At 43.7% G+C, this 57671-nt stretch carries 58 protein-coding genes and 1 pseudogene (2 of these 59 running past the window's edge); 25 read left to right on the top strand and 34 right to left on the bottom strand.

The annotated features are described in order from the left end of the window. Together B6N13_RS10460 and B6N13_RS10455 are read left to right on the top strand one after the other, a co-directional pair. Positions 1-2433: the 3' portion of an efflux RND transporter permease subunit gene (locus B6N13_RS10460; protein WP_012071331.1), read on the top strand. The gene continues 657 nt to the left of window position 1, outside the view; only the last 2433 of its 3090 coding nucleotides appear in the window; its start codon lies beyond the left edge, outside the window; it ends in the stop codon at positions 2431-2433. Positions 2434-2543: 110 nt separating this feature from the next. After that, positions 2544-3524, top strand: a complete 981-nt coding sequence (locus B6N13_RS10455; RefSeq protein ID WP_169459308.1) for a LysR family transcriptional regulator — start codon at positions 2544-2546, stop codon at positions 3522-3524. Between the two features lie 18 nt (positions 3525-3542). Here the strand turns inward: B6N13_RS10455 and B6N13_RS10450 are convergent, their stop codons facing one another. Then, positions 3543-3770: a DUF1653 domain-containing protein gene (locus tag B6N13_RS10450; RefSeq protein WP_012071333.1), complete on the bottom strand. Its 228-nt coding sequence runs from the start codon at positions 3768-3770 to the stop codon at positions 3543-3545. Between the two features lie 155 nt (positions 3771-3925). Here B6N13_RS10450 and B6N13_RS10445 point away from each other — a divergent pair, with 155 nt between their 5' ends. From B6N13_RS10445 to astB, 4 genes are all read left to right on the top strand, one after another. Continuing rightward, on the top strand, positions 3926-4939 hold the full coding sequence (locus B6N13_RS10445) for an arginine N-succinyltransferase (protein WP_012071334.1): 1014 nt from the start codon (positions 3926-3928) through the stop codon (positions 4937-4939). Positions 4940-5009: 70 nt separating this feature from the next. Next, entirely contained in the window at positions 5010-6062 is a 1053-nt protein-coding gene (gene astA, locus B6N13_RS10440) for an arginine N-succinyltransferase (RefSeq protein ID WP_169459307.1), read from the top strand. A gap of 26 nt (positions 6063-6088) precedes the next feature. Next, on the top strand, positions 6089-7561 hold the full coding sequence (astD, locus tag B6N13_RS10435) for a succinylglutamate-semialdehyde dehydrogenase (RefSeq protein ID WP_211172830.1): 1473 nt from the start codon (positions 6089-6091) through the stop codon (positions 7559-7561). A gap of 33 nt (positions 7562-7594) precedes the next feature. Continuing rightward, positions 7595-8941, top strand: coding sequence for an N-succinylarginine dihydrolase (gene astB / locus B6N13_RS10430; RefSeq protein WP_169459306.1), 1347 nt, complete (start codon positions 7595-7597; stop codon positions 8939-8941). Positions 8942-9318: 377 nt separating this feature from the next. On the opposite strand, the gene B6N13_RS10425 is transcribed toward astB, so the two are convergent. The 6 genes from B6N13_RS10425 to cbiB all read right to left on the bottom strand — a co-directional run bounded on the left by B6N13_RS10425 (position 9319) and on the right by cbiB (position 13555). Further along, a complete protein-coding gene (locus B6N13_RS10425) occupies positions 9319-9651 on the bottom strand; it encodes a DUF1904 family protein (protein WP_012071338.1) in 333 nt (110 codons plus the stop codon). Positions 9652-9702: 51 nt separating this feature from the next. Further along, positions 9703-10110: a DUF2914 domain-containing protein gene (locus tag B6N13_RS10420; RefSeq protein ID WP_012071339.1), complete on the bottom strand. Its 408-nt coding sequence runs from the start codon at positions 10108-10110 to the stop codon at positions 9703-9705. 265 nt (positions 10111-10375) lie between these two features. After that, a complete protein-coding gene (gene gpt, locus B6N13_RS10415; RefSeq protein WP_012071340.1) occupies positions 10376-10873 on the bottom strand; it encodes a xanthine phosphoribosyltransferase in 498 nt (165 codons plus the stop codon). A gap of 98 nt (positions 10874-10971) precedes the next feature. Next, the gene (gene cobU, locus B6N13_RS10410) at positions 10972-11484 is read right to left on the bottom strand and encodes a bifunctional adenosylcobinamide kinase/adenosylcobinamide-phosphate guanylyltransferase (protein ID WP_012071341.1); all 513 of its coding nucleotides are present in this window, start codon (positions 11482-11484) and stop codon (positions 10972-10974) included. Next, positions 11481-12578: an aminotransferase class I/II-fold pyridoxal phosphate-dependent enzyme gene (locus B6N13_RS10405; protein WP_169459305.1), complete on the bottom strand. Its 1098-nt coding sequence runs from the start codon at positions 12576-12578 to the stop codon at positions 11481-11483. The genes cobU and B6N13_RS10405 overlap by 4 nt, the downstream gene beginning before the upstream one ends. Beyond that, positions 12563-13555 (bottom strand): adenosylcobinamide-phosphate synthase CbiB, encoded by a 993-nt coding sequence (gene cbiB, locus B6N13_RS10400; RefSeq protein ID WP_169459304.1) that lies wholly within the window; start codon positions 13553-13555, stop codon positions 12563-12565. The genes B6N13_RS10405 and cbiB overlap by 16 nt, the downstream gene beginning before the upstream one ends. An 86-nt stretch (positions 13556-13641) precedes the next feature. On the opposite strand from cbiB, the gene B6N13_RS10395 reads away from it, so the two are divergent. Beyond that, positions 13642-15144, top strand: coding sequence for a cobyric acid synthase (locus B6N13_RS10395; protein ID WP_169459303.1), 1503 nt, complete (start codon positions 13642-13644; stop codon positions 15142-15144). Between the two features lie 43 nt (positions 15145-15187). Here B6N13_RS10395 and fghA read toward each other — a convergent pair whose 3' ends face one another. Both fghA and B6N13_RS10385 read right to left on the bottom strand, forming a co-directional pair. Beyond that, on the bottom strand, positions 15188-16018 hold the full coding sequence (gene fghA / locus B6N13_RS10390) for an S-formylglutathione hydrolase (RefSeq protein ID WP_169459302.1): 831 nt from the start codon (positions 16016-16018) through the stop codon (positions 15188-15190). 73 nt (positions 16019-16091) lie between these two features. Next, on the bottom strand, positions 16092-17210 hold the full coding sequence (locus B6N13_RS10385) for an S-(hydroxymethyl)glutathione dehydrogenase/class III alcohol dehydrogenase (protein ID WP_012071346.1): 1119 nt from the start codon (positions 17208-17210) through the stop codon (positions 16092-16094). 216 nt (positions 17211-17426) lie between these two features. Between B6N13_RS10385 and B6N13_RS10380 the strand changes: the two genes are divergently transcribed. Continuing rightward, on the top strand, positions 17427-18317 hold the full coding sequence (locus B6N13_RS10380; RefSeq protein WP_048814118.1) for a LysR family transcriptional regulator: 891 nt from the start codon (positions 17427-17429) through the stop codon (positions 18315-18317). Between the two features lie 58 nt (positions 18318-18375). Beyond that, entirely contained in the window at positions 18376-18639 is a 264-nt protein-coding gene (locus B6N13_RS10375) for a DUF3820 family protein (protein WP_100188303.1), read from the top strand. Here the strand turns inward: B6N13_RS10375 and B6N13_RS10370 are convergent. Next, the gene (locus tag B6N13_RS10370; RefSeq protein ID WP_012071349.1) at positions 18636-19097 is read right to left on the bottom strand and encodes a GNAT family N-acetyltransferase; all 462 of its coding nucleotides are present in this window, start codon (positions 19095-19097) and stop codon (positions 18636-18638) included. The genes B6N13_RS10375 and B6N13_RS10370 overlap by 4 nt on opposite strands. Before the next feature lie 132 nt (positions 19098-19229). On the opposite strand from B6N13_RS10370, the gene B6N13_RS10365 reads away from it, so the two are divergent. Then, complete coding sequence (locus B6N13_RS10365) at positions 19230-19685, top strand: GNAT family N-acetyltransferase (protein WP_012071350.1); 456 nt, start codon at positions 19230-19232, stop codon at positions 19683-19685. Positions 19686-19800: 115 nt separating this feature from the next. Then, positions 19801-20502 (top strand): aspartate/glutamate racemase family protein, encoded by a 702-nt coding sequence (locus B6N13_RS10360; RefSeq protein ID WP_169459301.1) that lies wholly within the window; start codon positions 19801-19803, stop codon positions 20500-20502. Positions 20503-20589: 87 nt separating this feature from the next. Here B6N13_RS10360 and B6N13_RS10355 read toward each other — a convergent pair whose 3' ends face one another. From B6N13_RS10355 to B6N13_RS10335, 5 genes are all read right to left on the bottom strand, one after another. Next, entirely contained in the window at positions 20590-21981 is a 1392-nt protein-coding gene (locus B6N13_RS10355; protein ID WP_169459300.1) for a class II fumarate hydratase, read from the bottom strand. 15 nt (positions 21982-21996) lie between these two features. Further along, the gene (locus B6N13_RS10350) at positions 21997-22353 is read right to left on the bottom strand and encodes a hypothetical protein (protein WP_012071353.1); all 357 of its coding nucleotides are present in this window, start codon (positions 22351-22353) and stop codon (positions 21997-21999) included. 256 nt (positions 22354-22609) lie between these two features. After that, on the bottom strand, positions 22610-23089 hold the full coding sequence (locus B6N13_RS10345) for a peptidylprolyl isomerase (RefSeq protein WP_012071354.1): 480 nt from the start codon (positions 23087-23089) through the stop codon (positions 22610-22612). 112 nt (positions 23090-23201) lie between these two features. Then, positions 23202-23789 carry a DUF1439 domain-containing protein gene (locus tag B6N13_RS10340; RefSeq protein WP_012071355.1) on the bottom strand — a complete coding sequence of 196 codons (588 nt, stop codon included), beginning with the start codon at positions 23787-23789 and terminating at the stop codon, positions 23202-23204. Then, a complete protein-coding gene (locus B6N13_RS10335; RefSeq protein WP_012071356.1) occupies positions 23789-24661 on the bottom strand; it encodes a mechanosensitive ion channel domain-containing protein in 873 nt (290 codons plus the stop codon). The genes B6N13_RS10340 and B6N13_RS10335 overlap by 1 nt, the downstream gene beginning before the upstream one ends. Before the next feature lie 128 nt (positions 24662-24789). On the opposite strand from B6N13_RS10335, the gene B6N13_RS23680 reads away from it, so the two are divergent. After that, positions 24790-25209 (top strand): YebG family protein, encoded by a 420-nt coding sequence (locus tag B6N13_RS23680; RefSeq protein ID WP_169459299.1) that lies wholly within the window; start codon positions 24790-24792, stop codon positions 25207-25209. A 46-nt stretch (positions 25210-25255) separates the two neighbouring features. Here the strand turns inward: B6N13_RS23680 and B6N13_RS10325 are convergent, their stop codons facing one another. From B6N13_RS10325 to B6N13_RS10300, 6 genes are all read right to left on the bottom strand, one after another. After that, positions 25256-25501 (bottom strand): TIGR03643 family protein, encoded by a 246-nt coding sequence (locus B6N13_RS10325; RefSeq protein WP_012071358.1) that lies wholly within the window; start codon positions 25499-25501, stop codon positions 25256-25258. A gap of 90 nt (positions 25502-25591) precedes the next feature. After that, the gene (locus tag B6N13_RS10320) at positions 25592-26482 is read right to left on the bottom strand and encodes a LysR substrate-binding domain-containing protein (protein WP_012071359.1); all 891 of its coding nucleotides are present in this window, start codon (positions 26480-26482) and stop codon (positions 25592-25594) included. 63 nt (positions 26483-26545) lie between these two features. Beyond that, a complete protein-coding gene (locus B6N13_RS10315) occupies positions 26546-27268 on the bottom strand; it encodes an amino acid ABC transporter ATP-binding protein (protein ID WP_157036112.1) in 723 nt (240 codons plus the stop codon). 16 nt (positions 27269-27284) lie between these two features. Next, positions 27285-28232 carry an amino acid ABC transporter permease gene (locus B6N13_RS10310; protein ID WP_169459298.1) on the bottom strand — a complete coding sequence of 316 codons (948 nt, stop codon included), beginning with the start codon at positions 28230-28232 and terminating at the stop codon, positions 27285-27287. A 107-nt stretch (positions 28233-28339) separates the two neighbouring features. Then, entirely contained in the window at positions 28340-29146 is an 807-nt protein-coding gene (locus tag B6N13_RS10305) for a transporter substrate-binding domain-containing protein (RefSeq protein WP_169459297.1), read from the bottom strand. Positions 29147-29321: 175 nt separating this feature from the next. Further along, complete coding sequence (locus B6N13_RS10300; RefSeq protein ID WP_169459296.1) at positions 29322-30539, bottom strand: cystathionine gamma-synthase family protein; 1218 nt, start codon at positions 30537-30539, stop codon at positions 29322-29324. Between the two features lie 328 nt (positions 30540-30867). On the opposite strand from B6N13_RS10300, the gene B6N13_RS10295 reads away from it, so the two are divergent. Both B6N13_RS10295 and B6N13_RS10290 read left to right on the top strand, forming a co-directional pair. Continuing rightward, positions 30868-31059, top strand: a complete 192-nt coding sequence (locus tag B6N13_RS10295) for a hypothetical protein (RefSeq protein WP_169459295.1) — start codon at positions 30868-30870, stop codon at positions 31057-31059. After that, positions 31025-31438, top strand: coding sequence for a hypothetical protein (locus tag B6N13_RS10290; protein WP_169459294.1), 414 nt, complete (start codon positions 31025-31027; stop codon positions 31436-31438). The genes B6N13_RS10295 and B6N13_RS10290 overlap by 35 nt, the downstream gene beginning before the upstream one ends. A 213-nt stretch (positions 31439-31651) precedes the next feature. On the opposite strand, the pseudogene B6N13_RS10285 reads toward B6N13_RS10290, so the two are convergent. Then, positions 31652-32992: pseudogene (locus B6N13_RS10285) on the bottom strand (IS1182 family transposase). A 165-nt stretch (positions 32993-33157) separates the two neighbouring features. On the opposite strand from B6N13_RS10285, the gene B6N13_RS10280 reads away from it, so the two are divergent. Beyond that, complete coding sequence (locus B6N13_RS10280) at positions 33158-34993, top strand: ABC transporter ATP-binding protein (RefSeq protein WP_169459293.1); 1836 nt, start codon at positions 33158-33160, stop codon at positions 34991-34993. Between the two features lie 107 nt (positions 34994-35100). Continuing rightward, the gene (locus tag B6N13_RS10275) at positions 35101-36456 is read left to right on the top strand and encodes a multicopper oxidase family protein (RefSeq protein WP_248280292.1); all 1356 of its coding nucleotides are present in this window, start codon (positions 35101-35103) and stop codon (positions 36454-36456) included. A 69-nt stretch (positions 36457-36525) separates the two neighbouring features. Here B6N13_RS10275 and B6N13_RS10270 read toward each other — a convergent pair whose 3' ends face one another. The 3 genes from B6N13_RS10270 to B6N13_RS10260 form a co-directional block, all read right to left on the bottom strand. Further along, positions 36526-37395: a DUF2076 domain-containing protein gene (locus B6N13_RS10270; RefSeq protein WP_012071366.1), complete on the bottom strand. Its 870-nt coding sequence runs from the start codon at positions 37393-37395 to the stop codon at positions 36526-36528. 271 nt (positions 37396-37666) lie between these two features. Continuing rightward, positions 37667-38008 carry a DUF6172 family protein gene (locus tag B6N13_RS10265; protein WP_169459292.1) on the bottom strand — a complete coding sequence of 114 codons (342 nt, stop codon included), beginning with the start codon at positions 38006-38008 and terminating at the stop codon, positions 37667-37669. A gap of 161 nt (positions 38009-38169) precedes the next feature. Beyond that, positions 38170-39243, bottom strand: a complete 1074-nt coding sequence (locus B6N13_RS10260) for a putative zinc-binding metallopeptidase (protein WP_012071368.1) — start codon at positions 39241-39243, stop codon at positions 38170-38172. Positions 39244-39424: 181 nt separating this feature from the next. Here B6N13_RS10260 and B6N13_RS10255 point away from each other — a divergent pair, with 181 nt between their 5' ends. The 6 genes from B6N13_RS10255 (at position 39425) to B6N13_RS10230 (ending at position 45418) form a co-directional block, all read left to right on the top strand. After that, positions 39425-40441, top strand: coding sequence for a LacI family DNA-binding transcriptional regulator (locus tag B6N13_RS10255; RefSeq protein ID WP_169459291.1), 1017 nt, complete (start codon positions 39425-39427; stop codon positions 40439-40441). A gap of 168 nt (positions 40442-40609) precedes the next feature. Further along, positions 40610-41608, top strand: a complete 999-nt coding sequence (locus tag B6N13_RS10250) for a TRAP transporter substrate-binding protein (protein ID WP_012071370.1) — start codon at positions 40610-40612, stop codon at positions 41606-41608. Between the two features lie 54 nt (positions 41609-41662). After that, the gene (locus tag B6N13_RS10245) at positions 41663-42160 is read left to right on the top strand and encodes a TRAP transporter small permease (RefSeq protein WP_012071371.1); all 498 of its coding nucleotides are present in this window, start codon (positions 41663-41665) and stop codon (positions 42158-42160) included. Next, a complete protein-coding gene (locus tag B6N13_RS10240) occupies positions 42145-43404 on the top strand; it encodes a TRAP transporter large permease (RefSeq protein WP_012071372.1) in 1260 nt (419 codons plus the stop codon). Before B6N13_RS10245 ends, B6N13_RS10240 begins: the two co-directional genes overlap by 16 nt. A gap of 27 nt (positions 43405-43431) precedes the next feature. Further along, positions 43432-44391 (top strand): sugar kinase, encoded by a 960-nt coding sequence (locus B6N13_RS10235; protein ID WP_169459290.1) that lies wholly within the window; start codon positions 43432-43434, stop codon positions 44389-44391. 43 nt (positions 44392-44434) lie between these two features. After that, complete coding sequence (locus B6N13_RS10230) at positions 44435-45418, top strand: D-glycerate dehydrogenase (RefSeq protein ID WP_012071374.1); 984 nt, start codon at positions 44435-44437, stop codon at positions 45416-45418. Positions 45419-45445: 27 nt separating this feature from the next. Here the strand turns inward: B6N13_RS10230 and B6N13_RS10225 are convergent, their stop codons facing one another. The 4 genes from B6N13_RS10225 to B6N13_RS10210 form a co-directional block, all read right to left on the bottom strand. Further along, positions 45446-47569, bottom strand: coding sequence for a methyl-accepting chemotaxis protein (locus B6N13_RS10225; RefSeq protein WP_169459289.1), 2124 nt, complete (start codon positions 47567-47569; stop codon positions 45446-45448). Between the two features lie 103 nt (positions 47570-47672). Beyond that, a complete protein-coding gene (lepB, locus tag B6N13_RS10220; protein ID WP_169459288.1) occupies positions 47673-48470 on the bottom strand; it encodes a signal peptidase I in 798 nt (265 codons plus the stop codon). A 66-nt stretch (positions 48471-48536) separates the two neighbouring features. Continuing rightward, positions 48537-48779 carry a hypothetical protein gene (locus B6N13_RS10215; RefSeq protein WP_012071377.1) on the bottom strand — a complete coding sequence of 81 codons (243 nt, stop codon included), beginning with the start codon at positions 48777-48779 and terminating at the stop codon, positions 48537-48539. Between the two features lie 79 nt (positions 48780-48858). Beyond that, a complete protein-coding gene (locus B6N13_RS10210; protein ID WP_169459287.1) occupies positions 48859-49779 on the bottom strand; it encodes a LysR family transcriptional regulator in 921 nt (306 codons plus the stop codon). A 134-nt stretch (positions 49780-49913) separates the two neighbouring features. Between B6N13_RS10210 and B6N13_RS10205 the strand changes: the two genes are divergently transcribed. From B6N13_RS10205 to B6N13_RS10195, 3 genes are all read left to right on the top strand, one after another. Further along, positions 49914-51062 (top strand): alpha-hydroxy acid oxidase, encoded by a 1149-nt coding sequence (locus B6N13_RS10205; RefSeq protein WP_169459286.1) that lies wholly within the window; start codon positions 49914-49916, stop codon positions 51060-51062. Between the two features lie 386 nt (positions 51063-51448). Beyond that, positions 51449-51802 carry a type II toxin-antitoxin system RelE/ParE family toxin gene (locus B6N13_RS10200; RefSeq protein ID WP_169459285.1) on the top strand — a complete coding sequence of 118 codons (354 nt, stop codon included), beginning with the start codon at positions 51449-51451 and terminating at the stop codon, positions 51800-51802. Next, a complete protein-coding gene (locus B6N13_RS10195) occupies positions 51795-52070 on the top strand; it encodes a helix-turn-helix transcriptional regulator (RefSeq protein ID WP_169459284.1) in 276 nt (91 codons plus the stop codon). The genes B6N13_RS10200 and B6N13_RS10195 overlap by 8 nt, the downstream gene beginning before the upstream one ends. Positions 52071-52178: 108 nt before the next feature. Here B6N13_RS10195 and B6N13_RS10190 read toward each other — a convergent pair whose 3' ends face one another. The 5 genes from B6N13_RS10190 to rhaS all read right to left on the bottom strand — a co-directional run. Continuing rightward, on the bottom strand, positions 52179-53888 hold the full coding sequence (locus tag B6N13_RS10190; protein WP_169459283.1) for an L-rhamnose mutarotase: 1710 nt from the start codon (positions 53886-53888) through the stop codon (positions 52179-52181). Next, positions 53885-54892 carry an ABC transporter permease gene (locus B6N13_RS10185; protein WP_169459282.1) on the bottom strand — a complete coding sequence of 336 codons (1008 nt, stop codon included), beginning with the start codon at positions 54890-54892 and terminating at the stop codon, positions 53885-53887. The genes B6N13_RS10190 and B6N13_RS10185 overlap by 4 nt, the downstream gene beginning before the upstream one ends. Before the next feature lie 8 nt (positions 54893-54900). Further along, a complete protein-coding gene (locus tag B6N13_RS10180; protein WP_169459281.1) occupies positions 54901-55899 on the bottom strand; it encodes an ABC transporter permease in 999 nt (332 codons plus the stop codon). Then, positions 55893-57392 carry a sugar ABC transporter ATP-binding protein gene (locus tag B6N13_RS10175; RefSeq protein WP_169459280.1) on the bottom strand — a complete coding sequence of 500 codons (1500 nt, stop codon included), beginning with the start codon at positions 57390-57392 and terminating at the stop codon, positions 55893-55895. Before B6N13_RS10175 ends, B6N13_RS10180 begins: the two co-directional genes overlap by 7 nt. A 146-nt stretch (positions 57393-57538) precedes the next feature. Beyond that, positions 57539-57671, bottom strand: the end of a protein-coding gene (gene rhaS, locus B6N13_RS10170) for a rhamnose ABC transporter substrate-binding protein (protein WP_169459279.1). The gene runs 863 nt beyond the window's last position; the window shows 133 of its 996 coding nt (coding positions 864-996); its start codon lies beyond the right edge, outside the window; its stop codon occupies positions 57539-57541.

Below are 57671 nucleotides of genomic sequence, written 5' to 3'. Positions count from 1 at the left end.
GTAAAAGTGGGTAGCGAATATATTCGCATAAGCCCTACCGGTGAATTTAAAGATATTTCTGAACTTGAAAACCTCATTGTTGGAACACCAACAGACGGTAACTTAATTCGTTTGAGCGATATCGCCACAATTAAGCGCGAATATGTTGAACCAAGGACTCACATTGTCGATTTTAACGGTGCTAAATCTCTCTTACTTGGTGTTTCGTTTGCGTCGGGTGTTAACGTCGTAAAAATTGGTGAAGCATTAGAAAATCGCATTGAAGAACTACAATACCAGCAACCTATTGGTTTAAATATGGAACCGATTTACTTCCAGTCTAAAGAAGTTGAGCGCTCCGTATCAAATTTCCTACTTAACCTAGCTGAAGCCGTGGGTATCGTTATCCTAGTGCTGTTGGTATTTATGGGCATTCGTTCTGGTATCTTGATTGGTATCATTCTGCTGCTTACCATTCTTGGCACCTTCATTGTGATGGATTACTTCCATATCAACCTACAGCGAATTTCCTTAGGTGGTTTGATCATAGCGCTCGGGATGCTGGTAGATAATGCCATCGTGGTGACCGAAGGTGTGCTCATTGGCATGCAAAGAGGCATGACCAAATTACAAGCCGCCAGCGCAGTTGTAAAACAAACCAAATGGCCACTTCTAGGCGCTACCGTCATTGCGGTTACAGCTTTCGCACCGATTGGTTTATCTCCAGATGCGGTCGGTGAATTCGTTGGCTCACTTTTCTATGTATTGTTGATTTCTCTGCTATTAAGCTGGATCACAGCCATTACATTGACGCCTTTTTTCTGTGATTTATTCTTTAAAGAAACGATCGAAAAAGCCAACAATGAAGATGGTTCAACAAAAGAGCTAGAAGATCCTTATAAAGGTTTTATCTTTACCGGCTACAAATGGTTATTAGATAAAGCCATGCATTACCGTTGGATAACGGTGATTCTGTTGGTCGGTAGTTTGTTTACTGCAGGTTGGGCATTCCAATTTGTAAAACAATCTTTCTTCCCACCTTCGACAACTCCCATGTTCTATATGGACATTCAGATGCCTGAAGGAACCCATATTGATAGCACTTACGCTACGGTAAAGCAGATTGAAAGTGATCTTTTAAAAGACGATCGTATTAACTACGTGACATCTACAACAGGTCAAGGCGCTTTGCGCTTCATGCTTACTTACAATGCGACGCAAGCTAACTCTAGTTACGCTCAGTTCATCATTCGAACTAAGAGCACAGACGTTATTCCAGACTTACTCAAAGATCTGTATTACAAAATGCAAGAAGAGTATCCAGAGCTAGAGGTAAAACTAGAACGTTTACAATTAGGGCCAGCAAGTGGTGCTAAGCTTGAAGCTCGTATTAGCGGTCCAGATCCAAAGTACTTACGTCAAGTGAGCGCACAAATTCAAGACATTTACCGCAAAGACGGTGGCCTTGAAAATATTAAAGACAACTGGCGCCAGCCTGTTAAAGTGCTTCGCCCTCTCTTTAATGATGCGCAGGCTCGACGTCTAGGTATCAGCAAAAAAGAGCTAGACGAAGTGCTGTTAACCAACTTCACAGGGTCGCAAATTGGCTTATATCGTGAAGGCACAGACCTGTTACCAATTGTAAGAACTGCACCAGAAAATGAACGAGTTTCTATTGACCAAATTCGTGACTTGCAGATCTATAGCCCAGCAACAGGATCTTATGTGACCCTTTCTGCACTAGTATCTGGTTTTGAAACCGTGTGGGAAGACCCAATCATTGAACGTAGAGATCGTAAACGTACTATCACTGTGATGGCTGACCCTAAGATTTTGGGTGATGAAACTGCAATGGCGATCTTCTCTCGTACTCGTGGCGCAATCGAAGCGATTCATTTACCGCCAGGTTACGTATTAGATTGGGGTGGTGAATACGAAAGCAGTACCGATGCTCAAGCTAATATATTCAAGGCTTTGCCTATGGGTTACCTGTTTATGTTTATCATTACCATCTTACTGTTTAACTCAATTCGCGTACCGTTAACAATTTGGTTCTGCGTACCATTAGCACTGATCGGGGTTTCAACTGGATTGTTGGTAATGAACTCTGCATTCAGCTTTATGGCGCTACTCGGCTTCCTAAGCTTATCAGGTATGACGGTGAAAAATGGTATCGTATTGGCAGATCAAATAAACTATGAACTAGAGCAAGGCACAGAGAAATATGAAGCCATTTTCATCTCCGCTGTAAGTCGTGTTCGCCCAGTTTGTATGGCTGCTATCACCACCATCCTTGGTATGGTGCCATTATTGTACGACGCTTTCTTTGAGGGCATGGCTGTGGTTATTTCCTTCGGCTTAGGTTTCGCAACAATACTGACATTGATCGCTGTACCTGTGTTTTACACAATATTATTCCGAGTCAAATATCGTCATCACGAAGACTTTGAATAAGTCTACTGAACAGTACCTTTAAATAATAACTAACCATTGTATTTAGGGGTGGAGCTTTATCGAATAGATAAGGCTCCTGTTTTTAAACTATCTAACGTATTGAGAAGATCATGCATTTAGACGACATCTTAAAACTCGATATTAAGCTACTCGTCGCTTTCGTGACTATCATGGAAGAAGGCAGCGTATCTCGTGCTGCTGAACGACTTGGCGTAACGCAACCCGCACTCAGCAAGAGTTTACAGCGGCTAAGAGAGTTATTTAAAGACTCTCTTTTCACTCGCCAAGCTTATGGTCTCAGCCCTACAGCGCGAGCCTCTGAATTACACGACCTCATTCAGCCTATTTTAAACTCTCTTTCTGAATTAATGAGCCCTAACTCTCTAGACTTAAAGAATCTAAATCGACGCATTAAGCTACGTGTTGGAGAAGGAGACTTAGAAAACTTTATCGAGCCACTACTGGCCTCATTACAATATCAAGCACCTGGTATGCGATTGGCCATAAGTTCATGGGGAGATTACAGCCTAGATGAGCTAGTTTCTGGCAATGTTGATCTTGGTATTATGCGCATTAATGATACGCCCAATAATGTTCGCAGTAAGTTAATCGGCTATATGGAAGCCTGCTTTATCTTGAGTGAAGCTCACCCGCTTTATCACAAAGATGAATTAACCGTGGCAGAGCTACTGTCTCATAAAGTGGTTACCCATCATTTGCATAACAATCGAGATAGTACCTTTTTTAAAACGGAACAAAAGCTCAAACAGCAAGGGTACTTTATTCAGCCAGATTTAGAGACTGATAGCCTGATGGTGGCGATGCAAGCTGTTAAAAGAGGCATGGCATTGGTTGCTTCCCGTTCAATTGGGGACTTATTTTTACAATTAATGTGCGAAAAAGCCCACTTCTATCCAGTAAAACTATTGCCTATTCCAAAAGAAGTATTGGAACTCGATGAGTATAGTGGTCGACACCCTATCCATATTTTTTGGCATGAACGTTTTAATAATGATCTAGCTCATCGTTGGCTGAGAGAGCAAATCATTTATTTTATGCGTGAATCTCCTTGGATGCACTTACCCGACTAACACGATAACGGCTAATTATTAGCCGTTAATATCATCACGCTCAGCCTTAACCCAATCAAATCGTGGAATGCTCTCACCATTAATTTCAACAGATTCTTGAAACATACTTAGCGGCCTTGCCCACCAGCCAAACTCGCCATATAAGGCTTGGTAAATCACCAGTTCTTCTTCTGTTTCGCTGTGTTTTGCCACTCGCTCAACCCAGTACAGCGCCCCTTTGTAATGCTGATAAACGCCCGCTTTCATACTTCAAAACCTCTATACTTTTTAAAAATCGACCACTATTAGCCAAAATTTAGAAAAACGTGTCGCTAATGCGAAAGTTAGTCTCTTACACGCCTTACTTATCTCAGCAATAATACTTAACTATTATCGCCCTAAATTGTTTTCAGGAATTCTCTATGTATCTAGTACGACCAGTTGATTTTTCCGATCTTCCCGCGCTGGAACGTCTTGCCCAACAAGCAGGAATTGGTATCACAAATTTTCCGGCCAACAGAGAACGCCTCAATGACAAAATCGCGACATCTCGTCGCTCTTTGCAAACTGACGTCGTGCAACCAGGCGACGAATCCTACTTGTTTGTCTTAGTAGATACCAGCAATGATGAAATTGTTGGCTGTTGCGGCATTGATGCTATGGTTGGAGTCGATACACCATTTTACAGCTATCGCATTGATGAAGTAGTTCATGCATCACCACAGTTGCAAATTCACAATCGCATTCCAGCTCTTTTCTTGTGCCATGACTACAGCGGCACCAGCCGACTGATTGCCTTAGTGGTCGACAAAGCGCACCAGAATCCCCTTGCTATGTCTTTGTTATCCAGAGCACGCCTACTCTTTATTGCTCGTTATCCTGAGCGTTTTACTAAGCGTTTATTTGCAGAATTGCGCGGCGAAAGTGACAAACACGGCTACTCCGCTTTTTGGGACGCTTTAGGAAAACACTTTTTTACCATGGACTTCAAGAAAGCCGACTATCTTTCAGGTGTTAGTAATAAAAATTTCATCGCGGAATTAATGCCACGTTACCCGATTTATGTTCCAACATTACCAGAAGCCGCACAAGAAGCCATTGGCGTAGTGCATGAGAACTCAGGTCAGAGTGCGGACATTTTATTAGATGAAGGTTTTGAGTTCCGTGGCTATGTAGACATATTTGATGCTGGCCCAAGTATCGAAGCAAGAACAGAAAGCCTGCACACCATTACCAACCAGAAAATAGACAAAGCATTAACGCTAACAGAAACATCAAAAGGCGCGATGCACCTTATCTCTGCAGGCCATTTAGAGAGTTTTAGAGTGACTGCCGCACCTGCTGAGCCGCAAGTAGCAGGGTTAGCATTAGAGAAATCAACTCAAGAAAGGCTAGGTATTTCATCCGGAAAGCGCATCCAGTGGGTTGCTCTATAAACAATAATAACGATCTGCATGATCTTAATAACCGTCAAAAGCAGCTTAATTAAATACGAGGAACTCCATCATGATGGTCATACGCCCTATTTGTCAGAATGACCTAAAGTCACTTTACCGACTTGCAGAAAAAACCGGCATTGGTTTTACCTCCTTGGTATCTGATGAAGCCATTCTACAAAAGAAAATTGATGGCGCAGTGCGCTCTTTTAACAAAGAAAACGTCACCAAGCCCCACAATGAAGATTATTTGATGGTGCTTGAAGACACCACAACAGGTGACATTGTTGGTACCTGTGGAATATTAGCTACGGTTGGTTTAGATGAACCCTTCTACAGCTATCACTTGGGAACCATCACTCACGCATCACGTGAACTTGGCGTACATAACGCCATTCCAACACTGATACTCAATAATGACTTCACCGGATTTAGTGAGATCTGCACACTGTTTTTAGAAGAAGATTACCGCCATTCAAAAAACGGCCAACTGCTTTCTAAAGCACGCTTCATGTTCATGGCACAGTTTCCCGAACGCTTTACAGAAAAAGTCTTCGCGGAAATGCGTGGCGTAAGTGATGAAAACGGCATTTCGCCTCTATGGGAGAGCCTTGGTCGACACTTCTTCTCCATTGACTTTAAAGAGGCTGACGAACTTACCTCTCAAGGTAACAAACAGTTTATTGCTGAACTTATGCCAAACAACCCAGTTTACGTGAACTTGCTGCCACAAGAAGCTCGCGACGTCTTGGGACAAGTGCACAAAAATACGGTGCCAGCTCGTCGCCTCTTAGAACAAGAAGGCTTTCGTTACGAAAACTACGTCGATATTTTTGATGGTGGCCCAAGTTTAGAGGCTCGTGTGCAAGACATACGAGCAGTCCGTGACAGCCGACTTTGCCTTGCAAATATAGGCCAACCTAAAGGCGCAAAAGAAGGCGTCAGTGAAGGTAATTACTACCTAGTATCCAACGCCAAAGTAGCTGATTTCAGGTGTATCTTAATCCAGCGCACCATTCCACCAGGTAGTGCAATGACCTTAACCCAAGAAGAAGCAGACAACCTCTGCATTACAAACAAAGAACCCGTTCGAATCGTCGAATTATCCCCATATTCAAGATAAATGCGCACGAATTAACAGGAGCTATCATGAAACAAGCACATTATATTAATGGTCAATGGTTAGCAGGCGAAGGCCAGTTACTCCGCTCTATCGACCCTGCTGATGCAAGTTTAGTATGGCAAGCCAACGCTGCCACTTCAGACCAAGTAGGTTTAGCCATCCAAGCAGCCCGCTCTGCGTTTCCTGCTTGGGCGAATCGCCCTTTGGAAGAACGATTAACGGTTATTGAAGCCTTCGCAGAATTGATAAAAGAACACAGCGAAGATATCGCGACCATCATCAGCCGCGAAACAGGCAAGCCCATTTGGGAAACACGTACCGAAGCTGCAGCTATGGTCGGCAAAGTTGCCATTTCCAAACAGGCGTACCATGAAAGAACCGGTGAAAAAACCACCCCAATGCCTGGCGCTACCGCTCGACTACGTCATCGTCCACATGGCGTGGTTGCTGTATTCGGGCCATACAACTTTCCAGGACACTTGCCTAATGGACACATTGTGCCAGCCTTGATTGCTGGCAATACTGTGGTGTTCAAACCCAGTGAGCAAGCGCCAGCCACTTCAGATTTAATCATTCAATTATGGGAAAAAGCCGGCCTACCAGCAGGCGTAGTTAACTTGATTCAAGGCGAGCGCGACACTGGCGTTGCTTTGGCCAATCACCAGGGCATCGACGGATTATTCTTCACCGGCAGTCCACAAGTAGGTCACATTTTGCATAAAGACTTTGCTGGTCATCCTGGCAAGATTTTGGCCTTAGAAATGGGCGGCAACAACCCATTATTGGTTTCGGAGAAAATAGCGGATCAACGTGCTGCCGTACATGAAATCATCCAGTCAGCCTTTATATCAGCGGGACAACGCTGTACTTGTGCCCGTCGTTTATTATTACCAAAAGGCGCTCTAGGCGATGCCATTTTACAATCCCTAGTCACAGCAACCAAAGCCCTGAAAATCGACCGTTATGATGCTGAAGAACAGCCCTTCATGGGACCAATCGTTTCAGCTCAAGCGGCGGATGGATTACTACAAGCCTACCAAAAGCTGATCGACTTAGGCACCAGTCCAATTGTAGAAATGACCCGTGGGGATAGCCAAACTGGCTTTGTCACACCAGGTATTATTGATGCTACAGACATATTGGACGAGCTTCCCGATCAAGAATACTTCGGCCCTTTGCTGACGGTGATTCGTTATGACTCTTTAGAACAGGCTATGACCATTGCGAACAATACCAAATTCGGCCTATCGGCAGGGATTCTGTCCGATGATGTTGACGAATACGAGTGGTTCTTACAGCACAGCCGTGCTGGCATTATTAACTGGAACCGTCAAACAACCGGAGCCTCCAGTAACGCGCCATTTGGCGGCACAGGAGCCAGTGGCAATCATAGAGCCAGTGCCTACTATGCGGCCGATTACTGCGCTTATCCAGTGGCCAGTATCGAGGCAGACAGCTTAACCATGCCTGAAAAACTCGGTCATGGCATTACCCTTTAACGACACAGAATACTCAACTTACAAGAGGTCATTATGAACACTGCGACAGAAGCCAATTTTGACGGCTTAGTGGGCCCAACCCACAATTACAGCGGCCTATCTTTTGGTAACGTCGCGTCTTTGAGTAACTCCTCGCGTCCATCAAACCCAAAGGCGGCGGCGAAACAGGGCTTGGTTAAAATGAAAGCCTTGGCTGATATGGGATTCCTCCAAGGGGTTCTTGCACCACACGAACGCCCTCACATCCCAACGCTACGCCGCTTAGGATTTTCTGGCAGTGATGCCAATATCTTAGCTCAAGCAGCTAAACAAGCGCCCAAACTGCTGGCTGCAGTCAGCTCAGCCTCTTGCATGTGGACAGCCAATGCCGCAACCGTTTCACCCAGTGGCGACACCAGTGATAAACGTGTGCATTTCACACCAGCCAACTTGGTAAATAAATTCCATCGTTCCATCGAACATGAAACCACTGGCGCGATTTTACAAGCGACCTTTAAAGACGAAAAACATTTTGCCCACCACCCTGCTTTGCCTAGTGTCGATCACTTTGGCGATGAAGGGGCAGCAAACCACACACGTTTTTGCCATGGTTATGGCGAACAAGGCATCGAGTTCTTTGTGTATGGAATGGAAGCCTTCAACAACAGCGCGCCACATCCTGCTAAATTTCCAGCTCGTCACACTTTAGAAGCCTCTCAAGCGGTTGCCCGTCGACATGGCTTATCCCCAGAACAAGTAGTTTACACACAACAAAATCCAGACGTCATCGACGCAGGTGTTTTCCACAATGATGTCATTGCCGTTGGTAACCGCAATGCGCACTTCTACCACCAAGAAGCCTTCTTGGACACCGCCAAGATGAAGCAAGACTTGCTCACCGCGTGGGGAGACAGAGCATCTAAGTTACACCTAATTGAAGTACCCAGCAGCGAGGTATCAGTTCAAGATTGCATCCAGTCTTACCTGTTTAACAGCCAATTATTAAGCCGTGACGATGATGACATGGTGCTCGTTGTACCGGGTGAGTGTGAAAATAACCCAGCGGTTTGGGCGTATTTGAACAGCCTAGTGGCAGGTCAATCACCGATCAATGATATAAAAGTCTTCGATCTTAAACAAAGCATGAGCAACGGCGGCGGCCCAGCCTGTCTTCGACTTCGCGTCGCCCTAACCCAAGCGGAGCAACAAGCCATCAATCCATCAACTTTAATGAATGACAGCCTATTTGAACGCTTAAACACTTGGGTAGATAAATATTACCGAGATGAACTGCACGAAAAAGACCTAGCAGACCCTCAACTACTAATCGAAAGCCGCAACGCATTAGATGAATTAACTCAGATAATGAACTTGGGAAGTGTCTACGAATTTCAGCGGTAGGATTATCAACACTTCATAAAAAGAGAGAAGAAGACCTTCCATATTCCATTTACGGACGATTAACTACGATGAAGTCAGTTCGACGCAATCCCGATTGCGCGACCCTATGGAGTTTCAAAGTTATTGTTTGACGATCCATATCTCACTAAATAAACAATCTATGCCTTACGATATAACGAGCGTAGGTGGAACCATGCACTAACGAAAGAAAGGAGGCATTAAAAATCTTAAAGAAACCTTTTGGTTACTTTTGTACTTTTCTGGACTAAACGGAGGACAAAAGTAACCCGCTCAGCAGAGCGGAAAAAAGGTTGAGAATACAAAGCGTTTGAAAGGAAAGGTGGTACCTCCCCTTGAAGACAAGGAGAGGTTATCTCTTAAAAGTGCTCGCCATTCTCGTAATAATCTTTGCCCTGTAGATCATGAAACAAAACGGTAATGTCTTGGCCACTATCTACCAATGGTCTAACCAACTCTTCAATGATTAACGCTACTTTGCGTTTTACTTCATCGCCTCGGTCAAACCACAAAACATCAAAAAACGGATAAGCAGGAGAAGCACCGCCGACAGCAAGGTAGGTTGTTGCTTGGTACTCAAGTGTAAAGTGTGAATTAGGCGTATCGGTAATTTCAGCTAAGTTTTCTATCAAGATGTCTGCGATAGACTCTAATTCGTCAAAAGCTAGTCCACGAACACGTAAATGAGGCATATTAATCCTTAGTCGATGTAAACAATTTAGCAGTAAATAATGCCTGATTTACTAACCTTCATCTACATAATCAAATGAACGACTTTCAATCACTTGCCCATCCTGAACAACATCAACACTCCATTTACCATCAAAACCGGGCATTAGTCGTTTACTTGACCACACACGCCAACGGTCACCACCTATATCAAAACCTACGTCCGCTTGATCTTCGCCGTCTAGCTTCCAACGATGAATCACTTGGCTGCCTGACATATCACGTAAATCAGTAAAGAAATACACCCTTTGTATTTCGCCATATTCTACTTTCACAGTAGGCCCAATATCATCAATCGGCTCTCGATCAACAACATCTGTTGAAAATTGAGCACGAGCTACTGTACCTTCAGCCCAAGCAGGTAAAATCATCGCAAACGATAAAATACCAGCGAAAGCAACTTTAGTTAATGTTTGCCACATATTAAAATCCTATTGTACTCTCATAAAATGTTTGCGTGAAAAATGCGTTTTATAGCCATTTATTCGCTGCCATTTACTTTTATTGAACTCTTATTTAAAGACGAATATAACCATAAAGCTAGCTGAAAACTGTGTAAAAGAAACGAGAGTTTTGTGTAATTTTGCAAGCTCTCTCGCTTCTTTTGTGTCAAACAACAACTAATTTTCTATTGAGGCTTTTTTAGACTTTATTTTTGGGGAATTGGTGTGCTACTGAAGTGAATACTTACTTTGCTTGACGATCCGCCAAAGGCGTCGAAAAGGTATATTCCATATCCCATGGAAAACGTATCCACGTATCTTGGCTTACTTCGGTAATAAAAGTATCAACCAATGGCTTACCAGCAGGTTTTGCGTAAATGGTAGCAAAATGCGCTTTAGGCAACATTTCACGTACTTTTGCCGCAGTACGCCCTGTATCAACTAGATCATCAATCAAAATGAAGCCTTCACCGTCGCCTTCTACGCCTTTCAAAACATTCAGTTCACCTTGCTTCATTACTCCATCGCCTTTCTCGCCGGCACCGTAACTAACAATACAAATCGTATCAATCAGGCGAATATCCATTTCACGACATAAAATAGCCGCTGGTACTAAACCGCCACGAGTAATCGCAATAATTCCCTTCCAAGGACCTTGCTCAAGCAAACGCCAAGACAAAGCACGAGCATTCCTATGTAACTCTTCCCAAGATACCGGAAAATCTTTTGAATAAGGGGTCATCAAAGCTCCTACGCCTTTCGCTATTGGTTTTGATTTCTCAATTATGTGCCACTAAGGGAATAACATAATACAAGAAAAGATTGAGTGGAAATAAAAGATTAGGATTTTAGCGGTAATGGTAGTCCCGCCGCAACAAAAGTTACCCGATCGGTCAATTTAGCTAGCGCCTGATTCATTAGGCCTGTCTCATCACCAAAACGCCTAGCCAGTGCGTTCATCGGCATAATACCTAGACCCACTTCACTAGACACTAAAACTAAATCCCCTTCGAATTCTTCAACCGCTTTTAGTAGTGCTTGTTTTTCATCTTTCAAACGAATTTCATCTTCTAGGCACAATAAGTTCGTCATCCATAAGGTAAAACACTCAACAATGACTGCTTGATCAGGTGAATTAAGAGAATTTAAGACACTTGCCAATGCTAATGGCTCTTCTATCAATTGCCATTCACTCGGTCGGTTGTCTTTATGTAAGCGAACCCGATCCTCCATATCCTTGTCCCACACTTGGGACGTCGCCACATAACAGACTGGTTTTCCGCAAGTCGCTATTTGTTCTTGAGCGAAAGCACTTTTACCACTACGAACGCCACCTAAAACGAGATGCTTCATGCTAGCTCTCGGCCTCCCGCTGTTTTTAATAAACGAATCAATGCGCTATTTAACGCATCCATTTCATGCAAAGCTGGTAATGCCACACGAATCCAACCTTCGCCTAAGCGAGTATGAACACCAACTTGATGCAACATCTCAAATACTTGCGCCGTATAGTCATCACTTTCGAGAGTCCAGGTCACAAACAACGGATTCAACACATACTCTTGAGAATCAAAGATAGTATTAAATTTAGGCACAACACGTTCAACAAACGCTGCTTGCCGTACAGCTAAATTCTGTTGAGCATGAGACTGCCAAGCGGTATCAGCAAAGGCTAATTGCACCAAATGCAAACTCGGCGTTGCTACCGGCCAAGGACCAAGCAAGTTCTTAATGGCCGCTTGCCATTTATTGGCACAAAAAACGAATCCGACACGAGCCCCAGCCAAACCGAAGAATTTCCCAACCGAGCGCATCAGAAAAAGCGCGTCACTCAGATCTTCCGCCGTTTGATGATTTAACAAACTTAATTCAGGATGGGCATCAATAAAGGCTTCATCCACGACAAGGTAGGCTTTCTGCTGTTCCGCGTAAGCAATCAATTGAGTCAAAACCTCAGCTGAAGCGACCTCCCCCGTTGGGTTGTTCGGCTGAATCACCACAGCAACCGCCCATTTTTGCGCTAATAACTCTTCTAAGGAATCGTAATAAGCAATCTCAAAGCCCCACTTTTTCCATGCAAAAGCATGTTCTTGATAACCAATGCGAGGGACAAAAACGATTTGCGATACAGTAAGCAGAGCCGAAGACTGGCTCGCCAGCAACATAGGAGGCAAGGATTCGATAATATGCTGAGAACCCGCACCAATCGCACGAGGACGACGAGCAAAGTAGCGCTCTGCTTCGTCTAATAAATCCGCTTGATCGGGCAAATCCATCCACAAAGCCGGCGATATATCTGGAATCGGCCAAGGCTCACGATTACAGGCAGAGGATAAATCCAACCAATTCAACGCATCATCACCTACCTTTCGCTGCCAATATGCCAAATCGCCGCCATGCTTTGGCGGCGTGCAGCTTAATTTAGAAGATTTTAGACCAACAGACATACAACCAATCCCCACAAAATCACGCTTTTATCCACCAGCCAAATCGCCTCTTTCAAATGATGAGGTTTTGGAAGTTCACCTTCCCCAAGAATTGGTCTGGTTTCTATTTTGCCAAAATACGGCGCTTCGCCGCCTAGTTGAATTCCTAACGCCCCCGCACCAGCGGCCATAACTGGGCCAGCATTAGGACTTTTCCAGCGCGCAGAAGGTCGACGAGCACTGCGAATCGCGGCACGCCAATGTCCACAAGCGCCATAAGTGTAAATAACCAAACGAGCCGGAATATAATTCAACACATCATCAAAACGTGCGGCAAACCAGCCGAAGTGCAATAAAGATTCTGTTTTGTAGCCCCACATGGCATCCAGCGTATTTGCCAAACGATACAAAAGCACACCCGGCGCCCCGAATATCAAAAACCAAAAAATAGGCGCAAAAATCGCATCACTGCCATTTTCTAATACTGACTCAATACCTGCTTTCGCCACGGCAGACTCATCCAAGTTTTGCGTATCGCGACTGACAATATAGCTCACGGCACGGCGTGCTTCATCGAGCTTATCGTCTGATAATGGCGATGCAGATAACGGCTGATATATGGCCAACGCATGCTCCCGCAAGCTTTGCCAACCAATGGCAAAATACAACACCAAAACGGACAACAAAATATCCAGCCAATCAGGGAGCAACCACAGCAGAGCCAATAAAACCATCAACCAAGGCAAAACCGCCACCAGCCATGCCAACACGCCCACCATACGTTGACGAGAAGCAGAAGCATCTAGTGGCAATTGAATATACTGACGACAAAGATCCACCCAACGGCCAAACCAAATAAGTGGATGCCAGCTTTTGGGCTCTCCCAACAAACGATCCAACACCAAAGCGGCAACTAAAATCAAACTGGTGACAGAAGAAAAGGCTAAGAAATGATCGCAAAAAGCATGAATAGCAGAGTCTAGATTAGAAAGGATCATAAATATAAGTCGTTTTTTCACTTAACAAGGTGAATAGGTCAGGTAGAATTCTATCACCTTATTGATTCAAAGCGTGATGATACTGAATGCCAGCCTTTAGTTTAATGATCCAAGGAACCACCTCGGACGCAGGAAAAAGCACCCTAGTCACGGCATTATGTCGTTTATTTTATCGCCGAGGTATTTCCGTTGCGCCCTTCAAACCGCAAAACATGGCATTAAACAGCGCAGTCACCAAAGACGGCAATGAAATTGGGCGAGCACAAGCGGTACAGGCCTATGCAGCCGGGCTAGAACCACAAGTAGACATGAACCCTATTCTACTCAAACCCAATACAGACACCGGGGCACAAGTCATTATTCAAGGCAAAGCCGTGGGTAACATGAACGCCGTGGGGTATCACGAATACAAAAGCATCGCCAAAGTCGCTGCATTGGATTCATATCAGCGTCTTGCCAATCAATACCAAGCTGTCTTAATTGAAGGCGCTGGCAGCCCTGCCGAAATAAACTTACGCGCTCGTGATATCGCCAATATGGGCTTTGCTGAAAGCATTGATTGCCCTGTTATCATCATTGCCGACATAGACAAAGGTGGCGTGTTCGCTCACCTCGTTGGAACGCTGGATTTACTTAGCCCAAGTGAGCAAGATCGAGTCATTGGCTTTGTGATAAACCGCTTTCGTGGCGATATTAGCTTATTACAGTCTGGCCTTGACTGGCTTGAAGAACGCACAGGCAAACCTGTCTTAGGGGTGCTGCCCTTCTTAAAAGGTTTCCATTTAGAATCCGAAGACGCCGTTGCCAAAAGCCCCATTAAAGCAGACAGCAAGGCCAAACTAAACATAGTCATACCGATCATGCCGCGCACTAGCAACCACACAGACTGGGACGCCCTGCGCCTTCATCCAGAAGTTCAAGTCATCCTAGTAGGCGCCAACGAAACCATTCCACCTGCTGACTTGGTTATTTTACCTGGCAGCAAAAGCGTACAAAGCGACCTAGCCTATTTACGTCAAGAAGGCTGGGAAGACTACCTCAACAAACACTTACGATATGGCGGCAAAGTCATCGGGATTTGCGGCGGGTATCAAATGCTCGGCGAACAACTGCTGGATCCACTAGGACTAGAAAACCAACACGCTAACACGCGATCTACAGGTTTTGGCTTTATTCCCATGGAAACCGTCCTAAAAGAAGAGAAACAGCTTAAACAACGCCAAGGGCAACTCGCTTTCGCAGCCAATGCTCAAGTGACAGGCTATGAAATTCATTCAGGGGTTTCACGCTTTACCGATGAAACACAGATTACGCATTTCGCTCTCTTAGATGACGGAAAGAACAAAGAAAACAGCGAAAGAGAAGGCTACATATCACCAGATGGTCAAATCATCGGCACCTATCTACATGGTGTCTTCGATCACCCAGACGCCCTACAAGCCCTACTCAACTGGGCCGGTGTCGACCACGCCGCAGCATTTAACTACGACCAATTTCGCGACAAAGAAATTGACCGACTTGCCGACAGTACAGAACAAAATATGAACATCGATGCACTAATTGAACAGTGTCAAAACTTCCAGCAATAAAAAAGCGAGCCGTAGCTCGCTTTTATCAGCTCAAGATCAGAGATTAACTCAAAGCTCTAGAGTGATGCTCTAGGTGATCGTCGATGAAGCTGGCGATGAAGAAGTAGCTGTGGTCGTAGCCCGGTTGACGACGTAGCGTAATCGGGTGTCCGGCTTTTTCACAGGCCGCTTCTAGGGCTTCTGGCTTTAGCTGATCTACCAAGAAGTTATCCGCTTCGCCTTGATCAATGAACAAAGGTAAGCGTTCACTTGCGTTTTCGATCAGTAAAGTCGCATCCCATTCATTCCAAGTTACTTTATCTTCCCCCAAATAACCCGTGAAAGCTTTTTCGCCCCAAGGACAATTAGTAGGATTTGCGATCGGTGCAAAGGCCGAAACAGACTGATACTTACCTGGATTCTTCAACGCACAGATCAAAGCACCATGACCACCCATTGAGTGACCAGAGATAGAACGCTTGTCGGTCACAGGGAAGTTGGCTTCCACTAAATGCGGCAGCTCTTGCACCACGTAATCGTACATGTGGTAAGTGTTCGAATAAGGCTCAACAGTTGCATTAATATAAAACCCTGCAGCGGAGCCGAAGTCGTAACTTTCATGCTCATTCGGATAATCCGTACCTCGTGGGCTGGTATCAGGACAAACAATCGCCAAACCTAACTCAGCTGCTTTGCGAAAGGCACCTGCTTTTTGCGTGAAGTTTTCGTCATTACAAGTCAAACCTGACAGCCAATACAAGACTGGCACTTTTTGCGTTTCGGCTTGTGGTGGCAAGTAAATAGCAAAGGTCATTTCGCTTTTTACGGACAAACTTTCATGCTTATAACGCTTCAACCAACCGCCGAAGCTTTTCGTGCTAGATAGTAGTTCCATACTCTTCTCCTAGACGTTAGCCATTTAGCTGATGCTAAATGGCTAACGGGATTAGTTCGTCTGAGCTTAGCGATTACTTTTGATCAAAAAGGATGACTGTACGAATACTTTCACCTTTATGCATCAAATCAAACGCTTCATTGATTTGCTCAAGTGGCATAGTGTGCGTTACGAATGGGTCGATTTCGATTTTGCCGTTCATATAGTCTTCTACATAACCTGGCAATTGGCTGCGACCTTTTACACCACCGAAAGCAGAACCTCTCCAAACTCGACCAGTAACCAATTGGAATGGACGGGTAGAGATTTCTTGACCTGCACCAGCTACACCAATGATGATGGATTCACCCCAACCTTTATGGCAACACTCAAGCGCAGAGCGCATCACTTGTACATTACCGATACACTCGAAAGAGTAATCCACACCACCATCAGTCATATCAACAATTACTTGCTGAATTGGAGCGTCAAAGTTTTTCGGATTAACGCAGTCAGTCGCGCCAAATTGCTTCGCCATTTCGAATTTAGATTCGTTAATATCAATAGCGATAATACGCGCAGCGCCAGCCATACGAGCGCCTTGGATACAGGACAGACCAATACCGCCAAGACCGAAGATAGCAACCGTATCACCTTTTTGAACTTTTGCAGTGTTTAATACAGCACCGATACCTGTGGTGATACCACAACCTAGTAAGCAGACTTTTTCTAGTGGTGCATCAACGTGGATTTTTGCCAAAGAAATTTCTGGAACAACACTGTACTCAGAAAAAGTAGACGTGCCCATGTAATGGAAAATAGGCTCTCCATTGATACTGAAACGGCTAGTGCCATCTGGCATAAGGCCTTTACCTTGAGTTTCACGAACCGCTTGGCAAAGGTTAGTTTTGCCAGACTTACAGAATTTACACTCACCACATTCAGCCGTGTAAAGTGGAATAACATGATCGCCCACTTTTAGGGTCGTAACGCCTTCACCTACAGCTTCTACAACACCTGCACCTTCGTGACCTAGGATCGCAGGGAAAATACCTTCTGGATCTTCACCAGACAAGGTAAACGCATCAGTGTGACAAACGCCTGTTGCGACCATACGAACAAGTACTTCACCTTTTTGTGGATCTTGAACGTCTACCTCTTCGATTTTAAGTGGTTGACCTGGTCCCCAAGCAACAGCAGCTTTACATTTCATAGCGCACTCCAATGTGTGTTTATAGTTTCGTTTCAATGTCATCAGTGTAGACGCAAATGATTACAAGGATAATCCCCCGTTTGGAAAATGATTGTTGCCATATAGCAACAATAATTTTAATAATGGCCATTTTAGTTATAATATAACAACTCATTCAGGTCAGATTCTAACGAGTCATCCAGACACACCTTAAGTATCAACCACAAAGAGAGCTCTATGAAAAATTGGGAAGCCATGGAAGCGTTTGTCGAAGTTGTTAGACAGGGCGGTTTTTCCGCTGCTGCTATTAAACTTAGCGTGTCAGCGTCTCACATTAGTCGTCTCATTACACAGCTCGAAGCTGAACTTGGCACAACACTCTTGTTTCGCACCACCAGACGCATTCGCTTAAGCGAAGCAGGAGAATTGTATTACCAGCATTGTCGTGGTTTGCCAGAAGCGTTAAGCAGCGCCGAAGAAGTTATTTCTTCCCTCAACCAAGCGCCAATCGGCGCCTTTAAAATGACCTGTGCTACGACATTTGGCGAACGCTACATTGCGCCATTAATGAATGATTTTTTACTCAATCACCCGAAGATTGAGCTGGATTTTCATCTCACCAATCGTTCGGTGGACTTGATAGAAGAAGGTTACGATCTGGCTATTCGCATGGGCGCCATGAAGGACTCCAGCCATTTGTCGCGTCGTTTATGTGACAGAGTGGAATACCTTTGCGCGTCAAGAGACTACATAGATCAACATGGCATGCCGCATACACTAGCGGAATTAAATAAGCACCGTTGCCTCATTGGCTCTAAAAATCATTGGCTGTTTCAGCAAGATGGGCAACGCAAAGAAGCGAAAGTCAGTAGCAATTGGCGCAGTAACTCAGGTCCTGCTTTACTAGATGCCGTGCGAAAAGGGTTGGGAATCGCGCAGTTGCCAGACTATTACGTCGCCGATGACCTTGCCAGTGGTAAGCTCATTCCCTTGTTAACGCAATATCAGTACCCTTACAGCGGTGTTTGGCTGGTCTACCCCAAGGTACGTCAACCATCACCAAAGCTACAAAGTATTTGCGACTACCTGATTCAGCGTTTTAAACAAAATCCGCCATTTGCCAAATAACCCACATATGTTTAAATACACGCACTTATTATTGACTCTGAGCCATTAAGCGAAGCCCATGTTCTCACAAGAAGATCTAGTTCAAGTTGCTCGTCAAACCATGCCATTTGGTAAATACCAAGGTCGTGTTTTGATTGATCTACCAGAAGCCTATTTACTCTGGTTTGCTCACGAAGGCTGGCCGAACGGCAATCTTGGACAATGGTTACAATTGGCGTTAGAAATTAAAATTAATGGCTTGGAAAAGTTGGTCGATCCCTTGCGTAAACCGACTGAGAAAAAACCTGACGAGCCGAAAGTTCGCATTCGCTTTGATGATTAGCCCGCTATAAAAGAAGTTTTTGGATAAACATAGAACAACACACTGCCTTCTTGTTTATCCAAAACAAAACCCACACGTTCAGCCACTTTCAAAGAACCAAAATTATCAGCTTTAACCTGTGCCACTAATGATTCATCAAAGCTTCGCACCAATTTGGACAGCATTTGATAAGCAACACCTTTTCCGCGCACTTCTGGTGCAACAGTCCATGATAATTCCCACGCATTTTCCACGCGATCCGCTCGACAAGTTCCAACCGCTACGCCATCTATTTCAGCAATCCATAATTGCCGTTGATCCGGTTTATTTAGCGAGTTACTCAGCCACTCAATATGCACATCTAAGCTAATAACATCTTGATTATGAGAGGCTTCTCGAGTAGCTGGATCATTACGCCACTCCAGCAAACGCTCAGCATCTGCCATTTCAGCGGATCGTAAATTTAATAGGTCTGTCATATAAAACCTTTCACTAATCTAGAGCTTACTTTAACGAGCAGTATACACTGTTGTTTAATACCCAAATACTCTTAGTTTCGGTATAAAAATTGCTTCATTTTCACACCTAAAAAAAACAGGACGATACACCCAATGGATATCAGAATCGATGATTTATCTGGCCCAGAAGTCAAAAAAATACTCACCGAACATCTTGAAGATATGTTTGCGACCTCTCCGCCTGAATGCGTTTTTGCATTAGATCTAGATGGATTAAAAAAACCAAACATTACCTTTTGGACAGTTTGGGAAAACAGTCAATTACTCGGCTGCGGCGCATTAAAAATACTAGACGAAACACACGCTGAAATTAAATCTATGCGCACCACCAGTGCTGCTCGCAACAAAGGCATTGCTTCTACCCTACTTAGGCATATCATCGATGTAGCCAAGCAAAAAGGGCTCAATAAAATCAGCCTAGAAACAGGATCACAAGACTTCTTCGCACCAGCCAGAAAGCTTTACGCAAAACACGACTTTATTGAGTGCGGTCCTTTTGCCGACTACAAATTAGATCCTTATAGCGTATTTATGACTCGTAACCTGTAGAAAGGTCATTGTTGCATTACAGTCCGCTTTATTTATTTAATCATCTGTACATTACAGCCATTGAATAAGCTCGTTAGACTTTATGTATTCTGAATGGGAAACAAAGGATGCGAGCATGAAAACAATCGGCATTATTGGTGGCATGAGTTGGGAGTCTTCCGCTTTGTACTACCAAAATATCAATGAGATGACTAAGCAGAAATTAGGCGGGCTGCATTCAGCTAAGATTATTTTATCCAGTGTTGATTTTGCCGAGATTGAGCGCTTGCAACATCTAGGCGATTGGACGCAACTAGGAGAAATACTTACAGCAGAAGCTAAACGTTTAGAGCAAGCCCAAGCAGACTTCATTCTTATCGCAACCAATACCATGCACAAGGTGGCAGATATTGTTCAAAATGCCATACAGATTCCTTTACTGCACATTGCTGATGCGACGGCCAAAGAGCTTGTTAAGAAAAAATATCAGAAAGTTGGCTTTATTGGTACTCGCTATTCCATGGAAGAAGACTTCTATATTAAACGACTAGAAGAGCAATATGGTTTAGTGGTAATCACACCATCGAAGCAAGACCGAGACAATATCCATAGAATTATTTACGAGGAATTATGTCTCGGTAAAATCCTCCCTGAATCAAGGGAAACTTATATAGACATTGTTAATCGCCTTCATGCAGCCGGAGCGGAAGCTGTCATTGAAGGATGCACGGAAATCACCCTACTGCTCAAGCAAGAACACGTCATTGTGCCTTTATTTGATACCACCTACATTCACGCCAAAGCCGCAGTGGATGAAGCCTTAACCCCCACACTTTGAGCATAAAAAAAAGCCAGCGTGAACGCTGGCTCGCTTTCGTTATTTGGTAAGGGAACAACCAAATAATGAAATCTTATCTACACTTGCTTAGATCCCACCGTGAGTTAATTTCGCAGGATCAAGCAGAGCCAATAACTCCTCTCGATCTAGATCCGTTTCCTCTTCTGCCACATCCACCACTGGGCGACCTTCTTTGTACGCTTTTTTTGCAATCTCTGCGGCTTTTCCATAACCGATAATCGGATTAAGTGCGGTTACTAAAATAGGGTTACGATGCAATGCTTGATTCAATTTATCTTCATTAACAGTTAGCGTCGCAATGGCATTATCTGCTAAAAGCTGTCCACTATTTGCCAATAGCTTGATACTGTTTAGCAAATTTTTGGCAATCATTGGCAACATAACGTTCAATTCAAAATTACCCGATTGACCACCGATAGTAATCGCTGCGTCGTTACCAATAACTTGTGCGGCAACCATAGCCGTGGCTTCTGGAATCACGGGATTCACTTTGCCTGGCATAATAGACGAGCCAGGTTGCAAGGCTTGTAGAGAAATTTCGCCTAAACCAGCTAATGGACCAGAGTTCATCCAACGCAGGTCATTGGCAATTTTCATATAGGTCACCGCAACCGCTTTTAACTGACCAGATAAGGCAACAGCCGTATCTTGGGAACCGATCAAGGCGAAAAAATCATTGCCCTTGCTGAAAGTGACATTGGTTAAATTAGACAATTCTTTGGCAAACAGTTCAGCGAATTCTGGATGAGCATTAATACCTGTTCCAACCGCAGTTCCGCCTTGGGCAAGCTGGGTGGTTTTACTTTCAAGGTAAGTTAGATTATCAATATTGTCTTGCAGTTGAGCAGCCCAAGCATGGAAAGTTTGATCCAATCGAACTGGCATGGCATCCATTAAATGTGTTCTACCTGTTTTTGTATATCCAGCAAGCGCTGTACCTTTTTCGAGGATGGTGTCTTTTAGATGAACTAATGCTGGAAGCAGATGACCGGTTAACTCTAACGTCGCGCTAACATGAATCGCACTGGGAATCACGTCATTACTGCTTTGACCATAGTTTACATGATCATTTGGATTCACCACTGAGTCATTAACGTCTGAGCAATAGTAAGCACTCGCCAAGGTGGCGATCACTTCATTAGCATTCATGTTCGAACTAGTACCAGAACCAGTTTGGAAAACATCCACAGGAAAATGCTGCATAAGATTATCGCTATCCAAAAGCTCATCACAGGCATTTTGAATCGCTTTAGACATTTCTGGAGTTATGCATTCAAGAGACTCATTAGCTCGTGCAGCAGCAGCTTTGATTAAGATAAGAGAGCGAATAAAGGCTTCAGGCAATGGCTCATCGCTAATCGGAAAGTTATTGATAGCTCGCTGAGTTTGGGCGCCGTAAAGTGCTTGTTCAGGGACTTCTAACTCGCCCATGCTGTCTTTTTCAATACGCATTTTCATTAGTAAATGATGTCCTTATTGTTCGAAGGAAGAAATAAAATAATGGCTCAAAACTCGTAAATTATGCTCCATCTTGAAATAGTTCTTGGCATCTTGATACGTCACAATTAAATGCTTTAGGTGTGACAAAGGCAAATACACCTTATCTAAACAAGTCTGACGCCAGTGAGGTGCGATACTTGTATCGCAAACCGTATCCAGCAAGACATTAAACACTCTTTGATGCAGTAAAGTCGCATCGGTAATATTTAATCGCTCAGCGTACTCTTCTGTTAGGTTCAAATAATGATAGAGCACTTCTGGAGAATCTGCACACTGCCCTCCTTGAATAGTCTGCTCGAGCACTGAAAATGGCACTAAATAATGACTCATCGCTTGGCCCTCTAAAATTCTAAAACACAAAATATAAATGATAACTATTATCAATAATGTGCGTAAAATCCAGATCTGTCAATCAATTGATAACGATTCTTATTAAATACCAATATTCCCTGCGATTACTTGATTAAAATCAATCTTCTCTAACACTCTAAAAAATAAAGGGATAAAAATACAAAAGCCCCTGCTACGTCATCCGTAACAAGGGCTTATAGAAATTACTCTATTCAACACTCAGAGTACTTTCCTCTTAATGATGATGACCACCTACACCGTGTGCATGACCATGAGCAATTTCATCGTTCGTTGCTTCACGAGAGTCAACGATTTGAATATTGAAAGTTAAATCTTTGCCGGACAATGGATGATTCAAATCAACAGTGGCGTGTTTCAAACCTACTTTAACAACAGTCACCTGACGCATGCCTTTGTCGGTTTGCACCATAGCAACCATGCCAGCTTTCCAGCGTTTCGCGCCTTGTAAATGTTTGACAGGCACTTGTTGCTGACGATCTTCATGACGCTCACCATAGGCATCAGCACAAGCAATAGTCACTTCAAATTCATCACCGACTTCTTTTCCTTCCATCGCTTTTTCAAGTCCTGGAATAACATTGCCGTGGCCATGTAAATAAGCCGCGGCATCTTTACCCGCAGAAGTTTCGATCAACTCTTCGCCATGACGCAAAGTATAGTGAAATTGAACGACTTGATTGTCTGCTATCGACATGCTGTTTCCTCATTTTTAATTCAATAATTAAGCGTCAGCGCTTAGTCCATCTGATTCTATAGTATTTGGCCATTATAGTGACTTCGCAGAGACTTACCTAGACCCGTCTTATCTAAAAAATAGAAAGCTCTAAAGAATCTTCTTTGATAATAATGTCTTTCACCATAGCAGCAGCGGTTTTCTCAAATGGAGAATGGTTCAGCACATAGACCGGATGTTCATCAAAATATTGTACCAGTGCTTTTTCAAAGTCATCATGCAATGACCCTAAAGTAGATCGCAGCATTTTGTCATTAAAGCTTGAGCCTTCTACCTCAATTTGGGTGATTTTTGGCGCGACCAAATACAGGCGATCTTCTTCAATACGTACACCGGATTCAAAAGAAGGATTTACCCGAGCTGACAATGAAAATGTTTGACCAAACGCGGTTAACGTCCCGGTCATTTTACTAATCATATCAACCAGCACTAAACCACCATCACGCTCAGTAAAATCAATATGCGCCGATGTCACCACAAGATCTAAATTAAGCGTATTACTGTCTAAAGTAAGTTGAATATGATTTTCTTGCGGCTGGGCCAATTGCTTAGCCACTTCTTTATTTACATCATCTTCACTCACACGAAAACTATTGCAACCAGCCAAAAGCACAGAAGTAAATATCAAAATAAGGGGGACAAAAGTACGAGTAAATCGCATTATTCCTCTCCTATTCCGTTAGTATTCATATTGCGTTTTTCATACCAGAAAGTCATAAAGTCCTCGATAACTTTTTGCTCTATTTCAACCGCTTCATCCGTTGGACAAAACAGTGAAATGCTAAAAACATTATAACCTTCAACTGTTGTAGTGATACGAACTCGCGGCTCAGGGCCGGATATTTTGATGTCCAAGCGTTTCTCAATAAGGCTGTTATAGCGTATCGCGACGTCATGAAAATGCTCACTGTACTCGCGAATTTTCTCTAAAATTTGCTCTTTTATGGTAAACAAATTCACGTCATCTGCATGGCGAGAAATAGAAAAAGTATGAGTGACATAACGACGCATGTAATTCAGATTTTGCACTGTATGCAGCAATAAAACACTATTTGGAACCACTGTCGTGCGGCCCGTATAAGTGTAGCTACCACCTTTTAAGTCGACTTCAAATAAGGTTGTCGATAGCCAGTCACTGTCGGTTACTTCGCCTTCATAATTAGCGATGCGTATCCAGTCACCAACCTGATATGGACGTGTACTAGCGCGATAAAACGCACCAACAATACAAGCGATAAACTCTTTCGTTGCAATAACCAATGCCACCATGAAGGCGGCGATTGAGATCGCTATATTTTGTAACTCAGATGACCAAATAAGAACCAGACCGACAACCAAAAGCAAATTAAATATATTATCGACCGTATTAATTCTTTGACGTTTTTTATCGTGTTCTGTCTTTTGATGAAGTCGAATAGCGCGCTTAGTGTAACGTCGAACAATGTAAGACAATAAAATCCAAGCGACTGTTAAAACAATCTCAACATGATCCATTAAAATGGAAAAGTCTAATTGGGAAAAATCAACAGGCATAAAAAGTGTTTCCTTTATTAAGCCTACTACTTTAACAATCATTGCTAGGATCAACAAACAAAAGCGCTAGACAAACAATGAAAAATAACTGTATATTTATACAGTATTATTTTTTCACGAGGTGAATTATGCCTGTAATTATCAAATATGTTGTAGAACGCGATGGAATCGAAAAAATGACGTTTACTTCAAAAGTAGAAGCTGATGCGTACGACAAATTGTTGGATACTGCCGAAGCGCTGTATGAAATTTTAGATCAAAGCGAACTAGCTGGAGATCACAGTCAAAAAGAAGCGCTTTCCATGTATCTCGCACAAAATAAAGACTCTATTTTGGACGTTTTTAGCAATAAAAAGAAAAGCCCTCAGAAATCTAAAAAAGCGCATAAAGCATCCAGCACACAGCTCAATCTAGCAGAAGCGGCACCTAAAAAAACACTTGAAGACTTAGTAATAGAACCAGATGAAGATGTGGTTTATAACGAAGACGAAAGTACTGTTGTATTTGATGACGAATTAACAGATTACCGTGAAAGTGATGCAGCGTAATGCCGCATCCCTTTCGTTACTCCAAAACTAATAATGCTTCAAATAACTAACGGCCTTTATTAGCACGAATTTTATACTGCGTTTTACAGTAACCACGAGAAATATCAGGATTGCGCAGCGCCAAATGTTTACTCGCACGGCCAGATACTCTAGCCCGCCAATTTTTAAAGGCTTTAGATTTTAGATTGCTACGCATTAACAAAATAACATCAGGCTCTGAAAGCCCATAAAGAGTTTGAATTGCTTCAAATGGCGTGCGGTCTTCCCAAGCCATTTCGATAATTCGTGACATGTCTGGAGTCAAAATATGCCCTTAAGTAATAACCATGATGCGAGTTATACGAAGGTCCTCAATCAACAGATCACCTATTTTCAATAACACTTATTTAGCAAGATGTACTTGCCGAACTAACCAATCGAAAAACACAGCCGCAGCACCATGTAATTCAGCACCAGATCGTCGTACTAAATAAAACGATTCACTGGCTTCAACGCCTTGTCCAAACGGCGCGACTAGTTTTCCTTCATTCAACATATCTTCAACCATAGAAGAACGCGCCAAGGCCACACCTTGCCCCAGTTCTGCCATGCGCAATGTCGACACAAGCGTATCGAATTGCATACCCACTGACGAATCAACACTATCCACACCCATGATATTCAGCCAATAGCCCCACCCTTCTTCGTAACCGATAACATGCAGAAGCGAATGATTCGCTAAATCCGCTGGCTCCAGCAAAGGTGATCGCAACATCAATTCAGGTGAACACACAGGCACCAAGGTGTCCCAAGTTAATCGCTGCGAGATCAACCCCGGCCATTCGCCATGCCCCCAACGAATTTCCATATCGTCTTCATCGTCTAGGGCTTGTACCCATATATTGCTCACGTAGCGAATATCATATTGAGGATAAGTCATACTAAAATCAGTCAGCTTGGGCGCTAACCAATGAGAAAAGAACGACAAGCTGCCGCAAATTTTGATGATTTGTTTATCATGCTGAGTAAAGATTTCGTTTGTGCCAGCCGCCAAACGAGAAATCGCGTCCTTCACTACAGGAAAGTAAGAGCGCCCTTCTTCAGTTAAACTCAAACCACGCGGTAAACGTTTAAATAACGACACGCCCAAATGACTTTCTAGCAAACGAATCTGCTGGCTAACGGCGCCTTGAGTTAAGCACAACTCTTCCGCTGCATGAGTGAAATTAAGACATCGGGCAGATACTTCAAAGGTATGCAACCAATTTAATGGAGGAAGGGATTTCTTATTCATGATGAATATCCAAAAAAGGAGAGAATCTTGACCAACAATTGTGGCCAAGATTTGTCATCAATACTAGAGGACTTGCCCAAGGAAACGCTGTAGACGCGGATTATCAGAACTAAAGAAGCGCTCAGGACTTTCTTCGAAAACCAACTCACCATCCTCCATGAATACCACTCGATCCGCCACTTCACGAGCAAAGCCCATTTCATGGGTTACCACGACCATGGTCATGCCATCACTGGCGAGGCTTTTCATTACGTCAAGCACTTCCCCAACCATTTCTGGATCAAGAGCACTGGTTGGCTCGTCAAACAGCATAATTTTAGGGTGCATGGCTAACGCTCTTGCTATTGCCACACGTTGCTGCTGACCGCCAGACAAATGCGATGGATAATTATTCATGCGCTCAGCTAGGCCTACTTTTTTGAGTAGCTCACGGCCTTCTTGTTCCGCTACTGCACGGGGCTTTTTCTTCACCTTAATCGGCGACAAAGCCACATTACCCAAAGCTGTTTTATGTGGAAAAAGATTGAAGGACTGGAACACCATGCCCACTTCTTCACGCACTTTATTGATGTTGGTTTTCCTATCGGTCAAACTCACTTCATCAATATGAATCGTGCCATCAGAAATGGTTTCCAACTGATTCAAAGTACGTAAAAACGTCGACTTGCCTGAACCGCTTGGCCCAATAATCACGACGACTTCACCACGATTAATATCGAGAGAAACGTTTTTTAAGGCATGACAACCATTCGGGTAAATCTTTTCAATATTACGAGCTTGAATGATGCTCTTATCGGTCCTATTAGTCACTGGCAGATAACCTCTTTTCAAGTCGCTGAATGGCCCAAGACAAGCCGCCAGTTAACACTAAGTACATAAGCGCAACGGCAAACCATACTTCAAATGGTGCAAAAGTAGAACTAACCACTTCTCGGCCAGCCTTAGTTAAATCTGTAATAGAAATCACCGATACCAAAGACGAGTCTTTAATCAGGTTAATAAACTGTCCGGCCATTGGCGGTAGAGTACGTTTAAACGCCTGCGGCAAAATCACATTAACCATGGCTTGAACATAATTCATGCCTAAGCTGCGTGCGGCTTCCATTTGCCCTGGGCTAATTGACTGAATACCAGAACGCACGATTTCTGCGATATAGGCACCAGTAAACACAGACAAGGCTGCCACACCTGCAGTAAAACGATCTAAATCCAACACAGTGCCGATAAAAAAGTAGAAGATAAAAATCTGCACTAATAATGGCGTGCCACGAATAAGTTCAATGTAAGTCACAGACAAATAACGTAATGCAGGATTAGTTGATATACGAGCCAAACCAGCAAACAACCCGATAACCACAGCAAAAACTAACGACACCACAGACAATTGTAATGTCATCACTAGCCCCCAAGTCAGCGGGCCAATATTCCAGCTTTCTACTTCGACAAGGGGATCACCTTCAAACACTAAATCGCCATTATTAACCAGCAAGTTATCAAACTTTTTAATTACTAACGGATCGTCACCATAATCGGAAGTCACCACCAGCTTATTACCTTTCTCTATTGTAGCGGTGCCATCAAAGGGGGATCGAACCGTCGTAGCTTCGGTGTTAATGATGTACTGCGGGATACGTTCCCAGCGCCATGTGTAGTCAATGCTTTTGCTGCCAGCATAAATGCCAAAGCCTAGTCCTATGATGATTAGAACAAAGACTGCTTTCCACAAAAGTAGATGAGATTGTTTTTCCATCGATGAGAAGTCCCGTCGTGTTTTTTAACTCAAAGAGCCGTGTTTTACTCAAAGAAGAGCCAACAAAAAGTGGCGCTAATCTGCGCCACTTTTGTCTGGTATCTATATTACTGAACGTTGCTGATCCAAGAGCTGCTAGCAAACCATTTTTGATAGATCTTGTCGTAAGTACCATCGCCTTTAATTTGCGCAAGGTAGTTATTCAAGAAATTCATAAAATCTGGGTCACCTTTGCGGATTGCAAAACCAAGTGGCTCGTAGGTGAAAGACTCGTCTAAATGCACTACTTTGCCTTCATTCTGAGCAGAATAGATAGCGTTATAAGGCAAGTCATAAACAAAAGCATCCGCATTGCCATTCACCACTTCTAATACACCTTCTGACTCTGTTTCAAACAGATTCAACTTGGCGTTGCTCATGTATCTTTTTACGGCATAATCGGATGTTGCACCCAATTTAGTCGCTATAGTGTATTTAGCATCGTTTAAGTCACGGTAATTAGTGACTTTACCTTTTAACTTAGGGCTTAAAAGAATCGTCTGGCCAACAACAATATAGGGATCGGTAAAGTTCACTTTCAAGTTACGCTCAGGTGTAATCGTCATACCAGAGATAATAATGTCGCACTTGTCAGTCAACAACGCTGGAATGATGCCATCCCATGCAGTGTTACGAATATCTAATTTTACACCCATTGCTTTTGCCATAGTTTTCGCAATATCTACGTCAAAACCAACAATGTCGCCTTTTTTATCGCGCATATCAAAAGGCATATAACCGGCTTCAGCACAAACACGAAGCTCACCACGGTTAAGTACTTGGTTTAACGTAGACTTTTCCCACAGGTCATTATCTGAAGCTGATGCCAGCGTTGCGCTACATAGAGCCAATGCACTAATAAATATTTTTTTCATTCTTTTATGTCCCCAATTTTTGAAAAAACAAACCCTAATCTGTTTTAAATGCATTACTCGAACGCCATTTTCTAGCGGCGCATAATACAGGAGTTGCGACAAACAGTCCCTATTGAAACGCTAATGCATTCCACTGTATTTTTCATTTTGCTCAGAATTAAACCAAGTCAGTTTCTTAGCGAGAAAGCGCCCTGACTCGTTCAAACGCCTGCTGTAAATCAGCGATTAAATCTTCAGTGTCTTCGATCCCCACAGAGATGCGCACTAAACCTTCGGAGATACCTAGCGCCAAACGCTCTTCTAAAGTATTTTCAACATGGCTTGTGGTTCTGGCTGGCCCGTAAATGGTTTCTACCGCACCCAAGTTACCCGCACAATGAGCGTATTGTAATTGCGGCAATAAGATCTTCACCGTATCCATACCACCAACCAGAACAAAACTCACAATTGCTCCAAAGCCTCGCATTTGCTCACAGGCAATAGCATGATTCGGATGACTTGGCAGACCTGGATAATTTACCGCTTCAACCAAAGTTTCAGTCAATAAATATTCCGCAATCGCCTGTGCGCTGCTTTGTTGCTGACGAATCCGTAGTGCTAAAGTTTTCATACCACGAATAATCAAATACGCCGAAAATGGATCCAACGACGCGCCATTAATTTCTCGATAATGACGAACCTTTGCCATTAGTTCTTCACTGCCACATACCAAACCGCCCATAGCATCGGCGTGACCGCTCAAAAACTTGGTCGCACTGTGCACAACAATGTCGACACCAAGCGCCAAAGGACTTTGATTCAGCGGTGTCGCAAAAGTGTTATCCGCAATCACCAAGGCGCCGACTTTTTTAGCCGCAGCGACAAGACGTTTTATATCGACAATTTTTAACGTTGGGTTAGTTGGTGTTTCCAAATACAAAACATCGCAACCTTTAGCGATTTCCCCTTCGATTTGCTCATTACTGTGCGTTTCACACAGCGTCACACTCACGCCCATGCGCGGTAAAAATTCTTCAAAGACTTTATTGGTGCCGCCGTAACTGTCTTTCGTCGATACAACACGGCAGCCATTCGATAAAAAGGTATAAAGCACACTACTGATCGCCGCCATGCCCGTACTAAAGGCAACCGCCGACTCAGCGTTTTCTAAGCCGCAAATCTTGGCTTCTAGGGTTTCTACGGTAGGATTGCTCATACGGCTATAAATAAAACCGGGGGCAGCGCCTAAAGCAACGTCGTACCATTCGTCAATATCTTGGTAGCCATACGCCGCACTGGCGACGATCGGCGTTTGCGTAGCACGGTAAGGATGCTTTACTTGCTCACCAGTCCATACCGAACGAGTTCCACTTCCAGCTTGATCAAGGGCAGACTTCGCCATTTTATTGCTCATTACACATCTCTCACATTTAACGACTAAACAGCCAGTACCAATTCCACAGGCTTTCACTATAGCCAAACGATCAAAACCCGAGAAATCATCTTATCAAGCACTAAGGGTCGTTTTTTTTAATGGATGAAACCCAAAACCCCCTTCTACTTAAGCATGACCAAATACTATAAAAAGTGGATTGGGAAATACAAATCACGGTTTTCTTTAAGTTTTTTTGACCAAAATGCTGGTAAACATTAAAAAAGCAGATTTCCGCTTTTCTCCAATGAAGTCGCTATTTAAAATCCTACCTCTCTTCACACCATTGTTTTTAATGGAAAATAATCTAATGGAATTAACAAAAATTATTACGACAACCACTTTACTCGCTGGCGCGACATTGGCCCATGCAAGTAATACACATTTTGGTTTACAGGTTGGGGTAGCATCAGGTGGTGATACGCTTGGTACAGTCACGTATGCCAATCATGAGCAGGAAGATTTAGATGCTTTTCGGCGCTTATACTCTTACCCCGCTTAACCAAAATGGCTTAGCAATGAAAGTGGGAATTGGCTACCACAGTGACGATATCACCGCCAGCAACGGGGAAGCTTCTTTTTTTCGATTCCCTATTGATGCTCTCATCAGTCAAGAAGGCGAAAAGTGGCAATTCGGATTGGGAATCACCTATCATTTAAACCCTGAGTATGAATCCAGCTTTACAACTCATGACCTTATCAAGGCTGATGATGCGTTGGGCATGATAGTTGAAGTAAATTATAAAATCCTGGGCAAGCGGCTGTTTGGCCCATCTCTACAACTCGGTGTCCGTTATACCGGTATTGAATACAAGTTTCATGGGGTAACAAAAAAGTTTGACGGTTCCAATCTCGCAGCCATGTTGAGTTTCACTTTCTAAAAATCGCCTATACTAGATATACTCCAAGCCCTTTAAAAGGGCTCAGGTTACTAATAAACCCCAGCTTTTTGCTGGGGTTTTATTTTTTAGAACCTTATGTTTGTTGTCTTTTCTAAACAGTTACACTCATGTCATCATTTACTCAGGGGACTTTGAGACCTTTTATGGGTCCTATATTCACCGATTTTGTCCGTTTTTATGATCAATGAGGCTCTAACAGAGCATCATGGCTATCTTTTTCAAATTTTGGGCCACAGCACAATCAACAAACATTGTGACGTGACTTTTGTTTTTCCTCTAAACCGTGCGTAGCGATAACCATGCAGCTCTTTTGCATCGGCAAAGCTTCTTTCGACCGTCTCTTTTCGCCTTGTATAGACAGCCTTGCCTGCTGGCGTTAGCGGTGGGCATTAATACGCTTCTTTGCTATCCTCCCAAACATGGCGTGTGATAGTCTTCACCGATTTTTGGTTGGTTGTACAGCGATGTCTCCCGGGACACGCTTGGCAGATCAGGCCGTTTGAGCCGTAATGACGACAACCTTCTCTTGACGTGTTTTTGTAAATGAGCGGTTCGCCTTGTGGGCAGTGGTAAACGTCTTGCTTTGCATCGTATTTATACTCGCGTTTATAAAAGAAGCCTTTCTTATGATTTGGACGACGATAGTCCCTACATAGATGTTTCGTGCTTCTAATCCATAACAAACGGCCGAGGTAAAATACCCTGTATCCACCCCAATTGACGTAATAACGAAGTTAAATCAATTCTTGATTCGATCCAGTCGTTCTAAATAGGGAACGGCATCATGGATATTGCCTGCGGTAACATGAACATCCGTAATGATGTTGCAGCGACTATCTACCGTTCATGATCTAGGTAGAAGAACCCTTTAGGCTTGGCATCACGTACCATGTAACCACTGTCAGAGTCGGTTGTACTTTGTTTAATTTCTCGTGTGTCCACCTGCGTTTTATCAGGTGGAAGTGACTTTTTTCCGTGAGCGAGTCGATCCTCCTCAATAGCCTAGTCCAGTTCATCTATGTACGCCTGACGAGATTGTTCAACAAGGGCTTTCTCAAAATGCTTCTTGTTGGCATTGGCCTTTAGATGAGTGGAATCTATGTAGAAGGTATGCCCACCGACCAATTTGCGTTTCATTGCTTGGAATACGATTTGATCAAAAATCTGCTGATACACATCCGATTCTTTAAAGCGGCGTATACGGTTAGCACTTAACGTTGAGGCATCAGGCACTTTGTCTGTCAAGCCTAAGCCTAGGAACCAACGGTAAGCTACATTGACCTGCACCTCGCTAATCAACTGACGTTCACTACGGATGTCGAAAAGGTAACTAATAAACAGCAGTTTAAACATGAGCGTTGGATCTAGAGCGGGACGACCATTGTCAGCGCAATAAAAATCTTTAACAAAATCATGCAAAAACGGAAAGTCGATAGTTCGATCAATCTTGCAAAGCAAGTGATCACTGAGGGCAAGCTCGTCGATGGAAACAATCTCTAAAGTAGACTGGGTTTGGGGGCGTTCTTTAAGCATACGTTATTATAAAAAATCCCCGCCCCCGCCGAATGGCTCAAACTTTATCAGCAGTCTGAGCCCTTTAAAAGGGCTTTTTATTTGCCTGAGAGTGCCACTTACTGGCCCTGTTCTAAGGTATACTCGCAGACAAATCTCCATTTTTAACTGATGTCAGGATAGGTCATGAAACCCGCTGCTTCCCCTCAAAATACCGTCGATAAGAACATGCTAGGCGTGTTTCGCTATAGCCGTCGCGCCATAGATTTAGTCTGGAAAACCTCGCCGGCATTAACCCTAGGTTTGGCGTTGGCAACACTGATTGCTGGTGTCACGCCAGCCGCCATGGCATATGTGGGACAATTGATCGTCGATGCCGTCGTGGCTGCAATGGAAAGCTACAAACAAGACCAAGTCTTACATTATCATGTCGCTCTTAGCTATGTATTATTGGAAGGTCTTTTAGTCTTGGTCATTGCCGCCGCGCAGCGTGCATTGACCGCGCAGCAGGCCATTTTGCAAGGTTTATTAGGCCAAAAAGTCAATCTACTGATTCTTGAAAAAGCCCAAAGCCTAACACTTTCGCACTTTGAAGATTCCGAATTCTACGACAAACTAGTTCGCGCCCGTCGTGAGGCCTCCAGCCGCCCGCTTGCTCTGGTGAATAAAACCTTTGCCTTACTGCAAAACGCTATCACGCTGTCCAGTTTTGCAGTCTTACTCTGGCACTTTTCTCCATGGGCGTTGGCGTTGTTGATTTGTGGCGCTTTGCCTTCTTTTATCGCTGAGGCCAAGTTTTCGGGTGATGCCTTCTTGATGTTTCGTTGGCGCTCACCAGAAGTGCGTCAACAAAACTATTTAGAGACTTTATTGGCTCGGGAAGACAACATTAAAGAAGTTCGCCTGTATCAATTGGGTGACCGCTTTTTACAACGTTACACAGAAATATTCATCAAGCTATTCAAAGAAAGTAAGCGACTAATTTTACGCCGCGAAAGCTGGGGCTTCGCCCTTGGCGTTATCAGCACCTTGGTGTTTTATGGCGCCTATGGCTGGATCGTCAGCGACACCATCATTGGCGCGATCACCTTGGGTCAAATGACCATGTATTTGCTATTATTCAAGCAAGGCCAGAGCTCGGTCTCCGCCTCACTCACCGCCATCAGCGGCATGTACGAAGACAATTTGTATCTATCCAATCTCTACGAATATCTAGAGCAAGAAACACCACTTTCTACAGCTGGTCTTTCTTCAGGTCCCATTCCAAACGATGGCATTCGCTTTGAAAACGTCTCTTTCCAATATCCAGGTAACGAAAGACCCGCACTTGCTAACATCAACCTCCACATTCGCCCCGGCCATAGCCTCGCGATTGTCGGTGAAAATGGCTCAGGCAAAACCACCCTAATCAAACTACTCACGCGTCTTTATAACCCAACTCAAGGGCGCATTTTATTGGACGGTTTGGACTTGCTGGAATGGGAAGAAAGCGCGCTGCTAAAGCGTGTTGGGGTGATATTCCAAGACTTTGTACGTTATCAATTTATTGTCGGAGAAAACATCGGCGCGGGCGACAACGACAGATTTAACGACCAAACGGGATGGAAAAAAGCCGCTGAGCTTGGCAAGGCCACCGACTTTATTGATGAACTAGAAAGCGGCTATCAAACTCAACTGGGTCGCTGGTTTCGAGGTGGACAAGAATTATCAGGTGGCCAATGGCAAAAAATCGCCTTGGCGCGTGCCTTCATGCGCGAAGACGCGGATATTTTGGTATTAGATGAACCAACTGCGGCAATGGATGCTCAGGCCGAAGCCAATATTTTCCAACACTTTCAAGAACACACCAAGGACAAAATGGCGATACTGATTTCCCATCGATTCTCTACTGTGCGTCTCGCACACGAGATCATCGTCATGGAGCATGGGCAAATCAAAGAGCGCGGCACCCACGAATCGCTACTAGCTCAGCAGAGGCAATATTCACATTTGTTTACCTTGCAAGCACAGGGTTATCGTTAAAAGTATGATTAAGACCAACATATGAAGCCAGCTTTTTTGTTATGCTCTGCTTCATTAAATTCGCTCTTTGGCGAAGCATATGAGAATAACTCACAGGAAAAAAAGTTTTGAACCGACGTAATTTTATAAAATCCAGCCTTTTAGTAGCCATGACAAGTACACTGCCTAGAGTCGTTCTTGCTGCTACGCCGTCTGCTGGTTTCGACTATGAATTGATTGTCGCGCCTGCGAATGTAGACATTGTTTCTGGCGGCAGCACGCCAGCGCTTTGCTTTAATGGCAGTTATCCCGCGCCTGTAATTCGCGCCAAGCAACATCAGCTGGTTCGTATTCGTGTGATCAACAAGTTAAACGAACCCACCACGATTCATTGGCATGGTATGAGAATCCCGATTGCGATGGACGGAGTGCCGTTTTTAAGCCAACCTCCAATCATGCCCGGCGAAACCTTCGACTATGAATTTACGCCACCGGATGCGGGTTCCTTTTGGTATCACCCTCACATGAACAGTGTCGAACAACTGGGGAAAGGCTTGGTTGGCGCATTGATTGTGGATGAAGCAGAAAAACCAGACTTTGATGAAGACCTCGTGCTTTGCATAAAAAATTGGCACATCAAAGACGATGGCTCTTTTACGGCGTTGACGACGCCACAAAATGCTTTTCGTATGGGCACACCCGGCCGCGTCATGACCATCAATGGTGAAATTACCCCAACCTATGAAGTGCCTGCCGGCGGCGCGATTCGTGTACGTTTCTTGAACGTTGATAATACAGTGATGTATCAAATAAACTCAACCGATCCAGATGCGCAAATCATTGCCATTGATGGTAATCCGATTACCCAGCCAATTACCTTAACCGAGCACGCTGTAGGGCCAGGAATGCGCCTTGATCTTGGTGTAATCGCGCCTAGCAAAGTGGGAGAAACCGTCACCTTTAAGCACAAAGGTAAACCCATGGTGACCATCAAAGCCGTAGCGAGCCAGCTTAAAGACCGCAGCTTACCTAAGCTACCACTCAACCCAATTCCCGCTCCAGATTTAGATAACGCGGAAACTATTAAATTTGCTTTTGAGTGGAACGCGAACATAACACCGATAGAAAAAGATGGCGAAGTCAACTACAACTTTTGGACAATGAATCGTCGTTCGTGGGAAGGCATGTCAAAAGGTCATATTCCTGACCCTATTGCCACATTAGAGCGCGGCAAAACTTATATTTTCGAGCTATCGAATTTAACCCAATATCACCATCCGATTCACATACATGGTCATACTTTCACGGTTTTACAATCGAATAAAAAAGACATCACGCCATTTCATACGGATACGGTTTTACTTGGTCAAAACGAAACTGTGCTTGCAGCCTTGGTTGCCGATAACCCAGGGAGCTGGATGTATCACTGCCATATTATCGAACATTTAAAAACTGGCTTTATGAGTTTTGTTGAAGTGACATAAAGAATAAGATCCTCATTAAGAGACCAGATTCTAAATTAATCTGGTCTCTTTACGTATCAGAGCTTATGACTAAATAAAGTCATCATTACCAAAATCATCAAAGCCGCCCATGTCGTCAAACCCTCCCTGATCGAATCCGCCTTGATAAACACCACCAGAGTCAAGATCACTTTGATCCATATTAGCTTGATCAAAACCCGCCTGACCAAAGCCTCGGTTAGGATCTAAACTATCGCCGGATTGATCAAAACCCGCCTGACCAAAACCACTTTGTCCAGAGCCATCGCTATCAGCAAAACTCTCCTGACCAGAATCTAATGCGGGTCCAAGATCTGGCTCTTGCCCAAGATCAGAGGCTGCAGGCGTTTCATTAATAATATCGACCATTTCCGTCTGTGAATGATGACCAAACATGTTCATCAACATATTCCCAACAACCATACCACCAGCTACACCTGCGGCGGTTTGTAGCGCGCCTCCTAAAAAACTACTACCACGTCCCGCGCCTTGCGGCTGACTATAGGTTTGATTGTTTGACGGCTGAGAGTTTGCTTGCTGACTGTTTGATTGCCCAAAGCCTTGTTGTGAGCCATTGCCTCTGCCCCAGCCTGAACGTTGCTGAGCAGTGCCTTGGGAAGAGTACTGTGAAGACTGTTGTGAAGAACCTTGCTCCCCACCAAATAGCCCCGACAGGAAACCACCAGAACTAGGCTTTGCCGACGCTTTACGCTCTAGTTCTTCAACACGAGCATTTAACTGCTTTAATGCCGCTTCTTGCATGATAATAGTTTGCGCCATGTAATAAGGCGCGGCTGGATTTGCCACCAAATGTTTATTAATTTGGCTTTCCGCCTCTTTATCACGTTCACCTGTATTGTTCTCTGCTGTTTTGATCCGCTCGAACAAGCTATCAATTAAACCATTTGCGTCGTTACTCATCGCTTTGTCTCCAACCTAAACATTACCTTTGCACAAAGGTCGCTAAAAATAGTCAGCAGGCAAATGAAAAAAGGGGCCTGCGATCTCTTAATGATAAGGCCACGCAGTACGCGAACAAGTGATTAAAGAGTCAGGAAAAAGGAAACAAGATCTTGAAATGGGTTAAGATTTTTACTTAGTTACGGACGATAAACAAAACATTACTCTGAAAACAAAAACGCCAGATCAAAAAATGATCTGGCGTTTAATATTTGTGATCTAATCGCAATGCTTATCGATCTTCGTCATGCTCTTCGCTTTCTTCGTCAGCTTCTTGCTCGTCTGCAGCGTTACGTTTTGTACGCTGTGCTGGCGCAGCTAGTATTTCAAGATAGAACTCAGTCCACTCTTGGCTTTCGGCAAAGCTGATTTTTTGATTGATTTGAGCGACATGAATCTCTTCAGCCAACGCTTCTGTTTGACCAAAGCGACAATCAAATCCCCAAAAATCAGCGTATTCAGGCAAGGTTTTGTTGCGCTCTCTTTTTAGATATTTTTTAACTTCGTTTTTCGTTGCTTCAATAAGGCGTGGGTATTTGATGGTTGGATGAGATAGCTTGAATGTCTTTTTCATTAGGATCCTAAGGATTAAAAGTTAGGAGCTGAGATTATCATGCTCCAATTGCTGATCATGATAACGGATCAACTTATAGGTCGCTATGAATAAGTCGTTAAAATAGGTAGCTGCTGGCAATCCAACAGCCACATATCAGACGATTTTGCTTTAGTTACCGGTTATTCAGCTTGATAAGCCATCAACAAACGATGGATAAAAGCCAGCTTATCCCGCACTACTGGAACCAAGACAAAAGGATATAAATCCGGTTGTCCCATGCCACGATTTAAATTGTTCACAGCAAAGGTTAACGGTACATATTGCGCGAGAATCTCGTCGAAATTATCGTGTCGATAAGGATCGATATTCACCATCACGGCGAGATTTTGTCGATTTGAACCGACAGGCTGCAGACTCAAACCAAGATCGCTGGCCATTTCCAAAGTATCGACAATATGCAGGTAATGCGCCCATGTTTCAGCCCAGTCTTCCCAAGCATGTGAAGACGCATACACACTTACAAAAGACTGCTGCCAATCTGGGTTTGGCGTTTTGTAATGAGCCTCTAACGCATCGGCGTAACTGGCGCGATCATCGCCAAAAAGCGCCCTAAAATCAGCTAAAACTTGCTCATCATCAAAAACCAACTGATCCCAATAATAATGGCCGATTTCATGACGAAAATGTCCAATGACGGTTCGATAAGACTCTTTCATGTCTTCGCGCATTTGCTCACGGTCAACCGAATTCCCCTCAGCAGCGTTAATAGTCACCTGTCCAGAAGCATGGCCTGTCATGGCGCTTACATCTTCTGGCACCACGTTATTTTCGGAAATAAAATCAAAAGACAGACCATCCTCAGGTTCTGTTTTTTTACTTATCAAAGGCAAACCAAGGCGCAATAAAGAATACACCAATCGGTGCTTAGCAAACTCCAGTTGTTGCCACGCTTGACGCTCTTCTATTTTTTCTAAATTCGGAATATGACGATTCAATTCACACGCCATACAAAAAGTACTACCACCCTCTTCCACCATCCAGTTACACACTTGATGTTGATGGTTTTCACAGTAGTACCAGCGTTTTGCTGGGATGGACTTATCAGCCATGGCGTACCAAGCATTATCAATCGACTTTAACGCGCTAATGACCAATTGATCTGGCAAAAAGCCCAATGATGAAGAACATTGCTCGCAGTGAGTGTTCTCAAATAACACCGTCTGTCCACATTGCTGGCAGCTGAAAATTTTCATAAAACTCCTGCTATCAAAAGAGATAGCCTGTAAGTGTAAAAAATAAAAAAGAGAGAAAATCGAGCATCGAATCAGCTCAGCGCAATTGCGCCTTGCTAGGATCATAGTTTACAGTACGGAAAAACGCCTACCTGTATACTTGGGATGTTATTTCCGCCAATCTAACCATTGAGACAACACATTGCTGAAAAAAAACAACAAAAGCTTCACCACTATTTCAGACGTTGCGAAATACGCTAAAGTTGGTAAGACCAGTGTTTCACGTTACCTTAATGGGGAACAAGACAAATTATCAGAAGAGCTGCGAGAAAAAATCGCGCAAGCCATTGCTCATCTGGATTTTCGTCCTAACCATTCGGCTCGCATGCTGCGAGCAGGCCACTCAAAACTGATTGGACTCATGCTCGCCGATGTCACCAACCCATATTCCATCGATGTTTTGCAAGGTGTGGAGCATATTTGTCGTCGCGAAGGTTATATGTTGATGGTCTGTAACACAGACAATGAAAAAGAGCTGCAAGATCGCTACTTAGCATTGCTAGAAGCACACAGAGTCGACGGAATAATAGTGAACACATCGGGCATGGCGCAGAAACAAATTAGCAATTTGGCACAAATATCTTGTCCTATTGTTCTGGTGGACAGAATCAATACTTCCCTCGGCTTCGATACCATTGGCTTGGATAATGAAGCCGCTGCAAAAGAGGCTTGCCAACATTTACAAACCAAGGCCTATGAAGCCATTCTCGTCATTACCAAATCTCTAGAAATTGACCCTCGCCAAGCTAGAGTTGATGCAATAAAAAATTTTACCCAAGAACATGAAGGTATGTCTTGTGACATCATAGAAATAGAAGGCATGACAGTCAGCCAGCTTTCCAAAGCTATTCGAACTTTCATAGACGCAAACCCGCACAGCAAAAAAGCCATCTTTACCACAAATGGTGTCGCTATGATGAGTACTGCGAAAGCCTTAAAACAACTAGACATGCGCATCGGTACACAAATAGGCTTAATCAGCATCGACGATCCTGAATGGGCGCAACTGTTCGAAGGTGGCATTACCGTCATGCGCCAACCAACCCAACTCATAGGCCAAACCGCTTGTGAGCGTTTGCTTGCTAGAGTCCAAGGTAACAACAACCCTGCACAACACATAAAACTAAAAGCCGAACTCGTTATTCGTCATTCCACCTAGTGCCTTTACAAAAAAGTATTTAGATAAAAACAATTTGACTAAAAAACAACCATATAATTTTTTAAAAGCGATTGACAAACTCTATTCATGGAATCGATTCCATGATATCGTCTTTTGCCTAAAGTGTGATCATCATAACCATAAAAATCGATCCATAATGGAGCTATCATGAAAAAACTATTTACTCTGCTAACCGCTGCTGCCGCCATTTCTCTCGCTGGATGCAGTGATGACTCAGCCAAATCTGATACCATAAAAATCGTTGCTGCCCACAATCAAACCAACCTCTCTAGCCCATACCAAACTGGCATGCTAAAACTGAAAGAAGTTGCTGATAAATCAGGTCTTTTCAATGTAGAAGTACACGCAGGAACCATTGGTACCAATGAAAATGAATTGGTTGAAAAACTGGTACTTGGCGGCGCGGACATGGTTCTGGTTTCACCAGGCTTTATGACATCATCAGGTATTGAAGAAGTTGACTTGTTCTCTTTGTTGTACTTGTTTAACGATTACAGCCATTGGGAAAAAGTGGTTGATGGCAAAGTAGGTAAGGATATTGCCGACATCATCTATACCAAGTCTGGTGAAAAGTACCGTGTCGCCGCTTATTGGACTGCCGGTGTGCGTCACTGGTATGGCAAGCAACCGGTTAATTCCTTTGCTGACGTAAAAGGCATGAAAATCCGTACTCAAACGTCCGGCGTAGTATCTCAATACTGGAAAGAAATCGGCGCTGTACCAACCTCTGTTGCTTGGGCCGAACTTTACCAAGCACTATCAAGCAATGTAGTTGATGCTGCCGAAAACGCTTATCCCTACTTCATTCCAATGGAACACCACAAAACTGCCAACGGTAAGTACATTTCTGAAACCGGTCATGACTACACCACACGTCTATTGCTAGTGCGTAATTCAGTATGGGAAGGCTTCAATGATGAACAGCGTACGGCCTTCAACCAAGCAGTAAAAGAGGCGACTCAAGCGGAACGCCAAGCGTTATACAGTGAAGAATCTACTTACAAGCAAAAAGCCATTGATGATGGCGCCATCGTCAATACGTTAGACCGCACTCCTTTCATTGAAAAAGCACGATCTATACAAGATCAGTGGGCGGCAAAAAATGGCATGACAGAGGTTCTTGAGACCATCCGTCAGACTAAATAACGCTCTCTGCTAGCCTAGCTCCGAGGACTCCTCGGAGCTTCAAGGATATATGGTATGAAAATACTGACTAATTTTATTGCTCGACTCCAAATCAGCTTAGGCGTTTTGCTACTGGTGGTTTTCCTCGCTGCGACTTTAATTCAAGTGGTTACTCGCTACCTAGGTATTTCGGTGTTATGGACAGAAGAGATCGCCGTAAATTCGTTTATCTGGGCCATGTTCCTTGGCACAGCGGTCATGGTAAAAGAAAAACAACACTTTGGTTTTGACGTTCTCACGCACTATTTTCAAGGCGATAAACGCTCGCTTTTAGTGATTACTCAGAATCTTATCATGTTGATTTTCTGTTTATTCTGCTCGCTATACAGCGTTGAAATCACTCAAGCATTTTGGAACTCACGCTGGATAAGTATCCCTGAATTTCGACAAGGCTATGTGTGGCTGATTATGCCAATCACCTTTATTAGCTCCAGTGTTTATCTGGTGGATAACATCTACAACGAGGCGAAAACATTGTCTTGCTTCAAGGGGGCTTCATGGAACTCGCGTTAATTACCTTATTATTTGTTGGTCTTATTATTCTTGGGATACCCATTGCCTTCTCTATCGGTATCGCATCTTTAGTGGGTATTGGTACCATGACTGGCGCGCCAACAACCATGATCCCAATGAAGATGTTCTACGGTCTTAACTCTTATGTGTTACTCGCTGTGCCACTCTTTGTGTTAACAGCTAACATCATGAACAGCGGCCAGATATCTCATCGACTTATCAACTTTTCTATCGCTTTAGTAGGTCGCAAACCGGGCGGGCTTGGTCACGCAAACGTGTTGGTATCTATGTTGTTTGCTGGTGTTAGTGGATCGTCTACTGCCGATACAGCTGGCGTGGGAAAAATCCTCATACCTAACATGATCAACAAAGGCTACAGCCGCGAAATGTCGGTTGGAGTTACAGCCGCCTCGTCTACCATTGGTGGCATTATTCCACCTAGTATTACTATGGTAATTTATGGTGGGTTGACTAATACCTCGGTTGGGCAATTGTTTATCGGCGGCATGGTGCCAGGGATTCTTATCGGCCTTGGAATGATGTTTGTCATTAGTATTATTGCCAAACGTGACAACTTGCCAAAAGCAGAGAAAATAAGTCGTGCGGAGTTTATCGCTCTAAGCAAAGATGCCATTCCTGCGATGATCACACCTCTTATTATTATTGGTGGTATTGTTTTTGGCGTATTCACGCCAACAGAAGCTGCAGCGTTTTCAGCGGTTTACGCTTACCTCGTTAGTGCGTATTACTACAAATCTATCAGCCTCAAAGATTTGCCAAAGATTTTCACCGAAACCCTAAAGCTTAGCTGCTTATCACTCTTTGCTTTGGCAGCAGCTTCGGCACTTGGAGAATTCCTTGGTTATTACCAAATAAATGCAATTGTGTCGGGATTCTTCAGTGGACTGGGCAGCAGTGAATATTTGTTCCTATTCATTATTGTGGCTTTCTTCCTCTTTGTCGGCACCTTTATGGACGCCATCCCAGCCATGGTGCTATTTGTTCCGGTTATTTATCCTGTCGCTCTCACATTAGGAGTCGATCCTGTTCAACTTGGCATTGTGGTTATTATTACCTTATCCATTGGCTTAATCACACCGCCTTATGGTTTGTGTTTGTTAATCGCAAGTGCCATTGGCGAACTGCCCATAGACAAATCATTCAAAGCGGTCATGCCATATATTGCAGTCATAGTGCTAGTACTGATTGCCGTGATATTTATGCCATTTATGTTACTGATCTAAGAGAAAAACAAGAAGGAATTATCCATTATGGAAACGAAGCAAACACACTCTTTTGTCACTATTGGTGAAGCCATGGCCATGTTTGTAGCCAAAATGCCAGGCCAACTTGCTGACATTGAAGAGTTCCATCGCTCTTTGGCTGGGGCGGAAGTCAACGTCGCTATAGGTATGGCGCGTTTAGGTTTTGAAGCCAGCTATATTAGTAAAGTAGGTCAAGACAGCTTTGGGCAGTTTATTCGCCAAGCAATAAGCAAAGAAAACATTCGTACTGATTGGATTTCTGAAAGCGCCAACCACGCCACTGGTTTCATGCTGAAGTCCAATGTCACCGATGGCAGCGACCCAAAAGTTGAGTACTTCCGTCGTAACTCTGCGGCGTCAACATTAAGCCCTACAGATATAGACAACACCTTACTCAAAGCAGGCACGCATTTACATCTAACTGGTGTCGCCGCAGCGGTATCGGTACCGATGCGAGACGCAGCAAAACACGCGTTAGAACTCGCCAAAAAACAAGGCTGCAGCGTTTCTTTTGACACCAACTTACGCCCTACCCTTTGGCCTGATCAAGCAACCATGGTTGCAACCATCAATGAATTTGCTTTTGCCAGCGACATTGTTTTACCGGGTATAGAAGAGGGTAAAATCCTCGCTAATAGTGATCAACCAGAGGTCATTGCCGACTTTTATCTTCAGCGTGGCGTCAAAACAGTTATCGTCAAACTCGGTAGCAAAGGCGCATACTTTAAAACCCATAATGGTGAATCTGGCACAGTCGCTGGCTTCCCCGTAGCCAAGGTAGTCGATACAGTTGGAGCGGGAGATAGTTTTGCTGTTGGTGTGATATCTGCTCTACTAGATGGTAAAACAATAGAACAAGCCGCTCGTCGTGGAAACCTGCTAGGCTCTCTGACAGTTCAAGTTCGTGGCGATAGCGAAGGCTTGCCAACTCGCGCGCACCTCAATGATTTAGAGAAAACAGTTTAGAGAAGAACGACCTAGAAAGAGGCAACTAAAAAGGAATAGTAGGATGAAGAAAAAAGTAATTTTGTACCGAGACATTCCAGTAGAAGAACGTCAACGACTTGAAGCGCAGTATGACGTTACCTTCTTTAATAGTATCAATGAAGATAACAAAGGTGCCTTCATAGCGGCCCTTGCTGACGCGGAAGGCTTAATTGGCACCAGCACTAAAATGAGTTCAGAACTATTGAGCCTTGCACCTAAGCTAAAAGCCGCGTCAACGATTTCCGTCGGCACAGATCTATATGATTTAAATTATCTCACCGAGCGTGGCATTCCTTTAATGCACACACCTGGTGTACTGAACGAAACCACCGCAGATACTATGTTTACGCTCATTATGTGTGCGGCTCGACGTGCTGTTGAGCTATCTAACATGGTGCGAGAAGGTCGCTGGACTAGTAACATAGGCGAAGCACTTTACGGTACCGATGTGCACGGTAAAACCCTTGGCATTATTGGTATGGGTCGCATTGGTTATGCGATTGCTAAGCGTGGGCATTTTGGTTTTGATATGAAGATTCAATACAGCAACCGTAGCCGTAAACAGGACGCGGAACAAACCTTAAGCGCTACTTATATGGAGATGGAAGAACTGCTTCAAACGTCAGACTTCGTCTGTGTGATGACGCCGTTAACACCAGAAACCGAACGATTAATTGGTGCAAAAGAATTCGCCATGATGAAGAAAAGCGCTATTTTCATCAATGGTTCCCGTGGCAAAGTGATTGACGAAGCGGCTCTTGTCGACGCCCTAAGCAATGGCACTATTCGCGCTGCCGGTTTAGATGTGTTTGAAGTCGAACCGCTATCGGGCGACTCTCCGCTTTGTAAACTCGACAATGCAGTCTTGTTCCCACACATTGGCTCTGCAACAGCAGAGACGCGTCTTGCTATGATTACTTGCGCTGTAGACAACTTGATCAATGCACTTAACGGCGACATTTCAAAAAACTGCGCGAATAAGCATTTATTAAATAAAAATGGGTAGCTTTTGCTACCCATTTTTCAACCAGTGTTAACTTTTCAGTTTGCTTAATTGACGATCTAACTCATCTAATTGATGGGTTACTTGTTCACTACTGTCATTCGTTTGATTGGCAAACTGTGCCAATATTTCAGCCGCGTCTTCAATTTTTCTCAGCATACCTGTGATATCCACACTCACTTGGCTTTGCTCTTCAGCCGCAGCAGCCACTTGTTGAATATGATCGTTAATGAGCTCTATTTCATTTACCACAGCAGCAAGACTATTATTTACTTCTTCTGTTGATTTGACAGATAAGGCGACTTTTTCACCACTGTTCGCAATACTACTTACTGCAATTTTTACTTCTTGCTGTAGGTTACTGATTAAGCTATCAATTTCTTCCGTAGAGTTTTGTGTTTTAGAGGCAAGACTACGTACTTCATCTGCCACTACAGCAAAGCCACGACCTTGCTCTCCAGCGCGAGCAGCTTCAATTGCCGCGTTAAGCGCCAATAAATTGGTTTGCTCTGCAACACTGCGAATCACTTCAAGAATCTGGTTAATGTCATTAGAGCGAGCAGATACTTTGTCAATGGAATCTTTTGCACTTTCCATACTGCTGCTGAGTTCTTGAACTGTATTCGTTGAGGTAACGATGCTGCTTTGAGATTGACGAACCGTACTGTTCATCATCTTCATTTTATCCGCTAAACCAGCTGTAATTTTCGCCACTTCATGAGCTGTATTGGACATTTCTTGGGTAGAAATAACCACATTTGCAAGCTCTGCTTTTTGATGGGCTGTTTCTTCCAATGAACTATGGCTGGCACTGACATTCTTACCTGAAGATTCACGCACAGTCATTCCAATAGATTTTAAAGAATTCACCATATCACGGAGCTTCTGTAAAAATAGGTTGAAGCCTGCACTTAGCTCATTTAATTCTGCATGAGCATTAAGGTTAAGTGTTTGAGTTAAATCACCATCATTACCAGATAATTGAGCAACTTGTTCATTCAGTAATTGCAGTGGACGAATAATAGAACGGACAATCAATAGCATTAATAACGTCGCCACAATGGATACAATCACTGCTAGTATTAACTGTTCAATAAGCGCTCTTTGTTTAACGCTTTCCATTAATTCTAGTTTGACATCCAACTTAGCCATGGCAACTGACAAAGGCAAGCTAACCAAGAAGCTCCACTGAGTATTAGTATTACCAAGAGTCAAAGGCTGAGCAATAATCAACTGGCCATCTTGTTCAATTACACCACCTTTACTCGCTAGATCTAACAAGGCTTGACCATTCTTAGAGTCAGCGGTTTTAAATGGCTTTCCTAAACTCTCTGTGTATTTAGTAGAAGCAACAATCAACCCTTTTTTACTGACAATCGAAACTGAACCTTTTCCATCATATAGTCCCTTCGACAAATCATCCGCAAATTCTTGCATAACAGGTAAATCAAGATCGGCACCGACAATACCTTTAAACACGCCAGATTCAATAATAGGCACAGCTAGGCTTGTCATCAGCACCTTAGTACCATTAGGCAAATCAAACAAGTAGGGTTCAACAATACAGGCTTTTTTTGTTTCTTGAGGGCATAAATACCACTCAGAAATACGCTGGCCATAGTCGTCTTTATCAGTGATATATTTAATTTGTGAGGTTTCAATTGGGTAGTAAGTGACTTTTCCATTTTCATCTAATGCCACTGTCACGGCAAAAGAGCCATCATCTTTAGCATTCACATTGGTATCTTTACCTGCGTATTCGCTATCCTTATTATCAAACGCGTTAGGTTCAAAAAAAGTATATAAAACACTAGCATGGGGAGCGCTTTTCTTCGCACCTTCTATTAGGCGGGAGATCTGTTCTCTAGACAAAGGCGGCGATAACGTCAAATTCTCTGACAACTGGGAAGCTAAAACATGAGTCACATCAAGGTTTTTTTCAACATAAGCTTGTATTTGCTCACCAGCAATACGCGTATTTAGCTCAAGCTTTGATATAGCAGATTCTTTGAGATCAATAACGGCGTCTTGCTTTAAACTATCACTCAATGAAGAGATCTTTGAATAAGTCTGCCATGTGAATAACAAAGAAATAAATAAAATTGAACCGATACTAATCAGTAATAATTTATTTTTCAGAGAAACACTTGCCATAACATACCTTCTTAAATAGTGAGATTTTCACCCTAATTATCTTGGTATCAGTTAAGCACAATTTGGCAAATTACGATTGTTTATATTTGTATCTTAAAGCCTATTACCTTACTTCTATCCCCAGACGACTAATGTCTTTCGAAAACCAAATATCGGTCACCTTGCCAATAACATCAGACTCGGCAACAGTCCCCCAATAACGGCTATCACTGCTGTTATCACGCCAATCTCCCAATACAAATACTTGGCCTTCAGGAACCATTGTTTCAGCCATATAAGTAGACACTTTATTACGCCTAAAATTTTCGTCAACGGAAGCAGCCAACTCTGGCTTACCATTTAAAATCACCTGACCATTTTCGATAGCAACTTTGTCCCTTCCCAAAGCAACCACACGCTTAGCATATAAAATTTGTTTATTATTGGGATAACGAAACACCACCACATCACCAACTTTTAGGGATAGGTCTTGTGTATCAACGGTAATATAATCACCAGACTCAAGAGTCGGCCTCATCGAGGAAGAAGGAATCTGATACAACTCAAAACCCAACAAAGCACCACGAGACGAGATAAGTGTTTGAGCAAGGATTATGATCAGAGCCAATATAACCAGATAACAATACCAACGGTTATAAAACTTCAATTCATAGACTTTACTGGCTAAAGCAAGCTTTACTGCACTAAACATGGCGTATGAATAAAGACACAGCAAAAAGACAATAAAAAGCCAGATACCATAAGCTGTCGAAAGCCAACCAAGCTTACCTAATACAAAAAGACCGCCAACTTGTATAAAAAACAGCCACAAGCCTTTTTTAAAATCCCCTGCGTATACATGTCCAAACCCTGGTGATATGAGCGATAACACCAAGGCCAAAATGGGGCTTCTCTTTTTCACGCCCTGCTTCCTTTCAGTCATTAACAACCCTCTTTTTAAGCGTTTTTTCACCTAGCCTTCATATCATCATAGAACCGAACGAAGTGGAGAAAAGCGAGCAGCATCGATAATAGACCAAAGATGTAAGATTCCTCCAACTAACCACATAAAGAACAAAATCACCGTTGCTCCTAGTGCATAGCTCACAAAGACTGTTACAAAAAAGAACAGCGCCATAAAAATACGCCCCTGTACCAGTTGACCTAATCCAGGAATAAAAACATTACATAGTGCCGCAATCACATTGCCACCAGAACCTTGACCAGACATAAGTGCTCCCATCATAAAACCGCTAAAAAATTAAGAATAAGGACAAATCAGATAAATGAAAAGTAACTTTCATTGCCCGTTAATTCTTGAAATACTCTTTCTTCTCCTGATAGGCTTGTTTGATATGCTCTATCAATAACCTTAGTTTTTCTGGCAGATATTTAGTAAAGGGATAAATAGCATACACCCCTAATTGACGTGGTTTGTATTGGGGCAAGATTGCAACCAGCGCCCCTTTTATCAAATCTTCATACACACAGCAACGCGGCACATAAACAATGCCGAAGCCAGCCAAAGCCGCTTTGCGTAACGCTTGAGCGTTATTGGTAGCGAAGCTGCCACTAATGCGCACGCTTTCTTCCACTGTTTTTTTGCCGACACCTTGCTTGGTAAACCTCCAGTCAAACGAGCCTTGAGCTTGGTAGGTATAAGCCAAACAATTATGATCTTTTAGCGCTTCTAAATTTGTGACCTCACCATGACGCTCGATATAACTTGGCGAGCAGCAAACCACCCAATTTGATTGAATTAAAGGCTTAGCAATCAGGCTCGAATCTTCCAGCTTGCCAGTACGAATAGCCAGATCGAGCCCCTCGCCGACCAAATCTACAAAATCATTTTCAAGGCGCATATCCACGGTAATATTAGGGTATTTTTGACAAAACTCCGCTATTGCCTCAGCCAATAACAATTCACCTGAAATCGTCGGTACAGACATTTTTATCGTGCCGGTCAGACCTTGGCTAAATGCCGACACTGAGGCAATCGCATCGCTCACTTGGCCTTCTATATTTTTCGCATGCACATATAAACTCTCCCCTGCCTCCGTCAGACTCAGCCTTCTTGTCGTACGATGGATCAATTGCACACCAAGGTCTTGCTCAAGCTTACTAATGCGTTTACTCAGTGCCGGAGTTGACATTCCAGCCAACTGAGCCGCCTTATTAAAGGAACCAGTATCAGCGAGATTCACAAACAGAGTTAAATCGGCAGCGTTCAACTTTATACCCTTCCATTAAGTTGTTTTTAGAAATAGTTTATTAGTTTATGTCGTATTTATCACAAATAAAACTAAAGCTATAGTGAGCATAAGGAGTCAGAACCCTTAAAACTTTTTCTAAAGCGAGGTAAAAAATGCGTCTAAAAGACTGCCACAATTTCCAAGACTTTCGCACATTAGCCAAAAAGCGCCTGCCTGGTCCTATATTTAATTACATAGATGGTGGCGCTGATGACGAGACAACTTACCGCCGTAACACGGCCGCATTTGAAACTTGTGACCTAGTGCCCAGCGTCCTGACTGGCGTAAAAGACGTAGATTTGTCCGTTACCGTCATGGGACAAAAACTCGCTTTGCCGATCTACTGTTCGCCGACTGCTTTGCAGCGATTATTCCATCATGATGGCGAAAGAGCCGTTGCCAATGCCGCCGAAAAATACGGCACCATGTTTGGCGTATCATCCCTTGGCACCGTCAGCATGGAAGAAATTGCCAAGCAAACCACCACGCCGCAGGTCTATCAGTTTTACTTCCATAAAGACCGTGAACTAAATCGTGCCATGATGCAAAGAGCCAAAGACGCCGGCGTACAAGTGATGATGCTGACGGTAGATTCCATTACTGGCGGCAACCGAGAACGCGACCTTCGCACAGGATTCGCCATTCCTTTTAAATTAAACCTAAAAGGCATGCTGCAATTTGTTCTCAAACCCATGTGGGGCATTAACTACGTGACCCACGAAAAGTTCCGTTTACCTCAGTTGGAGGAACACATCGACATGGGTTCTGGCGCGACCTCAATTGGCGACTATTTTACCAACATGCTCGACCCATCGATGAACTGGGATGACGTGGCGGAAATGGTGAAATTCTGGGATGGAGAGTTCTGCTTAAAAGGCATCATGAGCCGAAAAGACGCTCGAAAAGCGGTAGAAATTGGCTGCACTGGCGTAATCATTTCCAACCATGGTGGTCGCCAACTTGACGGCTCCCGCAGCTCATTTGATCAGCTCGCAGAAATCGTCGATGAAGTGGGTGATGAAATAGACGTGATCTTCGACAGCGGTGTACAGCGCGGCACTCATGTACTTAAAGCTTTATCCCTTGGTGCTAAAGCCGTTGGCATCGGCCGTATGTACTTGTATCCACTCGCTGCCGCGGGACAACCTGGCGTCGAACGGGCACTTGGACTGATGAAAGCCGAACTCGAGCGGGACATGAAACTCATGGGCAAAACATCAATTGATCAACTGACGAAAGAGAACCTGAGATTTAGGTCTTAAATTGCTTTTACATTTCAAAGTGTAAAAGCTAAGCAGTGCGGCTGTCGCTAAACGAATTCCGTCGGTCTTGTAGGTCATGTTTTAGTGCGTAAAGAGTTTTGGTTTGGTGTTATCGGGCTTTTGACGGACTAAAGTCCGATCTACAAAAACCAATATAAATCAACCAATTGCAGGCTAAATAACATTACACGCCTGATTACGGTCGTACCTCCCTCATCAGGCCTACAAAACTTATCCAATCTTCGCTGACAACCGCCTCCAGTGTCTTAATGAGGCGTTTTTAGTGGTTTTAATGTCAAAGTTACCACTTTCTCAATCATCATAAAGTTAACACTAAAGTAAACATTCACCCTTGAAAAAGTTCACTTTAGTGTTAACATTCAAGCATGAGGAATATAAATTTTTACATCACGGAAGATGGCAAGTCCCCAGTAGCAGAATTTCTAGATTTGCTTTCTAGTAAACAAGCACAGAAAGTTGCTTGGGTACTCCAATTAGTTGAAGAACTTGATGCAGTGCCGTCCACTTACCTTAAAAAGTTGGTTAATACCGATAACATCTGGGAAGTGCGTGTACAAGTCGGCAGCAACATATTTCGTTTATTAGGTTTCTTTGACGGCGACAGTTTGGTTATTTTAAATCACGGCTTTCAAAAGAAGACTCAAAAAACACCACCAAGAGACATCAAGATTGCAGAGAGTCGTCGTCACGACTATTTAGCGAGGAAGAAACATGAGTGATTTAAAACAGTATTTAACAGACCGAAAAGCCGCCGATAAGGATTTTGCTGAAGGTTACGACGAGGGTTATCAGGCCTTTAAATTTGGTGTATTACTCAAAGAAGCGCGCAAAAACGCAGGGTTAACACAAGATGAATTAGCATTGAAACTGCATACTCAAAAAAGCGCGATATCTCGAATTGAAAACCATTCTGATGATGTCAAGCTATCGACTCTTGAACGTTTTGCCACTGCTCTGGGTAAAAAACTCGAAATTCGTTTGGTGTAACTTTTTCCATCTACAAAACGATAGAAAACCACTAACAACACCTAATAAATTGTTCTTGTCAGTATCAGAATAAAACTTTGTTAGTGGTTTTTTAATTTGAATATAAGCCTACAACTCCTCCACCAAGTCCCGCCATTGCTGACGATATAGGTTCAGCAGTGGTTTTATTTGCGCGTCGCACATGGCGAGGCTGAGGCGGCCTTTTAGTTTTAGGCTCTTGTTAGACAGCAAGGCTGCACCGCCGGACGTACCGGTAACATCCCGAGAGGCGTAGATTTCATTTTGGCTGCGCATACAAGCCAATAAGGTGAGAAAATTGATGTTATTACTAAACGCGCCTTCGACAATCACGGTGTCACTGCTGTCCATCAGGTCTAAACAATAATCCGTCATCAAAGCCACATACACATCGGCCAAAGCTGACTGCTGAGCGGGCGTTAATTCAATGCCACGATCAATAATGCGCCCTTCGCAGTGGGCAAATGGCCCGCCACCTTTGGCAAAGGCAGGAATGGCCAAAATGCCGTGTTCGAGGATAAAGCTCACGTCACTCAAGGTGGCTTTGCTGTCGCTACGCAGTTGCTCCCATTCTCGTCCGCCCATGAAGCGAATCGTCGGTGTAGCGCGACCAAGAGCGTCCACATTGGCAAGCATGTCTTTGTCTTCGTGTAATGAATCCAGCTTGCCATTGATGGTGGCGATCACCGTCCAAGTGCCGCTAGACACTACGGTGAGTTTTTCCATCGGCTGACCGATGTAAGGCACTAACGAGGCGTTGGAGTCATGGATGCCATTGAAAATGACACAACTCTTAGGCAAGCCAATTTCTTTGGCTAAGTCAGGTAAGATGGTACCAAGCTTGGCACCAGTCTCTATGACTTCAGGAAAGCGCTCCGCCCATTTTTGTTGTTCACAAAAGGTAGAAAACTGACAGCTGGTCGGATTCCACAGATCGGTATGACAACCTAACGAGGTGACTTCAGCGGCTTTGTTTCCACTGAGTTTATAGCCCCAATATTGCGGATACAAGAGTAACGAATCGACTGTTGCAAACTCATCTGCAAAGCGTTTTTGCTGCCAGAACAATTGCGCCCCTAAGTTCAAGCCTTGGGGCAATCTCGGACTAAAAGATTCACTAAAATCTGGGCGTGCAGCGTCGTATTCTTCTTTTAACTCAGACACACCATCGTATTCATAATCCAGAACCGGCAAGGCAAGTTGCTCGCCCTTCATACAGGCAATGGTTGCCCCATGTGTCGTAATCGCAATACTGGCAATAAAATAGCGCTGGGCTAAATCGGTCAGCGTATCTTTGATCCATTGCCAAATTGAATCCACGTCCACATGTGGATATGGCGGCGTATCAACCACGCCATTAACACGCTTTTCAATATGCAATAACGCGCCAGTTTGCCCGTCCATTAGGCAGATCTTAATGTTGGTTTTACCAATATCTAAAACCGCCACCACACGCGTTTTATCAGGCTGCAACACATTAAAACGAAACACTTCTTGCAACGCATCGGCGACAGGTTCAAACGATGGTGTTTTGGTTTCCATAATGTCCGCCATGTATTCCCACCAACGCTGCATCACAGGATGATCTGCTAAGGCTTGTGCATCCAGATCGTCTGCGTCGAAAGTGGCATACAATCGGTTTTCGTTTCCATCACTCTCATTAGCATCCAAGTGAATATAATAATTACGGATGCCATGTTGCTTAAGATGCTCCGCCAATTCTGGCCAAAGTTCATCATGACGTTTTTTGTATTCTTCTTCACAGCCTTTGTGTAAATACATCACTGAGGCATATCTCATAACGCTTTTGCCTTTTTGTTTTTATATAGGGTAATCAATACCGGTAAACTCACGACCGTAATCAACATCACGCCAACGATAATTGTCATGACGATGCCTGGAATATTCAACAACCCCATACCAAAGGTGACCAAGCCCATTAGAATCACCGCCAACACCACGCCAGCAATAGTGCCGCTGCCGCCCAGAATGCTCACACCGCCTAATACCACCATGGTAATAATGCTGAGTTCCCACCCCATTGCTATACTTGGACGCGTACTGCCTAAACGAGACGTTAACAGTACCGATGCAACACCAGACATCACACCAACTAAGGTAAACAGGATCAGACGGTGTTTATCCACCTTAATACCAGAGTAGTAAGACGCCGTCGGGTTATTACCAATGGCATAGGTGTAACGGCCAAACGTAGTGCGATGCAGCAACCAATAAAACACCAAAGCAAAGAAGGCAAACAACACCAACTCAAACGAGAACACCCAATAAACATAACCTTGCCCAAAAAACTCAAAGCCATCTGGGTAATCACGAACAACTTGATCTCCCAACAAGATATAGCTGATACCACGAAATAAACTCATGGTACCGATTGTCACCACAATGGAGGGGATTTTGAAACGCGTCACCAAGACACCATTAAACAGACCACAAGCCGCTCCAACCAAAATCCCAACAAACGCCACCGCATAAACCGGCGCGCCCATTTGAGCCACTAAGCCCATCAAGGTACTGGAAAGCGAAATAATCGCCGCCACAGAAATATCAATTTCTTTGGCGATAATCAGCATCGCCATTGGCAAAGCAATTAAGGCTTTTTCGGTAAAGTTAAAGGTCGCGTCAGATAAATTCCAAGGATCTAAAAAGTAAGGGGATAAATAAGAATTCATCACGCAAACTAAAAAGACAATCAAGACCAAAAAGCTTTCCCAGCGTAGCAAACCCTGTAGTTTGCTGGTAAACATTGAATCCGGCGTTGCTGATTTTTTTATTGTTGTATCCATATGCGCCTCTAATTAGCTCGTATTTCGTCATTTGCATTGGGATTACGTAAAATAATCCGTGCTTTATCTTTGCCTGATGTTGCATTGGCAATAACGGCGATAATAATGACCAAACCTGAAATCGCCATTTGCCAAAACGGTGAGACACCAATAATTGGTAAGGCGTTATTCACCACGCCGATAAACAAGGCGCCAATCACACAACCCACCACGGTACCCAAACCGCCCACAATACTCACACCGCCGATTACGCAGGCTGCGATTACTTGCAGTTCAAAGCCATTGGCTACATCCACATAAGCAACTGCAAAACGCGAGACCCACAAATAACCACATAATCCAGACAAGGTACCCGATACTAAAAAGGCATAAAACTGCACCTTACCCACGTTTACACCCGAGTAAAATGCGGCCATTGGATTACCACCTGCCGCATAAAAATTACGTCCCCATACACTGAACTTCATTGCCCAGAAAAATAAGATAATGGCAGCGACGGCCATCCAGCCAAGCACGGGGATGGATAAAATTTCATAGCGGGGTAAACCTATAAAAGACTCACTCATTTGGTGAGAGTTCACCCAGGCACCGTCCGATAACAAAAAGGTCGCACCACGATAAATGCTCATGGTGCCAAGGGTGATAACAATAGAAGGCACTTTTAATAGCCAAACAAATAAGCCATTAATCGCTCCTAACAAGGCGCCAATAAACAACGATAAAAATATCAGTAATGCCATAGAAAGTTCTGGAAAATATTGATTCACCATGGCCACAAACATGCCGGTAAAAGCCACGTTGGCCGCCACAGACAGATCAATGCAACGGGTTAGAATCACCAACATCTGCCCCAGAGCTAGCATGATCAAAATTGAGGTGTCATTAAAAATACTGACACTGTTCGATAGGCTAATAAAATCAGGACTGATCACTCCAACACCAAAAAACATCGCCAGCACAATGATGCTGAGCACGCCTTCACGGGAGTAAATTAAACGTTTTAACATGTCACACTGCCTCCAGTCGCAAGCGAAACCACCTTCTCAGGCGTCGCGTCAGCACGTGATAATTCACCGACAATTAAGCCTTCGTTCATCACTAAAATACGGTCTGACATGCCGAGAATTTCCGGTAACTCTGACGACACCATGATCACAGACAAGCCAGAATCCACCAGCTCAGACATAAACTCATGCACCGCCGCTTTCGACCCTATATCGATGCCTTTAGTCGGCTCGTCCAAAATAATCACTTTCGGATTAGTGGCGAGCCATTTGGCGATAACGACTTTTTGCTGATTGCCGCCTGAGAGGTTCATCACCTTCTCATCCCAACAAGACGCTTTCACTTGCAAGCGCTCACAATATTGGCGAGCCAGTGCCATTTCACTTTCTTGATCGATTTGTCCGTGTTTCGCTAAACGTTCCATCTGCGGCAAACTGACGTTCTGATAAATAGGCAATTCCAACACGATACCTTGTTTCTGACGTTCTTCTGGCACATACACAATGCCGTTATCAATGGCCTCTTTAGGTGAGTGAATAATCACTTCTTTGCCATTCATTTTGACAGAGCCAGTTACATGATCCGTAGTGCCAAACAAAGCCTGCATCACCTCCGTTCGGCCCGAACCTACCAAACCATAAACGCCAAGGATTTCGCCTTTTTTCAAACTAAAACTAATATTGGCGAACTCTGTTGTGTGACATAAATTACTAACTTCTAATAGTGTCTCGCCAATTGCTACGTCTTTTTTCGGATAAGTGGCTTCGATGCTGCGCGCTACCATCATTTCCACTAACTGCGACTCGTTGGTGTCTTTGATAAAACCTTCGCCCACAAAAGAACCATCACGAAACACGGTATAGCGATCCGCCAAGGTAAAAATCTCATCGAACTTGTGGGTTATAAAAAGAATCGCCTTACCTTGGCTTTTTAAGGTATTCACCAATTCATATAATTCGTGAATTTCATGGTGAGACAAGGCCGCCGTCGGCTCATCCAAAATCACCACTTTGGCGTCAACTGACAAAGCGCGAGCGATACCGACCATGTGTTTCTGGCCAATACTTAGCTCGCGTAAAATTTGATTAGGGTCCATGTGGGCATTAATTGACGACAGAATTTCTTGTGACCTCGTCTCCATCGCAGCCCAATCTATAGAAAAGCGTTTAGTCAGCGGATAGTTCCCTAGAAAAATGTTTTCCGCCACCGTCAAATCATCAAACAACACGGTTTCCTGATGAATCGCAGTGATACCTAAAGCATGAGAATCGTGAGGGGAATGAAACTGCACAGGCTTGCCGTTAAAAATAATCTCCCCACCATCCGGCTGATAAATGCCAGTCATGGTTTTTACCAGCGTCGATTTACCTGCACCGTTTTCACCGACCAAAGCAGTCACTTGGCCAGGATAAAGATGAAGGTCGACACCATCCAACGCTTTCACGCCTGGAAAAACCTTACTCACCTTTTTTAAACTAAAAATTGCATTGTTCATAACGGCAGCTCTTATTGTTATTGGTTCATTATGAAATTATTGAACGAGTGAAAACCCACCCTAGCCCTCCCTTCATAAATAGAAAGAACAAAATCTCTTAGCGCCTCTCCCTTCTAAGGGAGAGGCTGGGAGGGAGTTAGTAGCGACTAGAAAATAGAAGAGAACTCATCAACGTTTGAAGCATCGTAGATAAAGGGCTTCGCCATTGCGCCGTCGCCATTTTGGTCTACTTCAAGCGTACCCATACGACCCATTGGAATCTCGGTTTTCGTACCTTTG

It is taken from the genome of Marinomonas sp. UCMA 3892 (assembly GCF_012726345.1).
In the GTDB taxonomy this organism is placed as follows: domain Bacteria; phylum Pseudomonadota; class Gammaproteobacteria; order Pseudomonadales; family Marinomonadaceae; genus Marinomonas.
This window is presented reverse-complemented; position numbering and strand designations above follow the sequence as displayed.

Bases quoted from the DNA above. Each gene is read 5' to 3' on its own strand.
- B6N13_RS10395 (WP_169459303.1), top strand. From the start codon at position 13,642: ATGCCAGCCTTTAGTTTAATGATCCAAGGAACCACCTCGGACGCAGGA.
- cbiB (WP_169459304.1), bottom strand. From the start codon at position 13,555: ATGATCCTTTCTAATCTAGACTCTGCTATTCATGCTTTTTGCGATCAT.
- B6N13_RS10280 (WP_169459293.1), top strand. From the start codon at position 33,158: ATGAAACCCGCTGCTTCCCCTCAAAATACCGTCGATAAGAACATGCTA.
- B6N13_RS10340 (WP_012071355.1), bottom strand. From the start codon at position 23,789: ATGCGATTTACTCGTACTTTTGTCCCCCTTATTTTGATATTTACTTCT.
- B6N13_RS10190 (WP_169459283.1), bottom strand. From the start codon at position 53,888: ATGAGATATGCCTCAGTGATGTATTTACACAAAGGCTGTGAAGAAGAA.
- B6N13_RS10450 (WP_012071333.1), bottom strand. From the start codon at position 3,770: ATGAAAGCGGGCGTTTATCAGCATTACAAAGGGGCGCTGTACTGGGTT.
- B6N13_RS10270 (WP_012071366.1), bottom strand. From the start codon at position 37,395: ATGAGTAACGACGCAAATGGTTTAATTGATAGCTTGTTCGAGCGGATC.
- B6N13_RS10205 (WP_169459286.1), top strand. From the start codon at position 49,914: ATGCGTCTAAAAGACTGCCACAATTTCCAAGACTTTCGCACATTAGCC.
- B6N13_RS10350 (WP_012071353.1), bottom strand. From the start codon at position 22,353: ATGAGTCATTATTTAGTGCCATTTTCAGTGCTCGAGCAGACTATTCAA.
- B6N13_RS10320 (WP_012071359.1), bottom strand. From the start codon at position 26,482: ATGAATAAGAAATCCCTTCCTCCATTAAATTGGTTGCATACCTTTGAA.
- B6N13_RS10325 (WP_012071358.1), bottom strand. From the start codon at position 25,501: ATGTCACGAATTATCGAAATGGCTTGGGAAGACCGCACGCCATTTGAA.
- B6N13_RS10305 (WP_169459297.1), bottom strand. From the start codon at position 29,146: ATGAAAAAAATATTTATTAGTGCATTGGCTCTATGTAGCGCAACGCTG.
- B6N13_RS10230 (WP_012071374.1), top strand. From the start codon at position 44,435: ATGAAGAAAAAAGTAATTTTGTACCGAGACATTCCAGTAGAAGAACGT.
- B6N13_RS10235 (WP_169459290.1), top strand. From the start codon at position 43,432: ATGGAAACGAAGCAAACACACTCTTTTGTCACTATTGGTGAAGCCATG.
- B6N13_RS10455 (WP_169459308.1), top strand. From the start codon at position 2,544: ATGCATTTAGACGACATCTTAAAACTCGATATTAAGCTACTCGTCGCT.
- B6N13_RS10195 (WP_169459284.1), top strand. From the start codon at position 51,795: ATGAGTGATTTAAAACAGTATTTAACAGACCGAAAAGCCGCCGATAAG.
- astD (WP_211172830.1), top strand. From the start codon at position 6,089: ATGAAACAAGCACATTATATTAATGGTCAATGGTTAGCAGGCGAAGGC.
- B6N13_RS10245 (WP_012071371.1), top strand. From the start codon at position 41,663: ATGAAAATACTGACTAATTTTATTGCTCGACTCCAAATCAGCTTAGGC.
- B6N13_RS10300 (WP_169459296.1), bottom strand. From the start codon at position 30,539: ATGAGCAATAAAATGGCGAAGTCTGCCCTTGATCAAGCTGGAAGTGGA.
- B6N13_RS10355 (WP_169459300.1), bottom strand. From the start codon at position 21,981: ATGAAAATGCGTATTGAAAAAGACAGCATGGGCGAGTTAGAAGTCCCT.
- B6N13_RS10200 (WP_169459285.1), top strand. From the start codon at position 51,449: ATGAGGAATATAAATTTTTACATCACGGAAGATGGCAAGTCCCCAGTA.
- B6N13_RS10445 (WP_012071334.1), top strand. From the start codon at position 3,926: ATGTATCTAGTACGACCAGTTGATTTTTCCGATCTTCCCGCGCTGGAA.
- B6N13_RS23680 (WP_169459299.1), top strand. From the start codon at position 24,790: ATGCCTGTAATTATCAAATATGTTGTAGAACGCGATGGAATCGAAAAA.
- B6N13_RS10375 (WP_100188303.1), top strand. From the start codon at position 18,376: ATGTTCTCACAAGAAGATCTAGTTCAAGTTGCTCGTCAAACCATGCCA.
- fghA (WP_169459302.1), bottom strand. From the start codon at position 16,018: ATGGAACTACTATCTAGCACGAAAAGCTTCGGCGGTTGGTTGAAGCGT.
- B6N13_RS10335 (WP_012071356.1), bottom strand. From the start codon at position 24,661: ATGCCTGTTGATTTTTCCCAATTAGACTTTTCCATTTTAATGGATCAT.
- B6N13_RS10385 (WP_012071346.1), bottom strand. From the start codon at position 17,210: ATGAAATGTAAAGCTGCTGTTGCTTGGGGACCAGGTCAACCACTTAAA.
- B6N13_RS10290 (WP_169459294.1), top strand. From the start codon at position 31,025: ATGCTTTTCGGCGCTTATACTCTTACCCCGCTTAACCAAAATGGCTTA.
- B6N13_RS10215 (WP_012071377.1), bottom strand. From the start codon at position 48,779: ATGTCTGGTCAAGGTTCTGGTGGCAATGTGATTGCGGCACTATGTAAT.
- B6N13_RS10295 (WP_169459295.1), top strand. From the start codon at position 30,868: ATGGAATTAACAAAAATTATTACGACAACCACTTTACTCGCTGGCGCG.
- B6N13_RS10310 (WP_169459298.1), bottom strand. From the start codon at position 28,232: ATGGAAAAACAATCTCATCTACTTTTGTGGAAAGCAGTCTTTGTTCTA.
- B6N13_RS10360 (WP_169459301.1), top strand. From the start codon at position 19,801: ATGAAAACAATCGGCATTATTGGTGGCATGAGTTGGGAGTCTTCCGCT.
- astB (WP_169459306.1), top strand. From the start codon at position 7,595: ATGAACACTGCGACAGAAGCCAATTTTGACGGCTTAGTGGGCCCAACC.
- B6N13_RS10250 (WP_012071370.1), top strand. From the start codon at position 40,610: ATGAAAAAACTATTTACTCTGCTAACCGCTGCTGCCGCCATTTCTCTC.
- B6N13_RS10425 (WP_012071338.1), bottom strand. From the start codon at position 9,651: ATGCCTCATTTACGTGTTCGTGGACTAGCTTTTGACGAATTAGAGTCT.
- B6N13_RS10365 (WP_012071350.1), top strand. From the start codon at position 19,230: ATGGATATCAGAATCGATGATTTATCTGGCCCAGAAGTCAAAAAAATA.
- B6N13_RS10175 (WP_169459280.1), bottom strand. From the start codon at position 57,392: ATGAACAATGCAATTTTTAGTTTAAAAAAGGTGAGTAAGGTTTTTCCA.
- B6N13_RS10265 (WP_169459292.1), bottom strand. From the start codon at position 38,008: ATGAAAAAGACATTCAAGCTATCTCATCCAACCATCAAATACCCACGC.
- B6N13_RS10405 (WP_169459305.1), bottom strand. From the start codon at position 12,578: ATGTCTGTTGGTCTAAAATCTTCTAAATTAAGCTGCACGCCGCCAAAG.
- B6N13_RS10260 (WP_012071368.1), bottom strand. From the start codon at position 39,243: ATGAAAATTTTCAGCTGCCAGCAATGTGGACAGACGGTGTTATTTGAG.
- B6N13_RS10345 (WP_012071354.1), bottom strand. From the start codon at position 23,089: ATGTCGATAGCAGACAATCAAGTCGTTCAATTTCACTATACTTTGCGT.
- B6N13_RS10370 (WP_012071349.1), bottom strand. From the start codon at position 19,097: ATGACAGACCTATTAAATTTACGATCCGCTGAAATGGCAGATGCTGAG.
- B6N13_RS10240 (WP_012071372.1), top strand. From the start codon at position 42,145: ATGGAACTCGCGTTAATTACCTTATTATTTGTTGGTCTTATTATTCTT.
- B6N13_RS10380 (WP_048814118.1), top strand. From the start codon at position 17,427: ATGAAAAATTGGGAAGCCATGGAAGCGTTTGTCGAAGTTGTTAGACAG.
- cobU (WP_012071341.1), bottom strand. From the start codon at position 11,484: ATGAAGCATCTCGTTTTAGGTGGCGTTCGTAGTGGTAAAAGTGCTTTC.
- B6N13_RS10185 (WP_169459282.1), bottom strand. From the start codon at position 54,892: ATGGATACAACAATAAAAAAATCAGCAACGCCGGATTCAATGTTTACC.
- astA (WP_169459307.1), top strand. From the start codon at position 5,010: ATGATGGTCATACGCCCTATTTGTCAGAATGACCTAAAGTCACTTTAC.
- B6N13_RS10180 (WP_169459281.1), bottom strand. From the start codon at position 55,899: ATGTTAAAACGTTTAATTTACTCCCGTGAAGGCGTGCTCAGCATCATT.
- B6N13_RS10420 (WP_012071339.1), bottom strand. From the start codon at position 10,110: ATGTGGCAAACATTAACTAAAGTTGCTTTCGCTGGTATTTTATCGTTT.
- gpt (WP_012071340.1), bottom strand. From the start codon at position 10,873: ATGACCCCTTATTCAAAAGATTTTCCGGTATCTTGGGAAGAGTTACAT.
- B6N13_RS10225 (WP_169459289.1), bottom strand. From the start codon at position 47,569: ATGGCAAGTGTTTCTCTGAAAAATAAATTATTACTGATTAGTATCGGT.